Below are 57671 nucleotides of genomic sequence, written 5' to 3' on the forward strand. Positions count from 1 at the left end.
TTTTGATTTTCTATCCAAACTTTTGTTTTCATAAACGCTCTATTTCTTTTTTTTTCTTTGAATATACCTAATTCACAATAAATTACATCAAATCCATTATCTTTTATAGCACTTCTTACTTTTTTAAGATTATATTTTTCAGCCAGTTTTCTAGCATCTTTACAAAAAACTTTTTTATTATTATCTGCTATTTTATTAAGATCATTTACAATTTCTTCTTCATAAGAATCAGTAAAATCGATTTTACCAAATTGCCCAAGCCCACAATCAGTAATTCTAACACCCATTTCATCAGCCATTTTACCAATTATAGCAGTCTCTACTCCAGCTTTTTTTGCAACTACATAAGCTTTTGCACAAGTTAGCTTATTTTCATCATTTTTATATTTTTTTATCAATTCTTTTATCATTTTTTCCCTTTAAATAACAATTCTAAAATCATGAGTATATACATTCATTTTATCTCCTCTTGCAAAACCAACAAGAGTTAAATTAAATGTATCTGCAATTTTAAGTCCAAGACAAGTAGTAGCAGTTCTTGATATTAAAATTGGGATTTTATGCATTACAGCTTTTACAACCATTTCACTACTAAGCCTTCCACTTACCATTATTATCCCATTTTGTGGATCAAATCCATTCAAAAGAGCTTTTCCAACTGCTTTATCAATAGTAGAATGTTGAGCTATGTCTTCTGCATCAAAATAATTATTTTCATCAAAATATATTCTTGCAGTATGAACACATCCTGTTTTTTCATACAAAGGGCAAGATTTATAAAATTCATCCATTTGTTTTGAAATATCACTCGCTTTTATTTTTACATTAGATTCTATTTTTGTAGCGTCAATTTTTGTAGGGTCTATATCTATATTAGCACTAATGCTTTTTCCACATCCACTTACAATTATTCCTTCTTCATTTAATCGTTTAGCTTTTTCTTTGTTTATTTTAGCTTTAATATCAACGATTAATCCATTTTCTTTTAACTCGATATTTTCAATATCTATTATATTTTCAATTATACCCTCACTTATCAAATACCCAACAGCTAAAGCTTTTTGGTCTATTGGAGTAGCCATCATTGAAATTATTTTGTTATTATTAACATAAATATCTAAACGAATTTCTCTAATTAAAGTATCTTCATACCTAAATTTTTTATTACCTTTTATTTTTGTGATTTCAAAGTTATATATAGCATCCATATTCACTCCTTTAAGAGAATTATACACAAAAACAAATATTATACATAATTATAGATAAATAAAGTTAAATATGACCGGAAGGAGAAGTCTTTTTGCATGAATAAGAAAGATATATCCTCAGGAGTATTTTTAATTTCCGGTCATATTTAACTTTATATCTGCCAAAAGGCAGATAATATATCTAATTAATGACTATTATTACAATTCATTTTTTCTATATCAGGCTTATGAGCTAAAAGAGCTACAATTCCCACAAAAAGAACTCCACCTACAATATTTCCTAATGTTACAGGTAATTCATTATTTACTAAAAATGATTTTACATTTAAATGTTGTATTGCTTCAGCAGGAAGATGAAGAGCATTAGCAACTGCATGAATATCGCCACCAAATTGAGCCATATAATGTGCTTTTGCAATTAATCCTTCTGAAATAATAAACATATTAGCAACACAATGTTCATATCCACTAGCAACAAATGCCGCAATAACAAAGGCTATACCCCAAACTTTTCCTGCCCCATCTTTAGTAGCTACAGCAATCCAAACAGCCATACATACTAAAATATTACAAAAAATCCCTCTTATAAAAGCTTCTGTAAATGTTAATGATACTTTTGCTTCTCCTAAATGAACAAAATGTTTTAAAATTGCTTCATTATATTTCATTGGTAATCCTGATTTATAATAAAGCCAAGCAGTTCCAGCTGCACCAACAAAATTAAAAATCCAAACAATTGTCCAATAACTTACAACTCCTCCAAATATTCCAACTTTTTTTTCACAACAACTAACACCACTTAATACAGAACTTGTAAATAAATGACCTCCGTAAAACACAACTAACATCAATCCTGCGGAGAACGCAAAACCACCAATAATATTAGCAATACCTGGTGCTACTTTTGCAGCAACCCCTACTGTTGAATGTGCCCAAAAAATATCCCCTATTGCAATAGAACTTCCTGCCATAATTGCAAGAAGAATAACGCTTAAAATAGGTAATTCTGCTTTATGCTTTGACATATTAGACAAAGCAATAATTGTTTCTTCAGGTGCTTTAACCATCTTTACTCCTTCTTTCTTTTTATTTCAAAGTAATTTTATATGAAAATAAAAAAAATAAATGTCTTATAAAAGACATTTGATAAATTTTTAACTAATTAAATAGATTATTTAGATTTTTAATTTGCAAAAAAGCATGTTTTGCATTTTCTTTTGCTGTATTAGATATTTCAAGATTAATTCCAGTCAAATTTTCTTTTTTTACATTTATTCCCATAAAAAGAGTTTGTTTAGCAAAAGGTTTTAATAATTTTATAAGAATATGTGTAGGAATGTTGTGAGTAGTAAAAAGATAATCGGAGGATGGCTTAATTTCCAAAAATTCACTTTTAGAATCAAGCCCTATAACTGAATCAGCCATAACCAATAAATCTGGGGAAAAGTCTCTGATTTTATAAATTTCATCTTCGGGAGTATCATTGCCGAAAAAAACTTTCCATTTAGGCAAGTTTTTTTCAATCATCTTACCAAGATATAAAGCAATACCATCATCCCCTCTTAATTCATTACCTATAACTAAAATGGCTTTTTTCATTTTTTTTCTCTTAATACAAAATATCCCTCTTTTAAAGATAAAAAAAGATTTTTCAATTTACTTTCAGCCATAGTATCTTTTAATTTTTCTATGTGTTCTGGAAAAATTTCTATTTCACAACCGTCACAAGAACCACAGTCAATTCTAAATACATTAAAACTTCTTTTTATATTTTGTAAATGTTTTATTTTATCATCTAATTTGTTTGCTTCAAATATTTCATTTGGCAATATTACTGTAGGTTTTTTACTCATTTTTCACCTCAAATAGTAGAATAATATATTATTCTACTATTTGAGGTGAAAAAAGAAAAGACGAATAAAATTTAAAATTAATGAATAGTACCCATCATAACATGATAGCATACATAATAAGCGATAAGACAGTTTTCCAATGCAACTATTCCTGCTATTACTTTTCCAATTCCTTTTACATGAACGGGTATTAAGAATATATTTAAAACCGTAATACTCCATAATAAATAAGCAACTAAAGGTTCTCCTAATGCATAAGCCCAATATCCTGCGAATAATGTATATACTAAAATAGCTATGTCTAAATATACACAAGCTTTTGTATTAATATTGAAATATTCAATAAGCCATATTGCCCCCCATAACATACCAAAAATACAGTTGGTTGTAGCAATATCCATTATTATTGGGCTCCCAGAATGCCCTGCAAATAAAAATATTCCTGTTAAAAGCTGAGCAACTCCACCAAACATAAAGCCGATTGCTGCCATAGCTTTTTCAATACTTTTATTTTCTGCTTCATTTGTCCCACTAGGGAAACCAAAAGCCAAACGTGCACCGTAAGCAAGAGCAGCTGTTCCATATCCGAAAGCACCCAATATGCCTGGATTAGCTAAATTAATCATAACAATTTCCTTTCTTTTTATTTTAAATTAATTTTATATAAAAATAAAAAAAATAAATGTCTTATAAAAGACATTTGATAAATTTTTAACTAATTAAATAGATTATTTAGATTTTTAATTTGCAAAAAAGCATGTTTTGCATTTTCTTTTGCTGTATTAGATATTTCAAGATTAATTCCAGTCAAATTTTCTTTTTTTACATTTATTCCCATAAAAAGAGTTTGTTTAGCAAAAGGTTTTAATAATTTTATAAGAATATGTGTAGGAATGTTGTGAGTAGTAAAAAGATAATCGGAGGATGGCTTAATTTCCAAAAATTCACTTTTAGAATCAAGCCCTATAACTGAATCAGCCATAACCAATAAATCTGGGGAAAAGTCTCTGATTTTATAAATTTCATCTTCGGGAGTATCATTGCCGAAAAAAACTTTCCATTTAGGCAAGTTTTTTTCAATCATCTTACCAAGATATAAAGCAATACCATCATCCCCTCTTAATTCATTACCTATAACTAAAATGGCTTTTTTCATTTTTTTTCTCTTAATACAAAATATCCCTCTTTTAAAGATAAAAAAAGATTTTTCAATTTACTTTCAGCCATAGTATCTTTTAATTTTTCTATGTGTTCTGGAAAAATTTCTATTTCTTTGTATTTCAAAAGATTTCCAAGTTTAAATTTGGCATAATCATCCGAATTATCTAAAATTTTTTGAAATTCTTCATTACTTATTTTTAAAACACATTCAACAAAATCGATTGTTCCAATTCCGTGACCTGTAAGAGTGGAAAATATTTTAATCTGTTCCAATTCTCTTGGTAAATCTTTGGGTTTATCGACATGCCTTTGGGTTAATCTATTTACCTCTATCATTTGATTTCTTTCAAAGAAATTTTAAATTTATCAGTATCTAAATAAAAATGTTTTTTTAAAAAAGGAAGATAACTTTCGTTAAATAAAGTAACCATACATTCTCTATATCTTGAATCTTCTTCATTTTTTATGTTTTTTATAAAAGTATTTTGTGTCATTTCTGGATTTTTAGGATTTTTTGATTTTTTCATAATATCAAGAAATTTATTATAAAGTTTTTTACCATACAAATATCCCATAAGTCTTTTAGAATCCATAAAAACATCACGTTCAAAAAGAATATTATCCAAAAGAGATTTTTCAACTTCAGGCGCTTCTCCTGTATCATCAGTATGTTTTTTATATTGTAAATGTTGTTGCAATATATCAACTCCAACTGCCAATCCATAAATAATACTTGCAGGATGAGGAGGGCAACCCGGCACAAATACATCAACAGGTATCGTACTTGGAATACCTCCCCACACAGCATAAGAATCATGGAAAATACCTCCACTACATCCACATGCTCCTATAGCAACTACAACTTTGGGATCAGGAGTAGCTTCGTAAGCCCTTAAAAGTGGATAATATGTCTGTCTTGTAAGAGGGCCTGTACAAAGCAATATATCTGCATGTCTTGGACTTGCCACCAAATTAAATCCAAACCTTTCAGGATCCCACATAGGTGTAATAGCTGCAAAAATTTCTATTTCACAACCGTTACAAGAACCACAGTCAATTCTAAATACATTAAAACTTCTTTTTATATTTTGTAAATGTTTTATTTTATCATCTAATTTGTTTGCTTCAAATATTTCATTTGGCAATATTACTGTAGGTTTTTTACTCATTTTTCACCTCCAAAGTGAGATTGTGTCGCAAACTTTTCAACGGCATTTGTTTTTTTGCATTCAGGACAGGTGTATAAATAATTTAATTTTTCTTCGTTAATTACAGCTCCCGTAGCTTCTAATCTTTCTATGGCATAATTGATAAGTCTTTTTGTTGTAAAAGGTTTGCCACAAATTTTACATTTTACAACTTCTAGTTCACTTTCTTCTTTTAGATTTTTATAATCAAATCTTACTGCCATTTCATATAAAGGTGAAAGAGGTATTGCTCCAGTAGGACACACTTCTTCACATCTTCCACAAAAAATACATCTTCCACAGTCAAAAGACCAAATTAATTTATCGTTTTCTTTGTCATATTTTACATTTAAAGCATTAGGAGGGCATGCTATTGCACAAGCTGCACAACCTATACATTTTTCATAATCATATTCAGGTTTTCCACGAAAACCTTCAGGAACTTCATATGGTTTAAACGGATAATCATATGTTATTATTCCAATTTCTTTTGATATGTCTAAAAGTTTCATTTTGGACTCCTATTTTTTTAATGGAGAATTATTAAGAGTTTGAGCATATTTTTTTAACTCTTTTTGAGTTAATATTTTTGCTTTTTTAGTTTTTACATCAATGATTGTAACTCTTTCAGTACACGAATAACATGGGTCTAATGATGTAACGATTAAAGCTGCATCAGAAATATCATTTCCTTGAAATTGGTATCTGAGTGAAGGCCAATTACTATATGTAGCTGCTCTACATCTCCATCTAAATACTTTTTGAGCATTTCCATGCATTATCCAGTGAATATTTTCTCCTCTTGGCGCTTCATCATTTCCTAATGCAAAAGCACCTGGTTTAATAATATCATCCTGTGGTTTGATAAATATAGAAGTGTTCGGCATAAATTCAATACACTGTCTTATAATTTTAAGTGATTCTAATACTTCTCTATATCTTACGGTTTCTCTTGCAAGAACATCGCATCCATTTTCTACCGCCACATCAAATTCCAATTTGTCAAATATATCATATGGATGATCGTATCTAGTGTCTCTTTTAAATCCACTTCCTCTCATATTCGGTCCTACAGGTGAAAAATCCCTTGCTATTTTTCTATCCAAAATCCCGACACCTTTCCATCTTGCAATCTGAGCATCATCTTCAATAATTGCATCCCAAACTTCTTTTGTAAAATGTTCAATTTTTTCTACAAGTTCAAGTGCCTTTTTACTTTCTTTTGCTGTCATATCCCGTCTTACACCACCAACCATTACATTTCCGTAAGTTTTTCTACCACCTGTAACAAGTTCTGCAAGTTGCATTGTATATTCACGAACACTAAATACATGCATAAAAGCTGTTACATTACCAGTAACTTCACATGCAAGACCAATATTTAATAAATCTGAATGCAATCTTTCAATTTCTAAGCTCATAACTCTTAATGCTTGCGCTCTAAGGGGTACTTGAAGATTTACAGCTCTTTCGGACGCTTCAATACAGGCAATTGAATGGGCATATCCACAAATACCACAAACTCTTTCGGCCAAAAATCCCATTTGATCATAACTCATTCTGTTTTCGGCAAGTTTTTCCATACCTCTGTGTTGATAAAACAATCTATAATCTGCATCTATAATTGTTTCACCATCACAAAAAAGTCTAAAATGACCTGGTTCATCACTTGTAATATGTAAAGGCCCCATAGGAACATCAACAACACCTTCACCTTCTGGCATTAGAAATTCATAATCAGGCTCATCTTCAGGAGACATGGCATCAGGTCTATATCTGTAATCCATGGCATCTTTTCTAAGAGGATGTATTCCCTCAGGCCAATCATCAGGTAATACAAGTCTTCTAGGATCCGGTAAACCTTCTGCCACAATTCCAAACATATCATAGGCCTCTCTTTCATACCATACAGCTGCTGGAACTTTTTTTGTAACTGAAGGATAAACAGGATTAGTAGAAGGAAGATATGATCTTACAGTAATCCAACATTTATCTTTTTGTTCTAATTCATCCTCAGGAGTTATTTTACTTCCTTCCATTGATAAAATAAAATAAACTCCATAACATCCGTTTATTTCCCTTTCATCGGTTGGAACCATACTTGAAAGCCATCCACCCATATCATAATAAAGCATTCTCACGGCTTCTGGTAAATCATTCCTGTCAATTGTAACTACAATTTGATCTTCAGGGTTTCTCATAATATCTTTAATTTTTATTTTTTGTTTTAATCTGTTTATAAATTTATCTCCGACCATAACTTCTCCTTAAATATGTAAAATAATTTTTACTGCATTATCAAGCAATAAATACCAGTCTTTAATATAGAAAACTCCAAAAGCAATTATTAATGCCCCTAAAATAATCAAAGGCAAATGTGCGCTTAATCCAAGCGTTTGTGTTTCGACTTCTCCTCTTGGTTTCCCAAATACAACATGATTAAAATGGGCTAAAACTCCGATAACAATAATTCCAAGTCCAACGATAAATAAAAATAACGGTAAATATTGAGAAGAGAAAATACTTGCTTTAATCATTAAGAATTCACTTACATAAATTGCCAGCAAAGGTGCTCCTATTAATGAAAATATAGCAATTGCAAAAAGTACTGCAGTTAAAGGATTTATTTTTATAAGTCCACCCATTTTATCCATATCTCTTGTTCCATAAATTTTCATAATATTTCCACTTACACAAAAGGCCAATGCTTTTGAAAGAGAATGGGCCATTGCATGAAATAATCCTGCAAAAACACCTAGAGGTCCACCGATTCCAAATCCAAAAGCAATTATACCTATATGCTCTACTGAGTGATAGGCAAACATTCTTTTTATATCTTTTTGACGTATAATAAACATCGCCGAAACAAATATTGTAAACAATGAAACAACAAGTACAAGTGTTTGAACATATGTAAAACCTACATTATCACCTACAACAGAATAATATCTGATAATAGCCAATATTGCACATTTTAATAAAACTGCACTTAGAATAGCTGAAGTAGGAGATGGCCCTTCTGAGTGAACATCAGGAAGCCATGTATGCATTGGTGCAAGACCAGCTTTTGTTCCAAATCCTATTAAAGCAAAAACAAAAATTATTTTTAATGCATTTGGGTCTAAAAGTGTTGCATTTGCATATAAAGATGTCCAAAGCATTGCACTATCACCATCTTTTAATACATGATATCCTACACCATACATTAAAACAGTTCCATAAAGTGCAAAAGCCAAACCAACACTACAAATAATTATATATTTCCATCCGCTTTCAGTAGCTCTTTTGTTTTTGTAAAGTGCTACCATAAATACAGATGAAAGAGTGGTTGCTTCAATAGCAGCCCACATTACTACAATATTGTTTGAAACAACTGATGTAATCATTGTAAATATAAATAAATTCATTAAAGAATAATATAATTTAACGTCTTTTATCTTTATTTTCCCTTCTTCCAAATCCCATTGCATATACTTTACGGCATAAAGATTAATCAAAAGTCCTGTCAGAGCAATAAGTGTCAAAAATACTCCTCCTACAGAATCTAAGAAAAAAAGTTTGTCCCAAAGAAAATATATATTTCCATGAATAACATTTGAAATAGCATAAAAAGCTATTATTGATGTGGCACATGAACCTATTACATGAAAAATCGAAAGTGTGGAAAAGTTGTTTGGTAAAAAATATATAATAATAGCCGTTGCTAGCGGAACTATCATTACAAGAGCCAATAATAAATGCATACTCATAACTTATCCTTTTAAAGTATTTGCTTTAGAAATATCTAAAGAACCAAAAAATTTATAAAATCTTGTTGCTAAAATTGACATGATAATTACTGCAAAAATAGAATCCGTTAAAATTCCTATATCAACAATTTCAGGAGAATTATAAGCAACAATTGCAAGCGTTAAATGTGTCCCATTTTCAAAAAGACATAGTGATAAAATTTGTTTAATCGCATTTTTTCTTAAAATAAGTCCAAATATTCCTAACGAATAAATAGTTAAAGATGCAATTAAAGGTATATCTTCTTTAAGTAAAGCAAAACTTTTTAAAACAGGAAAAAGTATCATTGCAATAGCCAAAGAAAAACCAAGGGCAATAACAGGACTTACAAAAAATCCTTCTACAGGAGTTTCCTCATATTTGACACCAAGTTTATTAATAAGCCTTAAAATTATGTAAGGAACAATTAAAACTTTTGTGAAAAAAGCAATAACAGCCCATCCGTAAAGGGAATTTACATGATATTTTTCTGCTAATGTAAAGAAAATAGTTACTAAAAGCAAAGTTTCTATTATATATGCATATGTGGCAAATTTAAGATTTCTAAGGGAAAACACTGAAAATGAAGCAATTATCATTAAAATTGCTAAAATATTTATAATATTCATTTTAAACTCCTACTACATAAAATATTAATGCGACAAAGGCAACTACAAAGGCAAAAGAGGCATTTTTTTTGAAACCTTTTAATAATTTGTAACGAGGTCCTAAATTATCTATAAATGTTGCACCCACATAAAAGATTCCAGTTTCAGCAATAAAAACACATAAAGCTAAAATAGGATTTGAAAAATTCCAAGGTTCAAATATAGATAAAAACAATCCAATCATTGCAATTTGTTTTGTCATTAAAGATAAATCAAGTATTGCTAAATCGCTTCCTGAATATTCAGATCCAACTCCTTCAATAACCTCTTGTTCTGCTTCGGCCAAATCATAAGGATTTCTTCCTGTTTCAACATAACTTGCCCAAAGAAATGCTATTGATGCAACAGCAAACGCTGGGATTTGATATCCTATTGACCCTTCTCTTACAAGATGTTCAATAACAACCAAATTTGATGTTTTAGCAAGTAGCATTACAACAATTAAGCATATAATTGCTACTGGTTCTACAAAAACAGCCAACATTTGTTCTCTACTACCACCAACTGCAGCGAATGGGCTACCACTATCCATAGAAGCAACACCAAAAATAAATCTTGCAAGAGCACCTAAATAAATGATTACAAATATATCTGAATATGCTCCTGCATATATATTATTGCTATAAACAATCGGAAGTGCTGCTAAAATTGCCGCATTTATTGCAAAAAGCATAAAAGGTGCATATCTAAAAATCCAATGAGAACATTTAGGAACAGTTTTTCCTCCTCTTTTAAATAATTTTAAAATATCTCTATATGTTTGAAAAACATTAGGACCTCTTCTTGATTGCATTCTTGCCCTAGCAATTCTTGCAATTCCATCAAAAAAAGGCGTAACTGCTATTATTGCGATAACTTGAATTATCATCCAAAATATACTACTCATATTTCTCTCCTTTTATAGCAGATATGCTATACCGACGAAAATAAATAACGCCAATAAAATATATAAAATATAAATATTTGTATTTCCATTTTGCAAATATTTTATTTTTTCTGATGTATAGGTTGTAATTTTGATAAATGGCGTATAAAATAAATCCCACCATATATCTCTAGCATGATAAGAAAATTTTACAGGTTTAAAATATCCTTGATCTTCAACTTTTGTATTTGATTTATATAACCAATCTGTTAATCTTCTTAAACTTCCAGTAAACGGTGCCGCTGTCATTTGCATTCTTGGAGAATATTTGAATCCACAAGCCCAAGGTTCAGTCTCTCTAAGATTTGTTTTTGTTTTTGAATTATTAATATATATAACTACAAAAATAAATGGTAGTGCCAAGAAAGATATTAACATAATGGCTATAAATGGTGTTGAAACCATTGAACCAAAAGGTGAGATTAAATCTCCGTGTGCTGTTGCTTGATAACTTCCTGCAAATGAAGAAACAATATTCATCAAATAACCGACTACCTTTGTTGCTCCAAGACCAAAAGCAAAACATGCTATAACCAATAAATACATACCAGTAAGCATTGAAAGAGGAACTTCTTTTGCTTTTTCATAAATTTGTTTGTTTCTAGGTACTCCACCGAAAATAACACTATATACTTTTACAAAACAAAAAACTGCAAGTGCACCTGTGAGTGCCAAAGCAACGATTGATAAAGTAAAAGCAAATCTATATAAAATTCCTTCACCAAGCGCAGCTTGAAGCATAGCTTGATAAGTTAACCATTCACTAACAAATCCATTTAGAGGAGGAAGTGCTGATATTGCCATAGAACCTATTAAAAATGCAAAAGCTGTTAGAGGCATTTTTTTCGCAAGTCCTCCTAAAACTTCCATATTCTTAGTATGTGTAGTATATAATACACTTCCAGCACCTAAGAAAAGTAATCCTTTAAATGTTGCATGATTTAGTACATGATATAAACATGCTAAGAATCCAATTGCCCCAAGAGTAGGAGAATGTATAGCTATACCGTAAACACCTGTTCCTAAACCTAAAAGAATAATTCCAATATTTTCAACTGAATGATAAGCTAATAGTGCTTTATAATCATGTTGCATTAAGGCATACAATACACCAAGTAGTGCTGAAAGTGCACCTATAATTAATATTGTAATTCCCATCCATGATGTTAAAGGCAACCATAAACAAGTTTGAATCATTCCAAAAATTGCTACTTTAATCATAACACCACTCATAAGAGCAGATACATTAGATGGCGCCGCTGGGTGAGCCAAAGGCAACCATACATGAAGTGGAAACATACCTGCTTTTGACCCAAAACCAAAAAAAGCAAATAAAAATATAATAGCCGACATTGTAGGTGAAAGAGATAAATCATGAAAATGACTAAATTCTAAAGAACCTGCTTGATAAGATAATAGCAATAAAGATATTAATATCATTATACCACCAAAATGGGCGATTCCCATATAAGTAATGGTAGCTTTTAGAGATTCTTTGGAATCATTAAAACATATCAAAAAGTATGAAATCCATGTCATTAACTCCCAAAAAATCATAAACCAAAAGACATTTGCTGCAGAAATAACTAAAAGCATTGCGAGGATAAATGAACTGAAAAAAAATGCCATTACTCCAAGACTACCTGCTTTTGAATATTCTTCAGCATAATCCATTGAATAAATTGAAGCTGCTAATCCTACAAAAGAAATTACTAATGAGAAAAAATTTCTTAATGGATCTAACACAAAATGGGGATTAAAAATAAAGTAATTCCCAAGAGACAAAGATTGTGTTGATGTTAGATGAATTAAAAAATAAAAAACAGCATAAGCCGAAGCCAAAGCTGTTAGACCAAAGCCTATTTTTACTGCTATTTTATTTTCTTTATATAAAAATAAAGAAGTAACAGCAGCTATTATATAAAGTGAATATACCACTCCCATTTTTTATCCTTTATTTTGTTGTAATATTTCAACAAACTTATTTGCAGATTTTTCTGCTTTGTTTAATACCATTTGTTCTTGTGTATTTGGTTCAAAAAATATTAATGCGCCAGTAGGACATACTTCAACACAAGCAGGTCCTCCTTCTCTTCCTTTACACAAATCACATTTAACGGCAATTGTTTTTAGTCCTATAACAGATTCCAATGTAAGCATTGCTTCTGGTTCCACAGAATAATCAACCGAAGGCATTGTTTCCGCTGATGCTCTAATTGCCCCAAAAGGACAAGCGATAGTACATAATTTACAACCAATACAAATTTCTTCATGTAATTCTATACTATCATCACCAAATGTTAATGCTCCCACAGGACAAACTTTTGCACATGGTGCATCATCACACTGTCTGCATTGGTTTGGCATTACACCATTTGTTGTTCTTGTAACTATAAGTCTAGGGGTAGCAAGTTTTCCCCTTTCATATGCTGATTGATAACAAGCTGACATACAAGTAGCACATCCTATACATACTTTAGGATTGCATATTACAAATTTATTTTTTTTTGTTGATTGCATTTTAACCCCTTCTTTCAATAATTTCAGGTTCTATTTCGCTAAGTGTTTCTTTTCTTATTTCTAAATATTCCTCTTCAGAAATTTTTTTAATATTTGCTATTGACATTTTAAGTGGAGGCATACCTGATAGTGGATCTGGATCTTCAGGATTAGTAAGTTCATTTCCGTCAGCTTCCGCATAATGAAATGTTGTAAATATAGTTCCATGTCTCAAATCTTTGTTTATCATTAATTTTGCAGCAATTTTTCCTCTTTTATTCCAAAGCACAGCATAGCATCCATCTTCCAAATCTCTTTCTCTTGCTATATCTTCGCTAACTTCAATAACAGGACCCATAATATCTGCTCCCATTTCAAGAGATTTACATTTTCTTGTCATTGTTCCTGTATGATAATGATAAACTTTTCTACCTGTTGTAAACATACAAGGATATTCTTCAGTAGGCTCTTCACTCATACACCCTACTCCCATAGGATAATCTTCAGGAATATTTAGTTCTTTTCTTATTTTATTTTCCAGTATAAAGCGTTCGTTTTTATCAAGTGTGTAACCAATAGGAGCTAATCTGAATTTTCCATTAGGTAAGAAAGATTTGTTATCTTCATATAAACAAGGTGTTCCCGGATGATTTTCATCAGGACAAGGCCAACTTATTCCATTTAATTTAGCCACTCTTTCATAATTAATTCCTTTAAATTTGAAAGGATTTAATTTTCTAACTTCATTCCAAATTTCTTCAGCCGTATTGAAATTAAATCCTTTTAGCCCTATTTTATTAGCTACATTACAGAGTACTTTCCAATCAGGTTTTAAATCAGCAGGTGGATTGACTGCTTTTCTTACTAATTGAACTCTTCTTGATGTATTAAGAAATGTTCCATCTTTTTCACCCCAACATGCACTAGGCAATACAACATCTGCTCTTTGGGCTGTTTCTGTAAGGAATATATCTTGAACAACTATAAAATCTGTTTTTTTCATAGCATGAACAAAGTGTTCTGTCCATGGGTCGCTCATTACAGGATTTTCTCCAAAAATATATAAAAATTTTACTTTTCCCTCATCAATTGCATGAGGTACTTTAGAAAGAAGTAGTCCAGGATTAGGATTTACTTTAAAGTCCCAAATTTCTTCTGCTTTTTTACGAGCTTCAGGATCAACAACTTTTCCACTTGGCAAACCCATTGGAGTAGCACCCATATCTCCTGCACCTTGAACATTGTTTTGACCTCTTAGAGGGTTAACACCTCCACCTTTTTTACCTAAATTTCCTGTTAGAATAGCTAAATTTGATGTACTCATTACATTACATGTTCCATCTGTAAACTGAGTAATCCCCATTGTATAAAGAAGTGAAGAAGGGTTACCTTTTGCATACATTTCAGTAGCTTTAATCAAAAGCTCTTTTGAAATACCTGTATCTTTTTCTACTTTATCAAATGTAAAATCTTTAACTGTTTCTTTTAACCATTCAAATCCTTCCGCATAATTTTCTACGAAATCTTTATCGTATAAATCGTTTTGGATAATATAATTAAGCATTGCATTAATTAATCTAATATTATATCCAATAGGTATTTGAAGAAAAATATCTGCTTTTTTTGCCATATCCGTTTTTTTAATATCTATTACAATAAGTTTTGCTCCTCTTTCAAGTCCTCTAACAATTTGCATAGCTATTATAGGATGACATTCACTAGTATTTGTTCCTATCAATAAAAACACATCTGTATCTGTTGCAGATTCTGCTAAATCGTTTGTTGTAGTTCCACTCCCAAGTGTTTTAGCCAGACCGGCTACTGTAGGACCATGTCAAAAACGTGCGCAGTGATCTACATTATTTGTACCCAACGCTCTTATAAATTTTTGAAAAACATAGTTTTCCTCGTTTGTACATCTAGCAGATGAAAAACCAACAATGCTTTCACTTGAATATTCTTCAACTGTTTTTTTTAATTTTGAAGCAACAAGAGCGTATGCTTCTTCCCATGTAGATTCTTCCAAACGCCCTTCTCTTGAATATTTACCTTCTTTTTTTCTAATAAGAGGTTTTGTCAGTCTTTTTGGAGAATGTATATATTCCCATCCAAACATACCTTTTAAGCATAATTCACCGTCATTAACATGATGATTTTTTGTACCTTCTGCTTTAACGACTTTTCCATTATCGACAAGCAAATCTATACTACAACCAGTTCCACAATAAGGACATGTGGTTTGTACTTTTGTCATTGTATCTCCTTTTTGAAATTTATTTACTTCAAATGATATACCTTTTTAATTAATAATTATGTCATATATAAGACATTAAAATATATAATTAAAAGTAAAATACATTTCTCATATTATGTATTATATATATAATATTAATATTTTGTTATAATTATACATAAAAAATAAGGAAATAAATGAAATCTTGCAGAATTAAAATTGATAGTTTTAATATCAAAAAAATTATTAAAGAAGAAGATTTAGAAAAATTTACACCTATGCAGTTTAAAAAAGGTGAAATATTTTATGCAGATGATGCAACAAAACTTCTTATTTTTAAATCAGGTGAAGCTAAGGTCTCTTTTTTATACGAAGGTAGAGAATTTATATTGTATTATTTAACTAAAAATAATATATATATAATGCATCCTGATTCAATAATAGAATTTTTGACTGATACTACTGTATTATCACTTGATTCTAAAAAATATCCAACTGTTTTTAACAACCCTTTTTTTTGCAATGCAGTTCTTAATTCTTTTAGAAATATTATGATGATAGAAAAAGATATTATAAGAGGTCTTGTGTTTGAAGATTGTAAAAAAAGAATGGTTTCATTTCTTCTTAGAGTTGCAAAAACAGATGGTAAAGAACATAAAGAAGGTATTGAAATAAATATATCTGGAAATATAAAAAATTTAGCAACTTTTATAGGTTCACAAAGACAAACTACTTCAAAATTTTTAAATCAATTAATTAAAGAAAAAATTTTAAAAAAAAGTGATAAATGTAAATATATTATACTTGACATTAAAAAACTTGAAGATTATTTAAACTAATATTCATATAAAAAATATTATTCTTTAAGCTCACTTTAAGGAAAATAGAAATATAATTACTTCAGCTGTTATTTCCTAGGCTAGGAAAACACATGATATAGCTTCTACTAAAGCTCCATGATGTATTTAGCAAACCCAAATATTATTATATAAAGGATAAGGCTTATCCTAAAATTAAATCAAAATCAAAAGGATAAGTATGTCAAAAGATTACACTCAAATGTATAAAAGTCTAGATATGGATATAGAAAAACACAATGAACTCTTAGCTATACTGGGCGAAATATACCCAGAATTTTACTTAAAACAAGAAAATAGACCCAAAGCAATGGAATATTTTGATTATGTTATAAGTGAAGTTCATGGGAAAAGAATAGAAGAAATTCTAGAAAAGAAAAAAGAAGGAAAACCGTTAGTTGGAACTTTTTGTATCTTTATTCCAGAAGAAATAGTAATAGGTGCCAAAGGTGTATGTTATGGACTTTGTGGAGGCGCTGAGTTTTCAATTCCTGATGCTGAAAGGGATTTACCAAGGAATATTTGTCCTTTGATTAAATCCGGATATGGATTTAAAGTTCAAAGAACATGCCCTTACACACAAGCATCAGATTTTATTTATGGAGAAACAAGTTGTGAAGCAAAGAAAAAAACATGGGAGATTTTAGATGACCTGCATCCCACTCATGTAATGCACATTCCTCAAATGAAAAGAACAAAAGAAAAAGTTCTTTGGAAAAGCGAAATGTATGATTTTAAAAAACATATTGAATCTGTAACAGGAAAAGAACTAACTTTTGAAGAATTAAAAATAGGAATTGAAATTGTAAATAACAAAAGAAAAGCTATGCTAAGGCTTGATGAACTAAGAGGAATGTATCCTGATATTGTTCCAATCAGCGGAAAAGACGGATTATTAGTCAATCAAATTTCTTTTTATGATGATCCTGAGAGATTTACACAAAAAGTAAATGAATTATGTGACGAACTTGAAGAAAGAATTAAAAATAATATTTCAGTCATTTCAAAAGATACACCAAGAATTATGGTACTAGGAACTCCTATGGCACTTCCAAACTGGAAACTTCATCATATAGTAGAAACTACAGGAGGAGCTATTATTAATGAAGAAGCATGTATTGGAAACAGATATTATAAAGACAATATTGAAACCAAAGGTGCAGAAAATATTGATGATTTAATGGAAAATATGCTTGAAAGATATATGAAAATAGACTGTGCTTGTTTTACACCTAATGAAGGAAGAATAGACAAAATTATAAAAATGTATAAAGATAGAAAAGCTGATGGAATAATATATTATTCACTTTCATTTTGTCATACTTATAATGTAGAATCAAAAAAAGTAATAGATAGACTTCAAGCCCAAAATATTCCAGTGCTTAAAATAGAATCTGATTATTCTATGGAAGATATGGGACAAATCAAAACAAGAGTTGAAGCATTTATAGAAAGTATGTCTTTCAAAAATAATGTAAAATTTAAAGGTTTTTAATGTATTATGGTGTTGATATAGGTTCAACCTATACAAAAATTGTTGGCCTAGACGAAAATAAAAATATCATTGATATAAAAGTATTGGATACTGTTATAAATCCAGACGAACAAGTAAAAAAATATTTAAAAGATAAACCTATCGAAACATTAATTGCCACAGGTTATGGTAGATATATGGTTCAAGAAATATTTGATGTACCAGTAATTAGTGAAATAAAAGCTCATGCAAAAGGAGCTTATTATTTTTTTAATGATGTTAAAACAGTTTTAGATTTGGGCGGACAAGACAGTAAAGTAATAAAAATAACCGAAGGCGGAAATTTTAATAATTTCAAAATGAATGATAAATGTGCAGCTGGAACGGGTAAATTTATTGAAATAGCTGCATCAAAATTACAAGTACCTATAGAAAAATTTGGAGATTTTTGTAAAAAAGCTGATAAAAAGATTCAAATTTCCTCTATGTGTGCTGTTTTTGCCGAATCAGAAGTTATTTCACTTATAGCAAAAAAAGAAAAACCCGAAAATATCGGCTACGGAATCATAGATTCAATAGCCTCCAGACTTGTAGGAATGGCAAAAAGTATAAAACCTGAAGATAAAATTGTCTTTACGGGTGGTGGTGCATTAAATACATTATTAAAAGATTTAATATCCCAAAAATTAGGAAAAGAAGTATTTGTTCCCGAGTATCCACAAATGATGGGAGCCTTTGGAGCTGCTTTGACTGGACTAGAAATTACAAAAGGAGAAGTAAATGAATAAAAAAATAGATTGTAGAAATTCGGCATGTCCAAAACCAGTACTTGATACAAAAAAAGCATTGGAAGAAATGGATGAAGGAATTTTGGAAGTTTTGGTGAATGGAATTGCATCCGTTCAAAATGTTAAAAGATTTGCTGAAAATCAAGGACTCGTAGCAGAAGAAGAAAAACTGGACAATGGAGAAACAATAATTAGAATAGTAAAAGGTTACGAATGCTCAATTGCTCCAAAAAAAGATGATGATGATAAATTTTTGGACAAAGTATTATTTATCAAAGATAATAAAGTTGGTGAAGGTGAGCTTGGGCATATTTTAATGGAAGGTTTTTTGAAAACTACTTTAGAATTTAAAAAACTGCCTGAAATTATAGTTTGTGTAAATAAAGCTGTATTTTTAACAACAGAAAATGAAAAAATGATAGAAATTTTGAAAGAATTTGAAAAAAGAGGCGTTAAAATTTATTCATGCGGTGTTTGTATGAATTTTTACAAAATTCCACCTGAAGAGCTTAAAGTCGGAGAAATAGGAAATGCATACGATACAATGGACTTTTTATTACATAAAACAACTATAAGTTTATAAGGAGAGAAAATGAAAATTTTATTTATTTTTAATCACGAACCATATGATGGAAGTGATGTAGCTTGGAATGGACTTAGACTTGCAAAAGTTTTATTTGAAAAAGGAAACGATGTTAGAATATTCTTAATGAATGATTCTGTAGATATGGCAAGAGATTGCAATAAAAAACCAGAAAATTATGATAACGATTTAGTTACAATGATTAAAGAAATGTACAAAAACGGTATTAAACTTAAAGTTTGTGGAACTTGCCAAGCAAGATGTGGAATATTCAAAAATGAGCCATATTTTGCACCTGAAATTAAATCAACAATGAAAGATTTGGCAACTTGGGTAGAAGAAACGGATAAAGTAATAACTTTTTAATCAAAAATAAAAACAAAGGAAATGAAATGAAAAAACTAATATTTTTATGTTTAAGCATAATGTGTTTATTTGCACAATCTAATCTAGATAACTTCAAAAACTATAATGGAACATTAAGAATTGCAGGAGGAACTGCACATATTCCTATTATGAAAGCGGTAGCAAAAGAGATAACAACAATAAACCCTAACATTAAAATAGCAATAGCTGGTGGTGGTAGTGGAGTTGGTATCAAAAAAATAGGAGAAGGATTAGTTGACATCGGAAATGCAGGAAGAAAAGCAAGTGAAAAAGAGATAAACAAATATAATCTTGTTCTTTACAAATGGGCTACTGATGGAATTGCTGTTGTTGTGAACAACAATAACCCTATTAAAAATTTAACAAAAGAAAAAGTTCAAGCAATATTTGCAGGTAAAATAACTAATTGGAAAAAAGTCGGAGGAAAGGATGCAAAAATAGATGTTTATACTAGAGATAAAGCTAGTGGAACAAGAAAAGTATTTTGGAAAAAGATTTTAAATAAAGGAGATATTACAAAAAAAGCGCTTTTTGTTAGATCAAATGGGGCAATGAAAAGAGCAGTTCAAAATGACCCTAATGCTATAGGTTTTATGTCAGCAGGTTTCATAGATAAAAACATAAAAGGTGTTGCAATAAATAATATTGCACCTACTAGAAAAAATATAAAAAGTGGGAAATATACATTTGTAAGAGGTCTTTATTCTATAACAAAAGGAAAAGCCAAAGGTCTTGCTAAAGCTTTTATTGATTATTTATACACAAGCCATGTACAAAATGATATAGTAGCGAAAAAAGGATTTATTCCAGTAAAATGAAAAAAACATTATTTATATTAACAATTATTAGTAGTTTAATAGTTGTTTTTATATTTCTATTTTTAGGTTATTTTTCATTACCATTATTAAAAACTGGAGGTTTATTTCATATAATAACCTCCAACTGGAATCCAGATATTTCTTATGGATTAGCTCCTATGATTATAGGAAGTTTATCTATTGCAGTACCAGCTGCTATTTTGGCTTTTTTCTACTCTATTAGCATCGCTTTAAATATAGAATCTTTGAAAAATACAAAAATACAAAATATACTCGCTCGTTTTTTTAATCTTCTTTCGTCAATTCCTACTGTAGTTTATGGATTTTTGGGATTGATATTTTTTGTGCCATTTATAAGAAATTTTTCAGGTGGTAGTGGAATGAATATATTAAGTGCTTCATTGGTTCTTTCTTTGGTAATTACTCCTACTATGGTTTTATTTTTTATTGATACATTTAAAAATGTACCAAAAAGTTATAAAACAATTGTAAATTCTTTGGGTGGCGACACAATAGATTATCAAATGAAAATTTTATTACCTTATACTTTTAAAAGTTTAAGCATAGGTTTTATTATGGGTTTTTCAAGGGCTATAGGTGATACAATGATTGCATTGATGATTTCTGGAAATAGTATAATGATTCCTCATTCACTTAATGATAGTGCTAGAACATTAACATCTCATATTGCATTACTTTTTGGAGGAGATTTTGAATCTATGGAGTTTAAATCTATTTTTGCAAGCGGATTAATCCTATTTTCAATATCTATTTGTATATTGTTTTTAATTCATTTTTTAAGGAATTCTTATGCTAAATAAAAAATTATTTTTTATCTTTACAAGAGGAATTTTTTTAATTATAACAACACTGTTTTCTACAATTTTTATATATCTAATATACAAAGGATTGAAAAATTTCAATTTTAATTTGGTTTCAAACGAATTATGGGCACCAATTCAAGGAACAATTTTACTTATATTATTATCAGTAACATTTGCCACACCTCTTGGTATTGCAACAGGCATCTACATAAACTCATATGCAAAAGGTAAATTTAAAAAAATTCTTGATATTTCATTTGAAATTTTGGCTTCAACTCCATCTATAATTATTGGACTTTTTGGTTTTACTATTTTGCTAATATTACATAATTTTTTTGAAAATTTCAGAGCTTCATTGTTTTTAGCATCTTTGTCTTTGGCATTTTTGATACTTCCATATATCGTAAAAGCAACACAATTAGGTATGGCAGAAGTGCCAAAAGAATATATAAATATAGCTTATTCATTAGGCGCGACTAAGGAAAAAGTCATCCTAAAAATTCTACTACCTTTTGCTAAAAATCATATAATCAAAGGTATCTTTTTAGCAATTACAAGATCTGCAGAAGATACTGCTGTTATTATGCTGACTGGTGTTGTCGCAAGTTATGGAAATGTAGATAGTATATTTTCACCATTTGAAGCGCTTCCTTTTTATATATACTACACATCTGCTAATTATTCAGATAATAGTCAATTAAATACAATATTTGTAGCTATACTATTTTTAATGGCGATTTCAACAATCTTTATGTTTTTGATAGGAAAAAGTGACAAAATAATTTCAAAAGGAAAATTGTGGTTAAGATAGAAAATTTTAGTTGTGGATATAATAAAAAAATAATTGTTAAAAATTTTAATGGAATTTTCAAAAAGAATGAAATAACCGCTATTTCAGGAGAATCAGGAAAAGGAAAATCTACTATACTAAAAGCTATCAATAGACTTCATGAAGTAGAAGATAATGGATTTTTTAAAAATGGTACTATTAAAGCAGTTCTAGGTAATCAAGAATTAAATATATACGATTTAAATCCTGTTTATTTAAGAAAAAAAATAGGATATATTTTTCAATCTCCAACTCCACTTCCAATGAGCATAGAAAAAAATGTAGAATTTGGATTAAAGTTATTTGGCATAAAAGATAAACAAATAGCAATAGATGCATTAAAAAGTGTATATTTGTGGGATGAAGTAAAAGATAGATTAAATGAAAATGCTAAATATCTCTCTTTAGGACAGAAACAAAGACTCGCTATTGCGAGAGTTTTAGTACTAAAACCTGATATAATACTGTTTGATGAACCAACATCTTCTTTGGATGAAAAAGCAACTTTCAAAATAGAAGAAATGATGAAAGAATTAAAAAAAAATAAAACAATAATTTTAGTTACACACGATAATTCACAAATTAAAAGAGTTTGTGATAATGAAATAAGGATATAAAATGAAATATATAAATAAAAAATTAACAAAATTTGTAAAAGCGGCTGGTTGAGCAGGTAAATTGGCTCCGGGAGAGCTTACAAAAACTACTTGTGGATTAGAAGGAAAACATAAGAATTTAATTGTTGGATTTGAAGGTAATGAAGATGCTTCTATTTATCGATTAAATGATGATTTAGCTTTAGTTCAAACTATTGATTTTATTACTCCTGTTGTTGATGACCCTTTTCTTTATGGACAAATTGCTGCAGCTAATTCTTTGAGCGATGTGTTTGCTATGGGTGGAGATGTTAAAACTGCTCTAAATTTAGTAGGATTTGACAACTGTCATCATGACAGTGAAACTTTAAATGAAATTTTAAAAGGTGGGGAAACTAAAATCAAAGAATGTGGAGGTGTTTTAGCAGGAGGACATACAATTGAAACGCCTGAAATGTTGTATGGATTAAGTGTTACGGGAATTATGAATTCAAAAGATATTATTAGAAATAATACAATTAAAAAAGATGATGTTATAATCCTCACAAAGCCTCTTGGTATGGGTATCTTAACTACAGCTATTAAAGCAGATTTGATTCCTTTGGAACTTACTCTTGAGATTGCAAAAATTTTAAGTACACTTAATTATGAATCAAGCTTAATCGCAAGAGAAATTGGTGTAAATGCAATGACTGATGTTACAGGTTTCGGACTTTTAGGACATTTATATGAAATGAGTGCAAATAAATTTAGTATAGAGATTGAATTTGAAAAAGTACCTTTTCTAAAAGAAGCGATTAATCAAGCAGCAATGGGAATTATTCCTGCTGGAAGTTACAATAATCAACTGTTTTTAGAAAACAAGGTTAAATTTGAAAAAAAATTAAATCTTGATGAACAAATGATTCTTTTTGATGCTCAAACAAGCGGTGGATTATTAATTAGTGTTTCTAACGAAAAAGCACAAAATTTATTAAATAAAATGCATGACAAAGGAATAAATGCGAAAGTTATTGCTACAGTCAAAGAATTTAAAGAATTCCCTCTAATTGTAAAATAAGAGGGTTATTTTTTAAAACATCTTTTGTTGTCAATTTTAACAATATCTTTCATATTGTCTAAATAATCAAGAAAAGCTACAATATACTTTCTACTCATTGGTATTTCTTCTTTAAATGTTTTAATATCTATAAATCCATTTTTTTCTATTATTTCTTTCATTTGTTTAATTGCATAATTTATATTTTTATCTGTTACAAAAAGATTGTGAGCAAGTCTAATTATTTTTTTTGAACTTGTAAGACTTTTCATAACATTATCTCCCACTTTTCTATCAATATTTAATTTTTCATAAATATTATAAGGAGCATCTGGTGTTAAACCTGAATTATCTAAAAGAGAATAAAGTCTATTTTCAACTGATTTTTCAATATTAACTTCACCTAAATCTTTTCTTTTATATATATTTTCTTCTTTTACCAAAAATCCATTTTCAACAAATTCATTTAGCACCGTTTCTATAAGTTTTTCACTAGCCCATTTTAATCTAAGTTTAAGTGAAGCAGGTGAAAGAAAAGCAAATCTATTTTTTTCATATGTTTCTTTTGTAACATTTTCAATCTCTTTTTTGACATCCAAAGAAAAAACATTATAATTCTCTTCATCAATAAATACATTTTTTAATATTTTAGCTATTCCAAGTGCTTCATCAGGAGAAATATTGAATCTTTGATAACTTTGAAGTAAACCAAATCCTTTTTTATGATTTTCTACTAAAATAGAAAATGCTTTTTGAAAATCTCTCTCTTTTAATGCTTTTAATAATTGAAATTTTTTATTTTTTTTAATAGGATCACTTATTGGATTTAAAATTTCACCTCCTCCAACAACTCTTCCATTATGCAACACAATAAAAGGATCTTCATAAACAAAAAACCCTTTTTCTTGAAGTTTTATTGTTGCAAAACCATCTTTTACATTTTGGTCAAACATTAAAATTTTTGCAGGAATTCTTTTTGCTCCACTAATAAATAAAACTTCCATATTATGTTTTATTTCTTTACCTTCAACTGGTGAAATATATACATCAATTAATTTGAATCCTCTTAAATAACCTTTTGTACTAAGAAGATATCCTTTTTGCAATTCTTTATGAGAAATATTTAAATTTATTGCCAATCTTTGATGTGTATGAGCTTCTGTAACATTTTTTTCATGAACCTGTAAATTTTTAACAGTAGTAATAGTTGCTGTTTCATTAATATATAATTTATCTTTTAATTTAATTTTTCCGCTTAAAACTGTTCCTGTTACTACAGTTCCTATTCCTTTTAATGAAAACACTCTATCAATATAATATCTAAAAAATTTAGAATGGGTTATATTTCTTGGAGGTAAATTAAATAGATAATCTTTTAAATTTTCAATAGTCTGAGGCATTTTGATAGAAGTCGAAATAATATCAAGTAATTTTAAATTTTTATATTTTGCTATCAAATTCTTAAGTTCTTTTTTTCTTTTTTCAATAATTTCTTCATCTGCTAAATCTATTTTTGTCAAAGCTATAATTATATTCTTTACTTTCAAAATATTAAGAACTTCTAAATGTTCTATTGTTTGCGGCATACAACCTTCATTTACATCAATAGCAAAAAGAGTAGCATCAAATCCAAAAGCACCACTAATCATATTTTTTACTAACTTTTCATGACCTGGTACATCAATAAAGGCTACATTAATATCATCTTTTTTCATATTTGTGAAGCTAAGATCTATTGTGATTCCTCTTTCTCTTTCTTCTTTTAAATTATCCCCATTATAGCCAGTCATTGCTTCTATCAATGATGTTTTTCCATGATCTACATGTCCAGCAGTTCCTATAATAATATTTCTCATTTTTTTCATTATTGCACCTTACAACTAATTAATTCATTAATTATATTTACAAGTTTTTCTATTTCATCATCTTGAATTGTTCTCATATCTAAAATAAATTTATTATTTTCTATTCTTCCAATTACTAATTTTTCTCTAAATTTTCTTTCCCAACTTGTTACATTTCCTTCTATTTCTATAACTATTGTAGGAATAGTTTTATTTGGCATCGTTCCACCACCTACATATGTTTTAGATTCTCTTATTGTAGCTTTCAAAGATGGTGTTAAATCTAAAAGTTTTTGAGCTTTATCTTTTAATTCATCTAAAGAAGTAAATATACTTTTGAGAGTTACTATTTTATTGTACTCTTTTTTAATATAAGCAAGTGCTGAAGCTTGAATGATAGAAAGAGTTATTTTATCCACCCTAAACATTCTTAATATTTGATTTTTTTTGAGCTTATTAATTAAGTCTTTTTTACCTAAAATTATTCCAGCTTGAACTCCACCAAAGAGTTTATCTCCACTAAAACTTACAAGAGAAGGAGATAATTTCATAATTTCTTTTATAGGAGGTTCGCTATTGCTCAATCCATAAGGGAGCTTCGGTTCATAAGCACTTCCTAAATCATAATAATCCAATAATTTTTTTTCATGTGAAAGTTTTATAATATCATCTATACCAACTTCTTCACTAAAACCTTCAATTGTATAGTTCGATTTATGAACTTTCATAAGCATTGTAGTATTATCACTGATAGCTTCACTATAATCTTTTAATTTTGTTTTATTTGTAGCTCCAACTTCTATTAATTTTGCACCACTTGCTTTCATAACTTCTGGAACTCTAAAACTTCCACCTATCTCAACTAATTCACCTCTTGATACAATTACTTCTTTATCTTTTGCAAATGTATTTAAGATTAAAAATACTGCAGCTGCATTATTATTTACAATCAAAGCATCTTCACAATTAAATAAAAAGCTTAAATGTTTTGCACTATGATGATATCTATCACCTCTTTTACCTTTCTCTAAATTATATTCTAAATTACAATAATGTGTACTTACCTTTTTCGCTTCATCAAAAATTTCTTCATTAATTAGACTTCTTCCTAAATTTGTATGAATAGTAACACCTGTTGCATTTATTACATTAACAATAGAAGGTGAAAGCATTTCATTTGCTTTTTTTTCTATTTCTTCTACTATTTTAGTTTCATCAATTTTTTTTATTTGATTTGATTTGATTTTTTCTCTTAAACTTTGGAGAACTGTTTGAATACTATATACTAAAACATCTTGTGGAAAATTTTTTAAATTAGAATACTCCATTAATTTATCAACTTTGGGAATTTCTCTAAACAAATTCATCTTTTTCCTTTGTAAAATACCTCCGGTATTTTTTTTCTTATTTTATCAAAAAAAACGATTATTATGAAATAATTTATAACAAAAGATGAATAATAAATATTGGAAATTTTATGGTAAAAAGAAGTGATTAAAAAATGTGAGGCTTCACCGAAGCCCTATCAAGCGTTATCAACCAGATGGAATTCTACCATTAGCCATTCCTAACATAAAATCTTCCAAGTCATTCAATTTATTCTTTTTAACTATTTTTTCAATAGCTCCAGCAGCTTTTGCTTGACCTTTTGCTTTTAATGCAGCAATTAAACCTTTTGCATTATCTTTAAATAATGCTTTTACATCTTGAGGTGTTTTAATACCAGCAATTTTAAGGAATTTTGTTCCTTTAACATGTGAAGCTCTTTTCACATATTTTTTATAGTATGTAAACCCTTTGTTGTAACTGGCAAATGCCATTGTTGCTGTAACACTTGCAAGTAGCACTACAGCTACCAACATTTTTGCTAAATGTTTCATATTGTTCTCCTCAAGTTTATTTATATATTCATTAAACCTAATGAATATACATTGAAAACTATTATACAACTTAAAAACTTAAAAAGAACTTAAGAAATTTAGGCACTACAATCTATAAACTATTGTTTTTAAAGGGACTTCTATTAGTTTATATATTTTTTTAGCATCTTCTGATATTTTTGAAGGTATTGCATATGTTTGTATTGAAGTTAATATTTTTCTTATTTTTTCGGGAGAAAGTTTTTTATATTGATTTTGATAATCTTTTATTGATAAATTATCATCAATTTTATTTTTCCATTTATACCTTTTATATTTATAACAAAATATGAATAATAAATATTTGGAATTTTATGATAAAAAGAAGTAATTAAAAATTTATAATTAAAAATGTGAGGCTTCACCGAAGCCCTATTAAGCGTTATCAACCAGCTGGAATTCTACCGTTAGCCATTCCTAACATAAAATCTTCCAAGTCATTCAATTTATGCTTTTTAACTATTTTTTCAATAGCTCCAGCAGCTTTTGTTTGACCTTTTGCTTTTAATGTAGCAATTAAAGCTTTTGCATTATCTTTAAATAATGCTTTTACATCTTGAGGTGTTTTTATACCAGCAATTTTAAGAAATGCTGTTCCTTTAACATGTGAAGCTCTTTTCACATATTTTGAATAGTATTTAAACCCTTTGTTGTAATCGGCAAATGCCATTGTTGCTGTAACACTTGCAAGTAGCACTCCAGCTACCAACATTTTTGCTAAGCGTTTCATGTTGTTCTCCTTAAGTTTATTTGTACATTCATTAAACCTAGTGAATATACATTGAATGTTATTATACAACTTAAAAGCTTAAAAAAAACTTAAAAATTTTTTGCCTATTATATACAATGAATAAATATAAATTTGTTGATTTTTTATATAAGGAAGAAGAGGTTGAACAACCTCTTAAAAGAAATAATTAGAATTGATCTAAAATAATAGGTTCTTTAGGTTTCTTAACTGTTTTTAATCCTTTATCAAATCCACCAAAATTTGTAACTTTATTAACAACAGAATAGCCAGAATTTAACCATCCATTAACTCCACCTCTTAAAACATAAATATTTTTTTTAGGAAAATGGAACCATTTAACAAGTTCTCCCCCTGCTAAAACAGCTCTATGCCCTGTTGCACATAAAAAAACATATACATTTTTTTTCTTTAAAGCACCCATTGCAGTATATATAGCAACATCCCCTCTTGGGTATTCATCATAATCAGGCCAATCTATTTCTCCACCTTTCATTTCATCAACACTTCTAACATCAACAATTGTAAAATCTTTATCTGCATCTATCCATTTTTTAAGTTCATCTGGAGTAATGTAATTTACAAATTGTTCATAATAATGACACTCTGCATTAAATTCTTTAACCATAGGACCAGCACCCTTTATTGTATTTGCTAATTTAAATGTATGAGCAAATATAAAAGAAGTAGCAATTAATGATATTCCTAAAATTTTACCAAATTTCATCTTTTCCCCTTAAGTTTATTTATATATTCATTAAACCTAATGAATATATACTAAGTATCATTATACAACTTAAAATCTTAAAAAAAACTTAAAAGGTTAAAAATTTGTTCCAACTACATGGTGGTCAAGCCCTATTTCTTTAGCAGAATAACCAAATGCTAAAGCAAGCATCTCTGGTAAATGAAGAACTGGAATATTAAATTCTTTATTTTCTTTTTTTGCTATTTCTCTTTGTTTTACATCAAGATTTAAATGACATAATGGACAAGGAGTTACAATCGCTTCTGCCCCTGCATTCGTAGCATCTTCCAAAATATTAGAAGTAAGTTTTTCACTAACAGGTGTGTTTTGTAAATCAACATGAAAACCACAACATTTAAGTTTTGTATTATAGTCTATACTTTCACCCATCAATACTTTTATAAGATTTTCTAATGCATTTGGTTTGAAAGGATTTTCATTTAAATTACTTCCATCATGTGTTTTTGAAGGTCTTATTATATGACACCCATAAAATGGTGCTATTTTTAAATTTAAAGGCTTTTTCATATGTTTTGCAATCTCTTCAAATCCAACATCCTCTAAAATTGCATATAAAAAGTGTTGTACTTGTGTATTTCCAATATATTCATACCCAACTTCCTTCAATTTTTCATTTACTTTTTCTTTTACTTTTTCATCACTATCTAATTTTCTTTTTGTATTTTCAAGCATTAATTGACAAGTATTACAAAGAGTTACAAGTTTTAGTCCTCTTTTTTCAGCTAAACAAATATTTCTTGCATTAAGAACTAATGATAAAAATTCGTCAAAATCTTGTAGATGACTTGCCCCACAACAACTAGCTTCATTTAAAATTTCAATATCAATTCCAAGAGTTCTAGCAACCAAAAGAGTTGATGTTAGAAGCTCTGGTGTTGATTCTTTTGCTGTACATCCTGTATAAAGTGCATATTTCATATTAACCCTTTAAGTCATTTGTTTGTGATATTTCAATCAATTTTTTGATTTCTTCAATTCCCTCAGATTTTGGCATATTCCATGGGAATGTTATTTTTCCTTTTTTCATCATCGCTATAGCTTCCGGTAAATGTCTTACAACATTCACACCTTCAGAATATAAAACAAGCATACCTTCATCTAAAATTCCATGTTTTTTGATAGAATGTACAAAACCTTCTGAATGTTTTGTAGCTACATTCTTTTTAGCAATATTTTCTTCAAATATTTGATTATGAAGATGTGTTATTTTTGTAAACGGATCAACTCCTTTTGGACAAACTTCAATACATGCCTGACATTTTATACAATCCCAAACACCAATACCAAGTTTATTTACAAAGTCTAATCTTTCTTCTTTAGCATTATCTCTACTATCAGCTGTAAATCTATATGTTTTAGCAAGCGCTTGAGGCCCTAAAAAATCATTGTTTGCACTAACACTTCCACAAGCATCATAACAACATCCACAAGATATACAATAATCAGCTTCTTCTAATTCTTCAACTTGCTCTGGTTTTATTAAATTTTCTTTCTCAGGATGTTCATCAATATTTGCTATAAGAAATGGTTTTACTTTTTTGTTTTTATCCCAAAAATCTTTCTTATCAGTCACTAAATCTTTGATTACTTTTTCTTTTTTCGTATTTAATGGTTCAATTGTTAAAACATCTCCAAAACTCTCAATTGCTTCTTTTAAAGGAGTTTTACATGCCAAAACATTTTTACCATTCATTTTAACAGCACAACTTCCACAAATCCCGTGCCTACAGCTTCTTCTATAACTAAGACTACCATCAAAGCTCCATTTTATTTCATTTAGAGCATCAAGTACTACTGCATCATCCCTTAATTCTAACTCATATTTTTCATAATGAGGTTTATCATCTTTTTCAGGATTATATCTATAAACTTTTAGAGCAACTTTCATTACTTATCCTTATTAATATTTTCTTTCTTGAGGTTCAAATTTTGTTATTTTTACAGATGCATATTCAATTTTGATATCATCATTTTCCAAATAACTAAATGTATGTTGTAAATAATTTTTATCATCTCTCGAAGGATAATCTTCTCTGAAATGAGCTCCTCTTGATTCTTTTCTTTCAGCCGCACCAGAAGCTATAAATAGCGCATAATCAAGCATATGCCCAAGTTCTATTGCTTCTTGTAAATCTGTATTATAAACTTTAGATTTATCATCAAGTTTAATATTTTTATATCTTTTTCTTAATTCTTTAATTTGTTCTTTTGCTTCAAGTAGATTTTTTTCATCTCTAAATACCCCTACTTTTGTACTCATCAATTCTTGCAATTCATCTCTTATTTTGGAAGTTTTTTCTTCTCCGTTATTATTTAAAAGAAAATCAACTTCAGCTATTGCAATATCAGCATCAGATATTTTAGCATCTTTAATTTTTATATCTTTTAAATCCTCCGAAATTTTATTTCCTACCCATCTTCCAAAAAATAGTGCTTCAAGTAAAGAATTTGCTCCTAATCTATTAGCTCCATGCACACTTACACAAGAACATTCTCCTGCTGCATATAAACCTTCAGCTAATTCATTAGTTGATTTTTTAACATGTCCATTTATATCAACTGGAATTCCACCCATTGAATAATGAGCTGTTGCAGAAATTAAAATAGGTTCTTTTACCATATCTCTTCCTAAAAATGTTTTAGCAAGATCTCTAAGTTCTGGTAATCTTTCATTTATTTTCTTTTCTCCTAAGTGTGTCAAATCAAGATAAACTGCAAATGAATCTTCTTTTGCACCTCTACCTTCAATTATCTCTTTCATAATTGATCTACTTACTACATCTCTTGGAGCTAATTCCATTTTTTCAGGTGCATATTTTTCCATAAATCTTTCACCTAAACCATTAATAAGTTTTCCACCTTCACCACGCGCTGCTTCACTCATTAAAATACCACTTCCGGCAAGTCCAGTCGGATGGAATTGAACAAATTCCATATCTTCTAACGGTAAACCTTTTCTAGCAAAAACAGAAAGTCCATCTCCTGTATTTGCATGTGCATTAGAATTAACTTTAAAAGCTCTTGCATATCCACCTGTCGCAAACATAACGGCTTTTGCATTAAAAATAGCAAAACTTAAATCTTTAATATTAAATGCTACAACCCCATAAGCTTTGCCATCTTTATATAAAATATCGCTAACATACCATTCATCAAGCATTAAAACATCTTCTCTTACACATTGTTCATATATTGTTTGGAGAAGTGTAAGACCAGTTCTGTCTTTTGCAAAACAAGTTCTTGGTTTACTTTGTCCTCCAAATGGTCTTTGTGCCATAGTACCATTTTCTTTTCTACTAAATACTGCACCCATTCTTTCAATCCATCTGATTGTTTCAGGCGCCTTTGAACACATAAGCTCAACTGCATCTTGATCAGATAAATAATCACTACCTTTAATAGTATCAAACATATGAGATTCAACATCATCGTCATCTGATAATGCAGCATTTATTCCACCTTGTGCTGCGCCTGAATGAGAACGAAGAGGATGAAGCTTAGTAAGTACTGTAACTTTTTCCCCATTTTTAACCAATTCTCTAGCTGCTGCAAGTCCAGCAAGCCCTGCCCCAACTATTACTACATCACTTGTATAAATTGGAATCATTTTAATCCTTTAATCATAAATATTTAAGTATTGCAGATGCTGCTTCTCTACCATCTCTTGCTGCAGTTACAACCAAATCGGCTCCTCTAACTGCATCACCACCTGCAAAAATTTTCTCATTTGTTGTTTGATATCCTTCATTTACAATAGGACATCCCCATTTATCAGATTCAATACCTGTGTGCTCATACCAAGGATATTTAACAGTATCAAATCCAAGTGCCAAAATAATTATATCACAATCTATTTCAGAATCACTGTTTTCAACTACTTGAACTCTTCTTCTTCCACTACTATCAGGTTCACCTAATTCTGTTTTTTGACAAACAATTCCCACAACATTATTATTATCATCTACTTTTACTTCTTTTGGAGCACTATAGAACATAAAATTAACACCTTCTTCTCTTGCATTAACTACTTCTTTTTTACTTCCAGGCATATTAGATTCATCTCTTCTATATACACAATAAACTTCTTTTGCATCACTTCTAACACTAGTTCTAACAGCATCCATAGCACTGTCTCCACCACCAATAACTACTATTTTTTTATCTTTAAGTATATTGTCATCAAAATCTTTAAATACTCTTTTTTGAGCTTGAGTTAAAATATCCATTACATGATAAACACCATTAGCATCTTCATTTTTCATTCTAGCACCCCTACCACTAGGAGCACCTACACCAATAAAAACTGCATCAAATTCATTAACTATTTTTTCAAAATCTTGTTCATTCAAAATAGGAGTATTTAAATGTAATTTAAGCCCATTATCTTCCATCCATTTAAATCTTCTAAGAACTACATCTTTATGTAATTTAAAACTAGGAATACCATATGTTAAAAGCCCACCTGGTCTATCTAATTTTTCAAATATTTCTACATTAGCACCACCTCTTAAAAGAAATGTAGCACAACTCATACCAGCAGGACCGCTTCCTATAACAGCAACTCTTTTTTTTCTTTTTTTATCTTCACCATAATATGGTTTATATCCCTTTTTAAATCCTTCTTCACTTATAAATACTTCAATTGCACCAATAGCAACACTTCCATGTTCAGTTTTAGCAATAGTACAACTTCCTTGACACAAATTATCTTGAGGGCAAACTCTTCCCATAATTTCTGGAAAAGGAGACAATTCATTACTAAGCTCAAATGCCTTTTTAAAATCACCTTTTCTAACTTCTCTAATCCATTGTGGAATATAATTTCCAAGAGGACAACCAGTTCTACAAAATTGAAACTCACTATCTAATCCTCTTAAAATATCCACAGGACAAGTAATACATCTTTTTGCTTGTTCAATCGCTTGTTCTTCATCAAATTCAATATAAATAGGGTCAAACTCTTTTATTCTTTCCTTAGCATCTCTTTTTTTTTGGGTTTGTTTAGGAACTCTTGTAAAATGTTTTTTCATTATCTACTCCTTTAATTCTATATATTCTATATACATTTCTTCACCATTTATAATTAAAGTATGGTTCAATTCCACTCATTTTTACTATTTTCAATACAATTTTTTCAACTTCTTTATCTTTCGTATGTTTTTATACTAATTTTATCATAAACTGAAATATAGAAAGTTTATGCATCTTGATTTAATCTTTCAAATACATTTTTTTGTTTTCTTTTTTTATATTCATCATTATCTATAAGATCAATTGCATCTGTAGGACAAATATTTACACAAGCTTGTTTTCCTTCTTCACCACCGCACAAATCACATTTTATTGCAGCAAAGCCGCTAATATTTGTAGAATTGCTTTTTGCTATACTAATAGCACCAAAAGGACATACCATCATACAACTTTTACAAACAATACAGTCTTCTTCATAAATTTTTACATAATTATTTTCATACTTTATGATATTAATAGGACATATATTAACACAAGGTGCATTCTCACACTGCATACACTGCATCGGAGCAGATATTCCGTTTATTTTAATAACAGTGTTTCTATGAATTAATTCAACTTCACCATTTAACGCCAAATCATAAGCTTCTTCAAAATTTATTTCCATATGTTTTGCCGCACAAGCAAGCTCGCAATTCAAACACCCTATACATTTTTTAGGATCAGCAAAAATAAATTTATTAGCCATTAATTCTCCTTTTACTATTTTTTAAAAAAATAATTATTCAAATTTTATACATATTTTAACAAAAAAATATTAAAAAGAAAAAAAATATAGATTTTAAAATATTAAAAAGAGAAAAGAGAAAAAAAGTTACAAAAAATTAAAATTAAGTTTTAATTCCCATTAAAGTATCAAGCATAGTAGAAATAGTAGTAATCACTTTTGCACTAGCTTGATATCCACTTTGAAATTTCATAAGATTTGTCATTTCTTCATCCATATTTACTCCACTTTCACTTTGATACTCTTTTTCGACTGAATTAAATATAGCTGTATGATTATCCACACTTGTATTAATTCTCTCTGAATCATTTGCTATATTACTTGTCATATAACTATAATATCCAGCTACAGTAGTTTTTACACTATCTCCATTTTTAGAATTGAATCCTACATCATCATATTGAAATTGCACCATATCATTTGCCACATTATTATTCCCACTACTTGGCGCTTTATAAGCATTAATAAGTGAAGCATCTTTTACAAACTTATCATCAAGTGCAATTGTTTTACTATCATTTCCACTAAAAAATTTATTAATTCCCACTGCACCACCAAAACCTGAAGTGTCATTATCAAGCCCTACAAAAACAGTATCATCAGTTTTTTTATTGAAAACTACTTTACCATTTGATATATCTGCTTTATATAAATCATCTATATCATTACTTGAATCATTATCCTTATTATCATCAATATTTGGCATATTAATTTGAGACATAATTCCTTCTAATGTAGAGTACATAGGATCTTTACTCTTGGAATTTACAGTAATTGTTCTTCTTGCTAACTCATCTCCATTCTCATTATAAGCTACAACATCAAAACTTCCATCTTTGATTGGAAAAGGGAAATTTGCATTATTTGCTTTATCTATAGATTTAAACTGCACATCATTTAAAGCTGAAAAAAGTAAACTTCCATCATCTTTTACCAAAAGTGCCCCATTATCTAAACTTCCATTACCATCATTATCTTTTTTTTGAAAAACAACATTTCCATTTTGAATTACAGCTTCATAATCAACACCCTCAGTAGAAAGTTTACTGTTTATATCATCTAAATTATCTTGTAATGTTTTAGTAGGGTCAATTGAAACTTTTACATCTTTTTGGAACTGCCCATTATTATCATAAGCAATTAATCTTAGATCTCCCTTTCTTACTGGATTATGCAAACTATCCTCTACCATTTTTGAATTTAAAGGATAACTATTTATTTGATCATTTGTTAAAGATATAGGCTTAAACAACTCATCTGAGCTTGATTTTTCTTTAGCTGAATATGAGTAAATAGAATTTGTTCGTTGAATCAAAGTTGATGAAAAAGCATCTAATTCATTAATATATTTTCCACTTATACCATCAGTAAGTTTTCCTTTTTCATCATAACTAGTCCCTCTAAATTCCAAAAGTCCACCTATAATTGATTGATTTGGAATATTTTTTGTAATATTAACTTCGCTATAATCTTGTTTTTGGAAATAAATAGAATACATATTTTCATTACTTTTAGGATTTTCTTTTACTTCAATTGGGTGATAAGTAGAATTATCTACTATCGGATACCCTCCTAAACTTATTGTATAATCTTTTTCATAATCAATACTTGTATTTTGCCCTACATTTGAGCTAGTTAGTCCACCTTTTTGAACTCTTGCGCCAGTTAATTCTACTAATCTTTTTTCTGCTTTATCCCTTTTATCTCTCAAAGTATTTGCATGATTTATATCATTTGCTTCCACTCTTTTGATCTCTTTTGTAAATCCTGCGATATCTTTAATTAATCCATTTACCTCATTTGAAAAAGATTTTACTTTTTTATTTACAGACACTTTTAACTTATCTATTTTCCCCCTAGTTTCTTTAATTGTATTTGCAAGAGTTTGGGTTTTACTTGCCAAATCAACTTTTGCACTATCATCATTTGGATTATTTGCAAAATGATTCCAAGAATCAAAATAATTTTGTATATCTTTATTAAGTCCTACATCTTTTACATCAGGGAAATAACTAACTATTTCATTCATATTTTGTTGTAATGTTTTGAAATAACTTAAATCTTTATTTGAAGATTCATATCTATTAAATAAAAAATCATTTTTTATTCTAACAACTGTTTGAATTTTTGCCCCCATTCCTATATCACCAGAAGATGTATGAATTGAAGGTAATGATACTATTTGAGCTCTTTGTCTAGTATAATCAAGATTTGAAGCATTTGCCACATTATTACTTGTTACAGCTAAAGCCCCTTGATTTACATTAAGACCACTATATCCTGTATTTAAAGATGAAAAAAGTCCCATATTAAGCCTTTAAAGATAAATTTGAAGAATATCTTTGTTTCATTTTATATCCAATATCAACTTCTGTTTGATTTACTTTATTTGCTAAATTATTATAAAAATTAGTAACTAAAAGTGCCATTTTTGAAAATTTTTTATGAACTTCATAAAATTCTTGTAGTTTAGTTTTAAATTCATCAAAAAGATTACCTTCTTCCAAACTTAACATATTTTCTAAAGTTAAACCACTTTCACTTCTTTTAAGTAAAATAGTATCTATTTGATTTTTTTGTGCAATAAATTCTTGAACTATTTTTTCTTTACTTTGATTTCTTTCAAACAAAGCTTCGTGATTAGCCTCTTTAATATCTTCAATATCTTGTCTTGTGGTATCAATTAATTTAGATAAATTATTATTAGTAGAAATAAGAATTTGTTTAAGCATAGATTCTCCTTTATTTTAGAAAAAGGAGAGAAAAGGAGTTTATAGAAGACTTTTAGCCATACCTTGTGCTGTTTTGTCTATATCTATTTTATAAGTTCCATTTTTTATAGACTCTTTTATAGTATCTATTTTACTTTTCTCTACTTTTTCACTTTGTATATTTTCTTTTTTGTTTTTTGATATAGAAGTAAATAAAGTAGAATTATTTGATGAAATTCCTTTTATCATAAAAAATCCTTTTATATTATCTTACTAACTATATCGACTAAAAAATTATTTTTTTAATAGAATTAACTATTTATTTGTTGTTTTTCTTTTAAATAATTAAATAACAATTTACTATATCCAAAATCTCCAGAAAGTGATTTTGCATATTGCTCAGTTTCCATTGATTTATAAATATCTTCTCCTGCACTTTTTGGATATAAAGAATTATCTTCTTTTAGAGCATCTTTTAAGAAATGTTTTAAAAGTTCACTTTCAAAATTATCACAATCTGTTTTTAATTTTTTTAGATTTGCTTGATTTATATCTATTTTATTATATCTTCCAATTGTAATTACGCTGTTATCTATACTCATATTAACTCCTTGTAAGTAATCAATTGATTTTTAAATCAGCTTTCAAAGCACCGCTGCTTTTAAGCGTTTCAAGAATTGCTATTACATCTTTTGGTTTAGCATGATATTTTTGAAAAATTCCAGCTAAATCATTCATAGTACTTCTTTTTGTAATCTTAATTATCATATCACCTTGTGTGATTACGATAGGGTCAATTGCTATATCACTTCCAGCAACAATCGTTCCAGTTCTTTCATCAACAACTACAATATCTCTTTGTTTTGTGTAATAATCAATATCTTGAACTTTTGCTAAAAATTCTGGCATACTCATATTTTTAGGTTTAGTAAGTTGCACACTTCTTGGATCAAGGGCAATTGCTAATTTAGCTTTAAAAGTTGTATTGATTAAATTTTGAATATTAACAGCTTCATTAAAATCACTATGTTTAAGACTTAAAACAGCCTTTTGTTTATTATAAATATCATAAACAACTTCTCTTTCCACAATAGCTCCGCTATATAACTTACCAGCTGTGGTAAAATGCGTTTGAATTCCTCTATTTTGCCCTACATTAAATCCACCTATTGTTAAATGCCCTTGTGCCAAAGCATATATTTGACCATTTACTGCTTTTAATGGTGTCAAAAGTAAAGTACCACCTTCCAAGCTTTTAGCATCACCAATTGATGAAACTGTGATATCTATTTTATCCCCTTGTCTTGCAAAAGGAGGTAGTGTAGCAGTTACTACAACAGCTGCAACATTTTTACTTTTGATATCTTTTGGATTAAGTTTAACATTTACATTTTTAAGAAGATTTGATAAAGTTTGATTGGTAAAAGCAGCACTACTATCACCCGTACCTTTTAGACCAACTACTAGACCATATCCCATAAGTTGGTTATCTCTAACTCCTATAATAGACGAAATATCCCCTATTTTTTGAGCAAATAGATTAACACTTGCTACAAAATAAAATATAAATAAAAAAATTACAACCATTCTTTTCTCAAATCCATCTAATTTTAGAGGTTCATCCATAAATTTAATCCTTTTTTTGTTAAAATACAGCAAAACTTATTCCAAAAAGGAGAAAATTTGATTTTTGCTGTAATAATAGGAACTGAAATTTTAAATGCTAGAAGAGAAGATTCTCATTTTAAATTTTTAAGAGATAAATTAATTGAGAGAGGTTATGAATTAAATGGAAGTTTTATAATAAAAGATGACACAGAGCTTATGCAAAAAACTTTTAATATGATAAAAGAAATTCCAGACAGTAAAATGTTTTGTTTTGGTGGAATTGGTGCTACTCCTGATGATTATACAAGAGATATAAGTGCAAAAGTATTTACAAAAAATAAAATGAAATTTGATAAAGAATTTAAAAAGTTAATTGATAATAAATTTCCAAATGAAGATAATACAAAAAAATATAATTTAGCTTATTGGCCTGTTAATTCAAATCCTATAAGAAATAATCCAATTAATGGATTTTTTGGTTTTGAGATTGAACAAAGATTCTTCTTTATGCCTGGATTTCCTCAAATGGCTCATCCAATGGTAGAAGAAATTTTGGATAAATATTTTCCACCTATTGCAAAAAAAGAGAGATATTCACTGCTAGCTTATGCCAAAGAAAGCGAAATGCTTGATATTATGAATGCCTTGCCAAAAGATGTAGAATTTTCAACACTTCCTAAACTTGATTATACATCTGAAATATCAATAGCAGGAGAAAATGCAAAAAAATGGATTGAATTTTTTGAAAAAGAGTTAGAAAGAAAAGGAATAAATTATAAAATTATTGATAAATAGTAAATTCAATAAAAATTTTATTTTTTCTATTTTTAATCCTTTTTGATATAATTACATTTCATCTCCCGGTAGCTCAGCAGGATAGAGCATCGGATTCCTAATCCGAAGGTCATGGGTTCGAATCCCGTTCGGGAGACCATTTTTAATTTTTAACTTTTTTCATCATTATTTTTTAAATAAAGAAAGAAAAAAGAAAACAGTTGCTACTAAAATAATTGTAGCAGTTGCTGAAATATCAAAATAAAAACTAATAAATATTCCACTTATCATAAAAATAGCAGATAAAATTCCTGAAAGAAACATCATTCCTTTTAAAGTTTTAGTAAATTTTTCAGCAATAAATGGAGGCATTGTAAACATTGCTATAATAAGAATAAGTCCAATAGCTCTAACACTCATAACTACTGTTAAGGAAATCAAAACTAAAAACAGAGTATATAAGAATCCTACGCTTAGGCCTCGAACTTTTGCAAACTCTTTATCATAACTAACAAGTAAAATTTGATTATATAAAATAGAAATAAAAATAATTAAAAAAGTGTCAACTCCTATCATCATATAAACATCTTCATTTGAAACAGTTAAGATTGAACCAAAAAGATAACTAATAAGTCCCGCATTATATCCAGGAGTTAACTCACTAAATAAAATACCAATACTCATACCAACAGCCCACACTGCCCCGATTATAGCATCACTTCTATGGGGAATTTTCAAACTAATATATGATAAAATAAGAGCTAAAAATACCGCAAATATTGAAGTCATTAGTAAAATTGGTAAAGCAAAATAAATAGCAAGTCCAATTCCTCCAAAACTTCCATGAGCTATACTTCCAGCTATAAAGCTTGATTTATTTATTACAATTAAACTACCAATAATAGCAACTGCAATAGATATTAAAAAACTTGAATAAAAAGAATTTGGAATTAGTGTTATTATATCAATCATTATCTGCCTTACATTTATGAACAGCATTTATGAAATCAATTTCACAAAAATGTCCATCTTTTCTATGTAAATGTAAATCAGGTGCATCATGTAAAACTAATGTTTTACTTACCCAAGCAACTTTATTTACACCTTCAAGTAAAAAGTTTAAATCGTGTGAAATCATTATTTTTGTAATATTTAGGGATTTTAAAATATCATAAATTTCTCTTTGACCTTGTACATCAATAGCACTTGTAGGCTCATCCAAAATCAAAACTTCTGGATTACTCACCATTGCACGAGCAATTAAAACTCTTTGTCTCTGACCTCCACTTAAAGCAGAAATTTTTTTATCTTTATACTCATACATTTTTACCATTTTCAACTTTTCATAAGCCTCTTTTTTATCTTCTTCATTATAAAAAAATTTATATTTTTTAATTCTTCCTTGAAGCACAACATCTAAAACAGTTATAGGAATATCGAGTGAAAAATTTGTATATTGAGGAACATACCCAAGTTTTTGAGTATGAAGTTTAATCTTTCCTTTTGTAGGTTTTATAAATCCAAGAATCAATTTAACAAGTGTACTTTTACCACCACCATTTGGACCAATTACGGCCAAATAATCATTTTTTTTAATGTTTAAATTAATATTTTTTAAAACTGCTTCATCATTATAAGCAAAACTAAGATTTTTAATTTCTACTATATTCATTTAAAGTTTTGCTTACTTCTAATAAATTTTCAAATATATTATATTTTAATGGTGAAAAACTTACTACTTTTCCTCCAATTTTACCTGCTATAAATTTAGCTGATTTTTGACTAAACTCTGGAGAAGTTAAAATAATTTTAATATTTTTCTCTTTTGCTGTTTTTATAAGTCTCATCTCATATTTTAAACCAGGTTCTTTCCCCTCTTTTTCAAGAGCTATCTCTTTTAGATTATATTCTTTTGCAAAATAATATAAACTTGGGTGAAAAATTATAAAAGTTCTTTGTTTAAGTGGTTTAAGCAATTTTGTTATTTTTTTATCAGTTTCATTTGTCTCTTTTATGAATTTTTTATAATTATTTTCATAAAATTCTTTGTTTTTAACATCATAATTAATTAGTGCATTTTTTACGTTTAAAGCTTGTTGTTTTAGAAATTTTGGAGCTAACCAAACATGTGGATTCTTATCTTTTTTCATACCTTTTGTTGCATCAACTATTTTAATTTTAGGATTAATTGCAATAAATTTATTTATCCATGCTTTTTCAAATGGTACATTAATTTTGAAATAAATAACTGAATTTTTTAAGCTTAAAAGTTGTTGTGGTTTTGGTGAATATGATTCAGGTTCATTTCCCGGTAAAACCATTACATTTACGCGTGCTTTATCTCCAGCAATTTTATTAACTACAAATTTTTGTGGAATAATTGAAACTGTTACATTATAAGCGAATAAATTTATTGTAAATAATAAAAATAGAATTTTTTTCATTGGAAGTCCTTTGCGATGTTTTCCCAAAAAGGGAAGAAAATTATAACTTAGATTCGTATCTTCTAAGCATCCATAATTTTCTAAGAAGTTTTTTTCTTGTAGCGATTTTTTCTTTTTTTCTGATTTCAGATTTTGGTTCAAAAAATCTTCTTTTTCTGATTTCAACTACAACTAAGTTTCTATCAACTTGTCTTTTGAATTTTCTGTATGCAGATTCGAAATCTTCACCATCTCTTACGATTAATCCAGGCAAATTACTCACCACCTTTCTTGTTTAGTTTTTTGTTTTAAATAATTTGAAATGCAATTATATCAAAATTTTTCTTAATTTTTGCTATTTCCAATAAATTTACTCTCCTGCAAAAGGAATTAAAGCACTTCCCCAAGTAAATCCACCACCAAAAGCATCAAGTAAAGCAATATCACCTTTTTTAAGTTTTCCTTCTTCATACATATCATTGAGCGCCATAGGAATAGAAGCAGATGAAGTATTTCCATATTTATCTACAGTTAACACTGATTTTTCAGCCGGCATTTTAATAGCTCTTGCAACGGCATCAATAATTCTATAATTTGCTTGATGAGGAACAAACCAAGTCAAATCATCACTTGTCATATTATTTCTTTTTAAAATATCTCTAACAGATTTAGAAAGTGTTTTAACAGCCACTTTAAAAGTTTCATTTCCTTTCATTTTGATATAAATTTCATCTGTATCGCATCCATATTTAACACCTCTTCCAGGTGTAATTAAGTAATCTTGATATTTACCATCTGCATTTATATCGATATCAATAATAGCTTCACTTTTATCTTCTGTAGCACTTATAACAGCAGCTCCTGCACCATCTCCAAAAATAACACAAGTACTTCTATCTTTGAAATCAACTATTTTACTTAAAGTTTCAGCACCCATAATTAATACATTTTTATTCGCACCACTCTCAATAAAAGCTTTTGCCTGAGCAAGTGCATAAATAAATCCAGTGCAAGCTGCTGTAATATCAAAAGCAGGAGCTATAATTCCAAGTTTATCAGCAACTATACAAGCAGTTGAAGGCATACCAAAATAATCTGGAGAAATTGTAGCTAAAATAACCATATCAATATCTTTTGATTCTAATCCAGCTCTTTTGATTGCTATTTTAGCAGCTTCATAAGCTAAATCAGATGTTACTTCATCCTCTACAAAATGTCTAGTTTTAATACCTGTTCTTTGAGTTATCCATTCATCACTTGTATCTACAATTTTTTCTAAATCTTTATTTGTTACTACTTTTTTAGGAACATAAGCTCCAACTGAAGAAAATTTAGCATACATTATTCACCTTTAATTTTTGATTCTATCTTTGATGTAATATCCGCCTCTGTATAATTAATTGCTTGAAAAATTGCATTTTTAATAGCTTTTGGATTACTTTTTCCATGGCTGACAATTACACATCCATTTACACCCAAAAGTGGAGCTCCACCATATTCTGCATAATCTATTGATTTTTTAAGAATTTTAAAAACTCTTCTCATAAGAATTGCCCCAACTTTACTCATAAGTCCAGATTTTCTAACTTCTTCTTTTATTAAAGTTACTATAGTATCAGCAACACCTTCACTCGTTTTAAGTAAAATATTACCTACAAATCCATCACAAACTATTACATCTACATTTCCCTTAAAAATATCATTACCTTCTACATTTCCAATAAACGAAGATTGAGCTTTAAGCTTTGTAAATGCTTCTTTTGTAACGACATTTCCTTTTACATCTTCTTCACCATTGCTTAAAAGCCCTATTTTAGGCTCAGAATGATGTAAAACTTCTCTTGAATAAATCTCACCCATGAGTCCAAATTGATATAAATTATCACTGTCACTATCTACATTTGCACCAACATCTAAAACTAGTGTATGAGTTTTTTTGATTGTAGGCATAAAAGTGGCAATTGCAGGTCTTTTTATACCTTTAATTCTACCAATTTTTATAGTTGCCAAACTCATAGTAGCCCCACTGTGTCCAGCACTTACTACTGCATCAGCTTCTTTTTCTTTCACTAAATTTATAGCTTTATAAATAGATGATTCTTTTCTTCTTAGTGCATCTGTTGCATGTTCATGCATTTTGATATAATCAGTACTATTTATAAAACTAACTTTATTATAATATTTTTGTGGAAGATATTTTTTTATTTCATTTTCATCACCTACAAGTATAGGCTCAAATTTTTTCTTTTTAAGTGCTTCTACTACCCCTTCTACTATAGGTTTAGGACCGAAGTCCCCACCCATTGCATCAATAGCAACTTTAACCATTAATACTCACCGCAACTTGGGCAAATTGTATGAGGTTGTTTGAAAGCACCACAGCTAGAACATTTAACAACTGTTGCTACATTTTTTAATTTGTAGTGTGTTCTTCTTTTTGCTGCTCTTGTTTTCGTTACTCTTCTCTTAGGAACTGCCATATTATTCTCCTTAATTAAATTTCTATATTTACATTAGATTCTTTGCATTTTTCACAGATATTATCATACTCTAATTTTGCTGATTCAATTTCAGATGCAATTATATCATCAAAATCAATAATATTAGAATTAATTTCAATAACATCATATTCGTTATCAAAACCATTATAAACTCTATCTGTAATAATAAGCTTTAACTTTTCTTCTATTTTTTTTGTAAAAGGCTTTAAACATTTTACACATTTTACTTCAACTTCACCATTTAAAATAGCATCAATTTTAGCTATGTTAGGAGTTTCTTTATAAAAACTTCCTTTCATAACTATATTATTCAAACTTGTTTCAAAATCACTTTTATTAAAAGGGACTTTTCTAAGTTCGATTTTCAATTAAACAATCTCTCTTTCAGCGAAAAAGAAACCGATTTCAATTTTAGCATTTTCAAGAGAATCACTTCCGTGAACTGCATTTGCATCAATACTATCAGCAAAATCTTTTCTGATTGTTCCAACTTCTGCTTCTTTTGGATTAGTTGCACCCATAAGTTCTCTATTTTTAGCTACTGCATTTTCACCTTCAAGAACCATAGCTACTACTGGCCCACTAACCATAAATTCTACTAAATCTTTGAAAAAAGGTCTTTCAGAATGAACTTCATAGAATTTTTCAGCATCAATATGATTTAATTGTAATTTTTTCATAGCTGCAATTCTTAGTCCATTTGATTCAAATCTATCAATGATTTTTCCAATCACATTTTTTTTAACTGCATCAGGTTTTATTATAGAAAGAGTTTGTTGCATAATTGCTCCTTAGATTTTTGCGCATATTATAGGCATTTTAAATTGAGAGATAATTATACCAAAAAAAGTAGAAAAAAAGAAGTAAAAATAATAAGCCTCGAAAATAACGAGACTTAAAAATTATTCAATTACAGGTTCACCTACTTCACCTCTGTTTTCATTGCAAGATGCACCATCTTCACAATCGCTCCATACAATACATCCTTCAGTTGGACATGCTTCTGCACATGCAGGTTCATCATAATATCCTACACATTCAACACATTTATCTTTTTGAACGAAATAAATTTCTTCACCAGTTGGATTTTCACTATCATCTAAAATAGCTTCTACTGGACATTCATCAATACATGCTCCACAATTAATACAAATATCTGTAATTTTAACAGCCATATTATCTCCTTAAATTTATTTTTATTTGTGATAATAATATTATCCAAAACAATCTTAAAAAAAACTTAAATACCTAAAAAGTTCTTAATTTCTTCCACTTTGTTACATTTTTCCCAACTAAACTCATTTCTTCCAAAATGTCCATAAGTTGCTGTTTTTCTATAAATAGGTTTTAAAAGATCCAAAGTTTCAATAATTCCTTTTGGTGTAAGATTAAAAATTTCCGCAACAGCTTTTTCAATTTTTTCTTCATCTACTTTGTTAGTTCCATGAGTATCTACCATAATTGAAACTGGTTCAACCACTCCAATAGCATAGGCTATCTGTACAGTTACCTTGTCAGCCACTCCAGCTGCTACTAAATTTTTAGCTACATATCTTGCCGCGTAAGCTCCACTTCTATCTACTTTACTTGGGTCTTTCCCACTAAATGCACCACCACCATGAGGAGCACTTCCACCATAAGTATCAACTATAATTTTTCTTCCAGTAAGCCCTGCATCACCTTGTGGACCACCAATTACAAATTTTCCTGTTGGATTGATAAAATATTCAATATTATCACTTATTAAATTTTCTGGAATCACTTTTTTAATAACTTCTTCAATAATAGTTTCTCTTATAACCTCTTGAGTTACATCATCATGATGTTGAGTAGAAACTACCACTTTTTCTACACTTACTGGTTTACCATCTACATATTTTACACTTACTTGTGCTTTTCCATCAGGTCTAAGCCACGGAATAATTGCTTCTTTTCTACATTCAGCAAGTCTCATTGTTAATTTATGAGCAAGCATAATTGGAAGAGGCATAAGTTCTGGAGTTTCATTGCAAGCATAACCAAACATCATACCTTGATCTCCTGCTCCAATTTCACCATCTTCTTGAACTACTCCTTGGCGAATATCAGGAGATTGTTCTCCAATTCCATTCAAAACGCCAGCAGTTCTATAATCAAATCCATATTCACTATTTGTGTAACCAATTTCTCTAACTACTTCTCTAGCAATATCTTGCATAGGCGCATAAGCAGTAGTCTTAAGCTCTCCTGCAATTATACAAAAACCATTACTTAATAAAGTCTCACAAGCAACTTTTGCATGTGGGTCTTTTGCTATAATATAATCTAAAATAGCATCACTAATTTGGTCAGCCATTTTATCAGGATGACCTTCTGTAACACTTTCACTTGAAAAAAGATATTCTCTTGCCATTTTGGCTCCTTAAATAAATTTCTCCAATACTACTATTTTGAAAACCTTTTGTCAAAAATTTTCAAAAAAAGATGAAACTTTCATCAGTAATATATAGAGATAATTCTCCTTTTTATTAAAAAGAGGATTATCTCTCCCCAAAGGGAAAGAAGATTATTTATTTAATTTAGCTCTAACTATTTTAGTAGCTTCTACCATATTTTTCAAACTTGGAGTAGTTTCTGGCCATTTTCTTGTTTTAAGACCACAGTCAGGATTGATCCATAGTTTTTCAGCAGGTAAAACTTCCATAAGTTTTTCAATTTCTTCTACAAGTTCTTCTGTTGAAGGAATTCTTGGAGAGTGAATATCATAAACTCCTGGTCCAATTTCACCTTTGTATCCTCTTTCTTTAAATACATTTAATAAAGAGTTATCACTTCTTGCATTTTCGATTGAGATTACATCAGCATCCATTGCTTCAATAGCATCCATAATATCACTAAATTCAGAATAACACATATGAGTATGAATTTGAGTTTCAGGTTTTACACCACTTGTTGTGATTTTAAATCCTTCAATTGCCCATTTTTCATATTCAGCTTTTTTACTATTTCTTAAAGGATAACCTTCTCTAAGTGCAGCTTCATCAACTTGAATCACTTTAATTCCAGCAGCTTCAAGGTCATTTACTTCATCTCTAATAGCTAATGACATTTGATATCCAGTTACACTTCTTGGTTGATCATCTCTTACAAATGACCAGTTAAGCATAGTTGCTGGACCTGTAAGCATACCTTTCATCGGTCTATTAGTTTTACTTTGAGCATAAGTTATCCATTTAACTGTCATATCTTTTGGTCTAGAAACATCTCCAAAAATTAATGGTGGTTTAACACATCTACTTCCATAACTTTGAACCCATCCATTTTGGCTAAATGCAACACCATTTAGTTGCTCACCAAAATATTCAACCATATCATTTCTTTCATATTCACCATGAACTAACACATCTAAATCTAAATCTTCTTGAAGTTTGATAAGTTCATCAGTCATTTTTTTGATTTGAGTTTCATAAGCTTCTTCTGAAATTACACCATTTTTATAATCTCTTCTTAATTTTCTAAGTTCTGGAGTTTGTGGGAAACTTCCAATAGTTGTAGTTGGTAAGATTGGATATTTTAAATTTTTTCTTTGAAGTTTAATTCTTTCTTCAAAAGGCATACCTCTATCAGAATCTTTTGCAGTTAAATTACTAACTCTGTCTTTTACAATTGTATCGTGAATCTTTTCACTTGTTTTTCTTATTGCAACTGCTTCTTCATTTGCAACTAAATCAGCTTTTTCTTCTGCATTAAGTTCTTCACCTCTAAATAATTTATTAATAATGTTAACTTCATTTAGTTTTTCAACTGCGTAACTTAGCCAAGATTTGATATCTTCATCCAATTTTTCTTCATATTTTAGAGTAAATGGAACATGTAAAAGTGAACAACTTGTTCCTACTAAAAGTTGATCTTTATTAGCTGATTCTGATATACCTTCAAGGAATTTAACACTCTCAGCAATATCATTAATCCATACATTTCTACCATTAACAATACCAATTCCTACTTTTTTACCAGCGTCAATTAGAGTTTTGACTCTATTTTCACTTCCAGCTACGAAATCTAAAAACATACCTTCGATATTAGTTTTTGCCAAAACTGCGTTCGCTTCATTTGAATGTTCAAAATAAGTCGCTACAAAAATTTTAACATTATCAGCTACTGCTGTTAATTTATCATAAACTTTTCCAAGTTTTTCTAAATCTTCTTTAGTTGGGTTTGTTACAAAATAACTATCATCAAATTGAATTGTAACTTCATCATCTAATGTAGATAATTGTTTTACTAACTCAATATAAGCTGGCATTAAATTTTTACAAACTTCATTTTCATCATCAGTTTTTGATAATTTTAAGAAAGTAAGCATACCAATAAAATTGATTTTTGGAGTAATTCCAAGTTCTTTTGCTTCTACATATTCAGCTTTAATTTTATCAATATTTATAGAAAATTCCATATCTTTTGATAATTCTGGAACGATATAGTGATAATTTGTATTAAACCATTTTGTCATTTCCATAGCTTTATGATTTTCATCACCTCTTGCCATAACAAAATATTTATCCATACATTCTAAATCACTAAATCTTTTAGGAGTTGCACCCAACATAACCATTGCATCAATCATGTTGTCATAAAATGAAAAATCATTTACACTAATCATATTAATTCCAGCATTTTTTTGATAAATTAAGTGTCTTTTTCTTAAATCACTTGCTACTGATTTTAATTCTTTTTTTGAGCTTTTTCCAGCCCAATAAACTTCAAGAGCTCTTTTTAGTTCTCTTTGTTCTCCAATTCTTGGAAATCCAACTACATAAGTATTAGCCATTTTTATCCTTTTATAAAAGTTTTTTGAAAATATATCAAATTTTATCTTTTTTTACAAATTTATTACTTTAACTAACATTGACCTAATAAAAGAATTTACCATTTAAATTTAAGTTAACAAAAAACATAGCTGATCTATAATCTAACCATTCAAAAGATTATGAGATTAAATTAAATATTTTTATTTAATTTAAGGATTCTTTAAGGAATATTTTGTAATAATTTTTAAAAGAAAAAATTTTTCCTTTAGAAATAATTTTTTCTTACTAAAAAAGGAGAGTCATGAGAGAGAATGAAACTTACAAATGTAATATATGTGGGAATGAGGTAGAAGTATCAAATGTAGGTGGTGGAACACTTGTGTGTTGTGGGCAAGAAATGGAGTGTATTACTAAAAATCTAACGGCTATAAATTTAATGAAGGCATTTGCCGGAGAATCACAGGCTAGAAATAAGTATGAGTTTTTTGCAGATGTAGCAAGAGAAGAAGGATTACATAGAATTGCAAGATTTTTTCAAGAAGCAGCAAATAATGAGAAATATCATGCAATGGCAGAGTTTAAGGCATATAATAAATTGGTAAACAATATAGAACTTGATTCTACACAAAAAAATTTACAATATGCAGCTGATGGTGAACGCTATGAGCATGAAGAAATGTATCCAAACTTTGCTGACATTGCAAAACAAGAGGAATTAAATAATATAGCAAGACTTTTTAGAGCTATAGGAAAAGTAGAAGTAGAGCATGAAAAAGAGTATTTAGAATTAAAAGCTGCATTTGAAAAAGAAGGCTTTTTTAATAGTGAAGGTAAAGAAGAGTATATTTGCGAAATATGTGGACATGTACATAGAGGTAAAAAACCACCAAAAGAGTGTCCATTTTATAAAGCAGGGCAAGAATACTTTAAAAAACGCTGCAGCGATGTAACTGCTGGTTAATAAAAAAAGGAAATAAAAATGGAAAAAAGTAAATGTAAAGTATCAAAAGAAGATTTCTCACAAACTCTTTTAGGAAATAGTCAAATGGAGAAGTGGTGGCCTAATCAACTTAATTTAAAGTTATTACAACAAAATAATGAAAGACTCGTTCCAACTGAGAAAAATTTTTCTTACAAAGAAGCATTTTCATCTCTTGATTTAAAGACTCTTAAAAAAGATTTAGAAGTTCTAATGAAAACTTCTCAAGAATGGTGGCCAGCTGATTGGGGACACTATGGACCATTGTTTATAAGAATGGCATGGCACAGTGCAGGAACATATAGAAGTATTGATGGTAGAGGTGGTGCAAGTAGTGGTGAACAAAGATTTGCACCACTTAATAGTTGGCCTGATAATGTAAATCTTGATAGAGCAAGAAGACTTTTATGGCCTATTAAAAAGAAATATGGAAATAAAATTTCATGGGCAGATTTAATGATTTTAGCTGGTAATGTTGCACTAGAATCTATGGGATTTAAAACATATGGTTTTGCAGGTGGAAGATTAGATACCTTTGAGCCATTAGAAGACACTAACTGGGGTCCTGAAGGTGAATGGTTATCTGATGATAGAAGAGATAAAAATAGAGAACTTAAAAATCCTCTTGCTGCAGTTCAAATGGGACTTATCTATGTAAATCCAGAAGGTCCTGATGGTATTCCAGATGCTCTTGAAGCAGCTAAAGATATTAGAATGAGTTTTGAAAGAATGGGAATGAATGATGAAGAAACAGTTGCGCTAATAGCTGGCGGTCATAGTTTTGGTAAATGTCATGGGGCAGCTAATCCTGCTAAGTATGTAGGACCTGAACCAGAAGCTGCACCAATTGAAGAACAAGGACTTGGATGGAAAAACAATTATAAAAGTGGAAAAGGTACTGATACAATTTCTAGTGGATTAGAAGGTGCATGGACTCCAACTCCTACTAAATGGGATAACAGCTTTTTTAAAATGTTATTTGAGTATGATTGGAATTTAGAAAAAAGTCCAGCAGGAGCATATCAGTGGGTACCAACAGATCCTGAAACAGAGAATTTAGTTCCCGATGCACACATAAAAAATAAAAAAAATAAGCCAATAATGCTTACAACAGATTTAGCTCTTAGAATGGATCCTGAATATAAAAAAATCTCAAAAAAGTTTTATGAAAATCCAAAAGAACTTGCTTTAGCTTTTTCAAAAGCTTGGTTTAAATTGATACACAGAGATATGGGTCCAAAATCTCGTTATCTAGGAGAAGAAGTACCAGATGAAGATTTTATTTGGCAAGATCCAATTCCAAAAATAGATTATGAATTAGTAAATAATGATGATATTGTATCTTTAAAAGAAACTATTTTAGCTTCAGATTTACAAATTAATGAATTGGTATATACTGCTTGGAGAACAGCTGCTACTTATCGTGATTCTGATAAAAGAGGTGGTGCAAATGGAGCAAGGATAAGATTGCTTCCTCAAAGAGAATGGAAAGTAAATAAACCACAACAACTAGAGAGAGTTTTAAATACACTTGAAAAGATTAGAAAAGAGTTTAATCAAAAAGAAATTAGACAAATATCACTTGCAGATATGATTGTTTTAGCAGGTTCTACTGCAATAGAAAGTGCAGCTAAAAAAGCAGGGTTTGATATAAATGTACCATTTGTACCTGGAAGAGCAGATGCAAAAGAAGAAGATACAGATATAAAATCTTTTGAGTATCTAAAACCAGTTGCAGATGCATTTGTTAACTATATGGAAGAGGAATGTGATATTCCAGCATCTATGTTAATGATAGATAAGGCAGTACAACTTAAGTTAACAGTACCTCAAATGACAGTACTTATTGGTGGATTACGATCTTTAGGTGCAACATTTGAACCAAATGTTGGAAACTTAAGTAATACTGTGGAAATATTAGATAACAAATTTTTTGTTAATTTACTTGATATGTCAGTAGCTTGGGAAAAAAATAATGAAAAAGAACAATATTTTTATGGAAAAGAGAAAAAAAATGGTGATATAAAATATCATGCAACAAGTGTAGATTTAATATTTGGTTCAAATTCTCAGCTAAGAGCTCAAGCAGAGTTTTATGCACAAGATGATAACCGAGAAAAATTTGTAAATGATTTTGTAAAAGCATGGCAAAAAATAATGGAATTAGATCGATTTGATTTATTTACATGATTAAATAAAATACAAAAACTAGTAAAAATTTCGTGTCAGTCAAAAAATAATAAAAAAAACTGACACGGAATTTAATTTGAATAAAATATTAAAAGAGATATTAGAGAAGGCAATGAAATAGATGATAAAGATGAAGTAATCCGTTTTTTACTTTCTTATTTTAAAACATCAAAGTAACACTTTGATGACAAAATTTTTATAAAGAAAGTTTTTATTTTTTAAAATTTATATGTGATATTTCTTGAAAAAGTAGTTTCATCAACATCTCCTGTTTCAAAAGTCATTGAAGCTTTAGAATACTCAAAATCTAAGCCAAAATGATTATATCTAAATTACATTCCACCAAAAATAGGAAATCCTGCCGAATCATCATTATCTATAAAAGTTTCTTTCGCTTGAATACCTACATAAATACTATAACTAAAATTATTATTTATATAATAAGTAAAAGCAGGTGCTAAATAAGCCCCACTTTAACAGTTTTATCACCAATATTTCCATTATCTATAAGAAATCCAAGTTTTAATCCAAAATATTGTGTAAAAACAGGTTTGAAACCAAATCTTACACCATAGATTATTCAACTTAAATTCAATTTATCAAAATCAACATATTTTGCTTCAAAACTTAATCTTGTACCTGAACCACTTCTAAAAGCAGTTGCACTTGGAGTAAAAACAACAAATGCTGATGCTGAGCTTACAAATAATATTGTTAAAACTAAAAATATTTTTTTCATTATATTCTCCTTTTTATTTCACAATTGCTTTATCAAACAAAACTTTTGCACAACCCTCGCCTTGCAAATAAACTCCAGCTTTAAAATAGTTATAATATTTATTCCAATAACTTACATCAAAATTATCTATTTTCTTTTCATCATCAATAAAAACAGAAAGTTGAGAATCTTTTACTTTAATAGTTACATCAAAAAATTGTTTTACTCTTTTACCCAAATTTATTTTAGTATATTTTCCATTTCCAAGTCTAATTATTGCCCATAAATGGTCATAAATATTATGATATTTCTTCCTCCAAGTAATTCTCAAAAGAGGTTTATTTATTATGGGTGTGTCTTTTAAAGTATCATCAGTATGAATTTGTAAAAAAGTAAACTCTTTTTTCTGGTCTAAAGGGAAAATTTTTACTTTAACTTTAAGAATATGTATTTTTTTTGAAGAGACTTTAAAATCATTTTTAAATCTAATTTCACTTCTTTTATGTTCATTTTTCTCTTGACACATAAAAAAAGTCATATATTTATTATCTTGTAAATAAAAAAATCTATTACAAGCATCTTGAAATTTTCCATATTTTATAGAAAATAATGGATTATATTTACTATATGGGGCTTGTAATTTTGATATTTCTAAAATCGATTTAAATTTATTCAAAGAATATGGAGTATTACATGCAAATAAAAAAACTGATAAAAACAGTATTAATTTTTTCATTATTTTCTCCCATAATTATAGATTTTATTATATCACTTTATTTTAAATTAAGAAAAAATTATAAATTTTAACTAAATATACTTGACAATACTACACTCAATTTGATATAATCATTTCAAATAAAGGGTACAACCTAAAAAGAGGAGGAAAATCATGAAAAAAGTTTTCGAAAAATTAACAAATCAAATGACAGAATCAATCGAAAGTGGTATTAGCTTAGCACTTCATACACAAAATCCAGAAGTGGACAATATTCATATTTTATGGGGGCTTGTAACAAATACAAATTCTATTTTTAATCAAGCACTTAACAAAATGAATGTTGATAAAGTTGCTATTGAGCTTGAATTAAAAAGTGCAGCAAACAATCTACCAAAAAGTAGTGGAATTACAAAAGAAACTATCAAAATAGGAAGAAGTGTAGCTGATAGTTTGCAAAAAGCTGAAGCGTATGCAACAAGTTTGGGTGATCAATATATTGCGGTTGATACTTGGTTACTAGCAAACCTAGATACATTTAAACAATATATTGGAAAATATTTAGATGTTACTGAACTTAAAAAAACATTAGAATCAATAAGAGGTGGAAAACAAATCACAGATAAAAGTGGTGATGAAAATCTCGAAGCACTGGCAAAATATGGAGTTGATTTAACTAGAAAAGCATTAGATGGAGAACTTGATCCAGTTATTGGAAGAGATGAAGAAATCCAAAGAATGATGCAAATTTTGATTAGAAAAACAAAAAATAATCCTATTTTATTAGGTGAACCAGGAGTTGGTAAAACAGCACTTGTAGAAGGATTGGCACAAAGAATTGCAAACAAAGAAGTTCCTACGAGTTTACAACATAAAAGAGTTGTAGCTCTTGATATGACTGCTTTAATTGCAGGTGCTAAATATAGAGGGGAATTTGAAGATAGATTAAAAGCAGTAGTTGATGAAGTTAAAAAAGACGGAAATATTATTCTATTTATCGATGAAATTCACACTATTGTAGGAGCTGGGGCAAGTGAAGGAAGTATGGACGCGGCAAACATCCTAAAACCAGCGCTTGCAAGAGGTGAGCTTCATACAATTGGTGCAACAACTCTAAAAGAATATAGAAAATATTTCGAAAAAGATGCAGCACTTCAAAGAAGATTCCAACCAGTAAAAGTTGATGAGCCAAATTCAAATGAAGCTCTAAGAATTATGAGAGGAATCAAAGAAAAACTTGAAGCCTACCATAATGTAACGATTTATGATAGTGCTTTAATAGCAGCGGTAAAACTATCAAGCAGATATATTACTGATAGATTTTTACCAGATAAAGCTATTGATTTGATTGATGAAGCATCCGCTGAGCTTAAAATGCAAATAGAAAGTGAACCAAAAGAACTTTCTAAAATCAAAAGAGATATTTCTAACTTACAAGTGGAAAAAGAAGCACTTGCAATGGAAGAAACTGACAAAAACAAAGAAAGAATTGGTGAAATCGAAAAAGAATTAGCTGATTTGGAAGAGAAAAAAAGAGGCTTAGAACATAGATTTAATACAGAAAAAGAAGTGTTCAATAAAATAGCAGGAGTAAAATCTGAAATTGAATCTCTAAAGAATGAAGCTGAGAGAGCAAAAAGAAACGGTGAATTTCAAAAAGCAGCTGAAATTGAATATGGAAAAGTTGTTGAAAAACAAAATGAATTGAAATCATTAGAAGAACAATGGGAAAAAATGCAAAAAGAAGGAACTCTTCTTAAAAATGCTGTTGATGAAGAGATGATAGCATCAATTATTAGCAGATGGACAGGAATCCCTGTAAATAAAATGCTTCAAAGTGAAAAAGATAAAATTTTACATGTTGATGATGAACTTAAAAAATCAGTTGTAGGTCAAGATAAAGCAATTGCAGCTGTAGCAAGAGCAATTAAAAGAAATAAAGCAGGACTTTCTGATCCAAAAAGACCAATTGGTAGCTTTATGTTCTTAGGACCAACAGGAGTTGGAAAAACAGAAACAGCAAAAGCGTTAGCTAAATTTTTATTTGATGATGAAAAAAATCTTATAAGAATTGATATGAGTGAATATATGGAAAAAACTTCTGTTTCAAGACTAGTTGGAGCGGCTCCTGGATATGTAGGATATGAAGAAGGTGGACAACTAACTGAGGCAGTTAGAAGAAAACCTTATAGTGTAATTTTGTTTGATGAGATTGAAAAAGCACATCCAGATGTATTTAATATTTTACTTCAAGTTTTAGATGATGGAAGATTAACCGATAATAAAGGTGTAACAGTTGACTTTAAAAATACAATTATTATCTTAACATCAAACCTTGGAAGTCAAGAAATTATGGATTTAAAAGATGACAAAGATAGAGAAGAAGCAGTTTGGAAAGTTTTGAAACAACATTTAAAACCAGAATTTTTAAATAGACTTGATGATATTGTAATCTTTAATCCATTAGGAAAAGAACAAATTAGAAAAATTATAGATATTTTACTAAAAGGACTTCAAAATAGATTGCAAGAAAGAAATATTACAATTAGCTTAACTGAGAGAGCAAAAGATTATACAGCTGATGCAGGATTTGATCCAGTATTTGGGGCAAGACCACTAAAAAGAGCATTATATTCTATCGTAGAAGATACTTTAGCTGAATTAATCCTTGAAGATAAAGTAGAAGAAGGTGATAATGTAATATTCGATGTAGAAAATGGAGAAGTTATAACTAAAATAAACGCCTAAGGAATTTTCCTTAGGAATATCTATTCAAGACTATCCCAAAGATTATATAAAACCATTAGAATAATTTCAAATAGAGATTAAATTTCTTTTATTTAATATTTTCCTACAAATTTTTTATGCACAAAAGGAGATGTCATTGCAGTAAGTAATGCAGAATAGTTTGGAAAGAAAGATATTTTATCTCCCACTTTTAGTCCACTCTGTTTAGCATCAAGAATCATATGATCACTACTTCCTCCTAAAATATCTACATCAATAGTAGGCTCAAGTCCCTCTAAATCTACATCTTCACGACCCATACCGATGATAGCTCTAGGTACTACTCCTCTATCTTCAAAATGTACCATTTCTCCAAAAGCATTTAGTGCCATTTCTCCGTTGGGTAGTGATGGTTTGTGTTGAAGTTCAATCACTTCACCTACGATTTTACAAGCATCTTGATGCAGTCCCTTAATAGGCTCTCTGTAAAGAGTTTCACGCCCTAAAAAGATTGATTCTCCTAGTCTAACATTATTTATTCTTCCGATTCTTCCTCCTCGTTCAAGCCATTTAAAATTAGCTGAATTACCTCCACTAATAATAGGAAGTTTAATTCCAAAATCCCGTTCTATTGTATCTGTTAAAAGTGAGAGATGATTCATTTTTTCTTGAGTTGGTTTTATCCCTCCAAAACAAGCAAAATTAGCCCCAAGCCCAACAAGCTCAATAGATGTAAAGTTTAGAATCTTTTCTACTGTTTTATGGATATGTTCTGGAAGAATACCTTCTCTTCTATCTCC

Annotated in this window: 60 protein-coding genes, 1 tRNA gene and 1 pseudogene (2 of these 62 running past the window's edge); 15 read left to right on the forward strand and 47 right to left on the reverse strand. The window is 29.1% G+C overall.

The genetic code is table 11. The features are described 5' to 3' along the window. The 17 genes and pseudogenes from ACZ5OA_RS07380 to fdhF all read right to left on the reverse strand — a co-directional run. Nucleotides 1-410, reverse strand: partial view of a winged helix-turn-helix domain-containing protein gene (locus ACZ5OA_RS07380; protein WP_464907225.1) — the 5' portion only. Its footprint begins 331 nt before the window's first position; 410 of the gene's 741 nt are visible here — the first part of the coding sequence; it begins with the start codon at nt 408-410; its stop codon lies off the left edge, out of view. 9 nt (nt 411-419) lie between these two features. Beyond that, on the reverse strand, nt 420-1208 hold the full coding sequence (gene fdhD / locus ACZ5OA_RS07385) for a formate dehydrogenase accessory sulfurtransferase FdhD (protein ID WP_464907226.1): 789 nt from the start codon (nt 1206-1208) through the stop codon (nt 420-422). A gap of 185 nt (nt 1209-1393) precedes the next feature. Next, a complete protein-coding gene (locus ACZ5OA_RS07390) occupies nt 1394-2275 on the reverse strand; it encodes a formate/nitrite transporter family protein (RefSeq protein WP_464907227.1) in 882 nt (293 codons plus the stop codon). A gap of 91 nt (nt 2276-2366) precedes the next feature. Then, the gene (locus tag ACZ5OA_RS07395) at nt 2367-2807 is read right to left on the reverse strand and encodes a hydrogenase maturation protease (RefSeq protein WP_464907228.1); all 441 of its coding nucleotides are present in this window, start codon (nt 2805-2807) and stop codon (nt 2367-2369) included. Nucleotides 2808-2908: 101 nt separating this feature from the next. Further along, nucleotides 2909-3061 (reverse strand): annotated as a pseudogene (locus ACZ5OA_RS07400) (NADH-quinone oxidoreductase subunit B family protein); the annotation flags it as partial. A gap of 77 nt (nt 3062-3138) precedes the next feature. Next, complete coding sequence (locus ACZ5OA_RS07405) at nt 3139-3687, reverse strand: hypothetical protein (protein ID WP_464907229.1); 549 nt, start codon at nt 3685-3687, stop codon at nt 3139-3141. An 89-nt stretch (nt 3688-3776) separates the two neighbouring features. Continuing rightward, nucleotides 3777-4217: a hydrogenase maturation protease gene (locus tag ACZ5OA_RS07410; protein WP_464907228.1), complete on the reverse strand. Its 441-nt coding sequence runs from the start codon at nt 4215-4217 to the stop codon at nt 3777-3779. Further along, on the reverse strand, nt 4214-4558 hold the full coding sequence (locus ACZ5OA_RS07415) for a formate hydrogenlyase maturation HycH family protein (RefSeq protein ID WP_464907230.1): 345 nt from the start codon (nt 4556-4558) through the stop codon (nt 4214-4216). Before ACZ5OA_RS07415 ends, ACZ5OA_RS07410 begins: the two co-directional genes overlap by 4 nt. Continuing rightward, entirely contained in the window at nt 4555-5391 is an 837-nt protein-coding gene (gene nuoB, locus ACZ5OA_RS07420; protein ID WP_464907231.1) for an NADH-quinone oxidoreductase subunit NuoB, read from the reverse strand. The genes ACZ5OA_RS07415 and nuoB overlap by 4 nt, the downstream gene beginning before the upstream one ends. Further along, nucleotides 5388-5921, reverse strand: a complete 534-nt coding sequence (locus ACZ5OA_RS07425; RefSeq protein WP_464907232.1) for a formate hydrogenlyase complex iron-sulfur subunit — start codon at nt 5919-5921, stop codon at nt 5388-5390. The genes nuoB and ACZ5OA_RS07425 overlap by 4 nt, the downstream gene beginning before the upstream one ends. A 9-nt stretch (nt 5922-5930) precedes the next feature. After that, nucleotides 5931-7667 carry an NADH-quinone oxidoreductase subunit D-related protein gene (locus tag ACZ5OA_RS07430; RefSeq protein WP_464907233.1) on the reverse strand — a complete coding sequence of 579 codons (1737 nt, stop codon included), beginning with the start codon at nt 7665-7667 and terminating at the stop codon, nt 5931-5933. Between the two features lie 9 nt (nt 7668-7676). Beyond that, complete coding sequence (locus ACZ5OA_RS07435; protein WP_464907234.1) at nt 7677-9158, reverse strand: hydrogenase 4 subunit F; 1482 nt, start codon at nt 9156-9158, stop codon at nt 7677-7679. A gap of 3 nt (nt 9159-9161) precedes the next feature. Continuing rightward, on the reverse strand, nt 9162-9806 hold the full coding sequence (gene hyfE / locus ACZ5OA_RS07440) for a hydrogenase 4 membrane subunit (protein WP_464907235.1): 645 nt from the start codon (nt 9804-9806) through the stop codon (nt 9162-9164). A 1-nt stretch (nt 9807) separates the two neighbouring features. Continuing rightward, nucleotides 9808-10731 carry a respiratory chain complex I subunit 1 family protein gene (locus tag ACZ5OA_RS07445; RefSeq protein ID WP_464907236.1) on the reverse strand — a complete coding sequence of 308 codons (924 nt, stop codon included), beginning with the start codon at nt 10729-10731 and terminating at the stop codon, nt 9808-9810. Between the two features lie 12 nt (nt 10732-10743). Beyond that, nucleotides 10744-12714: a proton-conducting transporter transmembrane domain-containing protein gene (locus ACZ5OA_RS07450; protein WP_464907237.1), complete on the reverse strand. Its 1971-nt coding sequence runs from the start codon at nt 12712-12714 to the stop codon at nt 10744-10746. Between the two features lie 3 nt (nt 12715-12717). After that, the gene (locus ACZ5OA_RS07455; protein WP_464907238.1) at nt 12718-13290 is read right to left on the reverse strand and encodes a 4Fe-4S dicluster domain-containing protein; all 573 of its coding nucleotides are present in this window, start codon (nt 13288-13290) and stop codon (nt 12718-12720) included. 1 nt (nt 13291) lies between these two features. Further along, nucleotides 13292-15523, reverse strand: coding sequence for a formate dehydrogenase subunit alpha (gene fdhF / locus ACZ5OA_RS07460; protein ID WP_464907239.1), 2232 nt, complete (start codon nt 15521-15523; stop codon nt 13292-13294). Between the two features lie 176 nt (nt 15524-15699). On the opposite strand from fdhF, the gene ACZ5OA_RS07465 reads away from it, so the two are divergent. From ACZ5OA_RS07465 to selD, 10 genes are all read left to right on the forward strand, one after another. After that, nucleotides 15700-16341, forward strand: a complete 642-nt coding sequence (locus ACZ5OA_RS07465) for a Crp/Fnr family transcriptional regulator (protein ID WP_464907240.1) — start codon at nt 15700-15702, stop codon at nt 16339-16341. A 199-nt stretch (nt 16342-16540) separates the two neighbouring features. Continuing rightward, the gene (locus ACZ5OA_RS07470) at nt 16541-17854 is read left to right on the forward strand and encodes a double-cubane-cluster-containing anaerobic reductase (RefSeq protein ID WP_464907241.1); all 1314 of its coding nucleotides are present in this window, start codon (nt 16541-16543) and stop codon (nt 17852-17854) included. Beyond that, a complete protein-coding gene (locus tag ACZ5OA_RS07475) occupies nt 17854-18621 on the forward strand; it encodes an acyl-CoA dehydratase activase (protein ID WP_464907242.1) in 768 nt (255 codons plus the stop codon). Before ACZ5OA_RS07470 ends, ACZ5OA_RS07475 begins: the two co-directional genes overlap by 1 nt. Next, entirely contained in the window at nt 18614-19204 is a 591-nt protein-coding gene (yedF, locus tag ACZ5OA_RS07480; RefSeq protein ID WP_464907243.1) for a sulfurtransferase-like selenium metabolism protein YedF, read from the forward strand. Before ACZ5OA_RS07475 ends, yedF begins: the two co-directional genes overlap by 8 nt. 9 nt (nt 19205-19213) lie before the next feature. After that, on the forward strand, nt 19214-19570 hold the full coding sequence (locus ACZ5OA_RS07485) for a DsrE/DsrF/TusD sulfur relay family protein (protein WP_464907244.1): 357 nt from the start codon (nt 19214-19216) through the stop codon (nt 19568-19570). A 26-nt stretch (nt 19571-19596) separates the two neighbouring features. Further along, nucleotides 19597-20409 carry a phosphate ABC transporter substrate-binding protein gene (locus ACZ5OA_RS07490; RefSeq protein ID WP_464907245.1) on the forward strand — a complete coding sequence of 271 codons (813 nt, stop codon included), beginning with the start codon at nt 19597-19599 and terminating at the stop codon, nt 20407-20409. Next, entirely contained in the window at nt 20406-21230 is an 825-nt protein-coding gene (locus tag ACZ5OA_RS07495) for a PstC family ABC transporter permease (RefSeq protein ID WP_464907246.1), read from the forward strand. Before ACZ5OA_RS07490 ends, ACZ5OA_RS07495 begins: the two co-directional genes overlap by 4 nt. Beyond that, nucleotides 21220-22044, forward strand: a complete 825-nt coding sequence (locus tag ACZ5OA_RS07500; RefSeq protein WP_464907247.1) for a PstA family ABC transporter permease — start codon at nt 21220-21222, stop codon at nt 22042-22044. The genes ACZ5OA_RS07495 and ACZ5OA_RS07500 overlap by 11 nt, the downstream gene beginning before the upstream one ends. Further along, nucleotides 22032-22679 (forward strand): phosphate ABC transporter ATP-binding protein, encoded by a 648-nt coding sequence (locus tag ACZ5OA_RS07505; RefSeq protein WP_464907248.1) that lies wholly within the window; start codon nt 22032-22034, stop codon nt 22677-22679. Before ACZ5OA_RS07500 ends, ACZ5OA_RS07505 begins: the two co-directional genes overlap by 13 nt. Before the next feature lies 1 nt (nt 22680). Then, nucleotides 22681-23718, forward strand: a complete 1038-nt coding sequence (gene selD, locus ACZ5OA_RS07510) for a selenide, water dikinase SelD (RefSeq protein ID WP_464907249.1) — start codon at nt 22681-22683, stop codon at nt 23716-23718. Nucleotides 23719-23723: 5 nt separating this feature from the next. Here the strand turns inward: selD and selB are convergent, their stop codons facing one another. The 15 genes from selB to ACZ5OA_RS07585 form a co-directional block, all read right to left on the reverse strand. Continuing rightward, nucleotides 23724-25562, reverse strand: a complete 1839-nt coding sequence (gene selB / locus ACZ5OA_RS07515; protein ID WP_464907250.1) for a selenocysteine-specific translation elongation factor — start codon at nt 25560-25562, stop codon at nt 23724-23726. Continuing rightward, the gene (gene selA, locus ACZ5OA_RS07520; RefSeq protein WP_464907251.1) at nt 25562-26908 is read right to left on the reverse strand and encodes an L-seryl-tRNA(Sec) selenium transferase; all 1347 of its coding nucleotides are present in this window, start codon (nt 26906-26908) and stop codon (nt 25562-25564) included. The genes selB and selA overlap by 1 nt, the downstream gene beginning before the upstream one ends. Before the next feature lie 168 nt (nt 26909-27076). Then, nucleotides 27077-27421 (reverse strand): hypothetical protein, encoded by a 345-nt coding sequence (locus ACZ5OA_RS07525; RefSeq protein WP_464907252.1) that lies wholly within the window; start codon nt 27419-27421, stop codon nt 27077-27079. A gap of 424 nt (nt 27422-27845) precedes the next feature. After that, nucleotides 27846-28190 carry a hypothetical protein gene (locus ACZ5OA_RS07530; RefSeq protein WP_464907253.1) on the reverse strand — a complete coding sequence of 115 codons (345 nt, stop codon included), beginning with the start codon at nt 28188-28190 and terminating at the stop codon, nt 27846-27848. A 187-nt stretch (nt 28191-28377) separates the two neighbouring features. Continuing rightward, nucleotides 28378-28935 (reverse strand): rhodanese-like domain-containing protein, encoded by a 558-nt coding sequence (locus tag ACZ5OA_RS07535; protein WP_464907254.1) that lies wholly within the window; start codon nt 28933-28935, stop codon nt 28378-28380. Nucleotides 28936-29031: 96 nt separating this feature from the next. Continuing rightward, on the reverse strand, nt 29032-29895 hold the full coding sequence (locus tag ACZ5OA_RS07540) for a CoB--CoM heterodisulfide reductase iron-sulfur subunit B family protein (protein ID WP_464907255.1): 864 nt from the start codon (nt 29893-29895) through the stop codon (nt 29032-29034). Between the two features lies 1 nt (nt 29896). Beyond that, entirely contained in the window at nt 29897-30865 is a 969-nt protein-coding gene (locus tag ACZ5OA_RS07545; protein WP_464907256.1) for a succinate dehydrogenase/fumarate reductase iron-sulfur subunit, read from the reverse strand. 12 nt (nt 30866-30877) lie between these two features. After that, a complete protein-coding gene (locus ACZ5OA_RS07550) occupies nt 30878-32584 on the reverse strand; it encodes an FAD-dependent oxidoreductase (protein ID WP_464907257.1) in 1707 nt (568 codons plus the stop codon). Between the two features lie 13 nt (nt 32585-32597). Further along, a complete protein-coding gene (locus tag ACZ5OA_RS07555) occupies nt 32598-34007 on the reverse strand; it encodes an FAD-dependent oxidoreductase (protein WP_464907258.1) in 1410 nt (469 codons plus the stop codon). A 167-nt stretch (nt 34008-34174) separates the two neighbouring features. Continuing rightward, nucleotides 34175-34696, reverse strand: a complete 522-nt coding sequence (locus ACZ5OA_RS07560; protein ID WP_464907259.1) for a 4Fe-4S dicluster domain-containing protein — start codon at nt 34694-34696, stop codon at nt 34175-34177. Between the two features lie 142 nt (nt 34697-34838). Further along, nucleotides 34839-37043 carry a flagellar hook-associated protein FlgK gene (flgK, locus tag ACZ5OA_RS07565; RefSeq protein WP_464907260.1) on the reverse strand — a complete coding sequence of 735 codons (2205 nt, stop codon included), beginning with the start codon at nt 37041-37043 and terminating at the stop codon, nt 34839-34841. A 1-nt stretch (nt 37044) separates the two neighbouring features. Next, nucleotides 37045-37467 carry a hypothetical protein gene (locus tag ACZ5OA_RS07570; RefSeq protein WP_464907261.1) on the reverse strand — a complete coding sequence of 141 codons (423 nt, stop codon included), beginning with the start codon at nt 37465-37467 and terminating at the stop codon, nt 37045-37047. Between the two features lie 39 nt (nt 37468-37506). After that, the gene (locus ACZ5OA_RS07575) at nt 37507-37695 is read right to left on the reverse strand and encodes a flagellar biosynthesis anti-sigma factor FlgM (protein WP_464907262.1); all 189 of its coding nucleotides are present in this window, start codon (nt 37693-37695) and stop codon (nt 37507-37509) included. A gap of 62 nt (nt 37696-37757) precedes the next feature. Beyond that, the gene (locus tag ACZ5OA_RS07580) at nt 37758-38048 is read right to left on the reverse strand and encodes a rod-binding protein (protein WP_464907263.1); all 291 of its coding nucleotides are present in this window, start codon (nt 38046-38048) and stop codon (nt 37758-37760) included. Between the two features lie 19 nt (nt 38049-38067). After that, nucleotides 38068-39072, reverse strand: coding sequence for a flagellar basal body P-ring protein FlgI (locus tag ACZ5OA_RS07585; protein WP_464907264.1), 1005 nt, complete (start codon nt 39070-39072; stop codon nt 38068-38070). A 57-nt stretch (nt 39073-39129) separates the two neighbouring features. Here ACZ5OA_RS07585 and ACZ5OA_RS07590 point away from each other — a divergent pair, with 57 nt between their 5' ends. Both ACZ5OA_RS07590 and ACZ5OA_RS07595 read left to right on the forward strand, forming a co-directional pair. Further along, entirely contained in the window at nt 39130-39849 is a 720-nt protein-coding gene (locus ACZ5OA_RS07590) for a molybdopterin-binding protein (protein WP_464907265.1), read from the forward strand. Between the two features lie 62 nt (nt 39850-39911). Continuing rightward, nucleotides 39912-39988 (forward strand) — tRNA-Arg (locus ACZ5OA_RS07595). A 26-nt stretch (nt 39989-40014) separates the two neighbouring features. Here the strand turns inward: ACZ5OA_RS07595 and ACZ5OA_RS07600 are convergent. The 12 genes from ACZ5OA_RS07600 to metE all read right to left on the reverse strand — a co-directional run bounded on the left by ACZ5OA_RS07600 (nt 40015) and on the right by metE (nt 49562). Further along, nucleotides 40015-40800, reverse strand: a complete 786-nt coding sequence (locus ACZ5OA_RS07600) for a metal ABC transporter permease (RefSeq protein ID WP_464907266.1) — start codon at nt 40798-40800, stop codon at nt 40015-40017. Continuing rightward, nucleotides 40793-41500: a metal ABC transporter ATP-binding protein gene (locus ACZ5OA_RS07605; protein ID WP_464907267.1), complete on the reverse strand. Its 708-nt coding sequence runs from the start codon at nt 41498-41500 to the stop codon at nt 40793-40795. Before ACZ5OA_RS07605 ends, ACZ5OA_RS07600 begins: the two co-directional genes overlap by 8 nt. After that, complete coding sequence (locus ACZ5OA_RS07610; RefSeq protein WP_464907268.1) at nt 41481-42272, reverse strand: metal ABC transporter solute-binding protein, Zn/Mn family; 792 nt, start codon at nt 42270-42272, stop codon at nt 41481-41483. The genes ACZ5OA_RS07605 and ACZ5OA_RS07610 overlap by 20 nt, the downstream gene beginning before the upstream one ends. Before the next feature lie 40 nt (nt 42273-42312). Beyond that, the gene (gene rpsU / locus ACZ5OA_RS07615) at nt 42313-42525 is read right to left on the reverse strand and encodes a 30S ribosomal protein S21 (protein WP_464908336.1); all 213 of its coding nucleotides are present in this window, start codon (nt 42523-42525) and stop codon (nt 42313-42315) included. Nucleotides 42526-42621: 96 nt separating this feature from the next. Beyond that, complete coding sequence (locus ACZ5OA_RS07620; protein ID WP_464907269.1) at nt 42622-43593, reverse strand: beta-ketoacyl-ACP synthase III; 972 nt, start codon at nt 43591-43593, stop codon at nt 42622-42624. After that, nucleotides 43593-44579 carry a phosphate acyltransferase PlsX gene (gene plsX, locus ACZ5OA_RS07625; protein ID WP_464907270.1) on the reverse strand — a complete coding sequence of 329 codons (987 nt, stop codon included), beginning with the start codon at nt 44577-44579 and terminating at the stop codon, nt 43593-43595. Before plsX ends, ACZ5OA_RS07620 begins: the two co-directional genes overlap by 1 nt. Next, a complete protein-coding gene (gene rpmF, locus ACZ5OA_RS07630) occupies nt 44579-44731 on the reverse strand; it encodes a 50S ribosomal protein L32 (RefSeq protein ID WP_464907271.1) in 153 nt (50 codons plus the stop codon). Before rpmF ends, plsX begins: the two co-directional genes overlap by 1 nt. A gap of 14 nt (nt 44732-44745) precedes the next feature. Continuing rightward, complete coding sequence (locus tag ACZ5OA_RS07635) at nt 44746-45120, reverse strand: DUF177 domain-containing protein (protein ID WP_464907272.1); 375 nt, start codon at nt 45118-45120, stop codon at nt 44746-44748. Continuing rightward, complete coding sequence (gene ndk, locus ACZ5OA_RS07640) at nt 45121-45534, reverse strand: nucleoside-diphosphate kinase (RefSeq protein ID WP_464907273.1); 414 nt, start codon at nt 45532-45534, stop codon at nt 45121-45123. 120 nt (nt 45535-45654) lie between these two features. After that, complete coding sequence (locus ACZ5OA_RS07645) at nt 45655-45927, reverse strand: 4Fe-4S dicluster domain-containing protein (RefSeq protein ID WP_464907274.1); 273 nt, start codon at nt 45925-45927, stop codon at nt 45655-45657. A gap of 65 nt (nt 45928-45992) precedes the next feature. Beyond that, a complete protein-coding gene (metK, locus tag ACZ5OA_RS07650; RefSeq protein ID WP_464907275.1) occupies nt 45993-47144 on the reverse strand; it encodes a methionine adenosyltransferase in 1152 nt (383 codons plus the stop codon). Nucleotides 47145-47297: 153 nt separating this feature from the next. Then, on the reverse strand, nt 47298-49562 hold the full coding sequence (gene metE / locus ACZ5OA_RS07655) for a 5-methyltetrahydropteroyltriglutamate--homocysteine S-methyltransferase (protein WP_464907276.1): 2265 nt from the start codon (nt 49560-49562) through the stop codon (nt 47298-47300). A 281-nt stretch (nt 49563-49843) separates the two neighbouring features. Here metE and ACZ5OA_RS07660 point away from each other — a divergent pair, with 281 nt between their 5' ends. After that, nucleotides 49844-50503 (forward strand): ferritin family protein, encoded by a 660-nt coding sequence (locus tag ACZ5OA_RS07660; RefSeq protein ID WP_464907277.1) that lies wholly within the window; start codon nt 49844-49846, stop codon nt 50501-50503. Nucleotides 50504-50521: 18 nt separating this feature from the next. Further along, entirely contained in the window at nt 50522-52711 is a 2190-nt protein-coding gene (katG, locus tag ACZ5OA_RS07665) for a catalase/peroxidase HPI (RefSeq protein ID WP_464907278.1), read from the forward strand. Between the two features lie 580 nt (nt 52712-53291). Here the strand turns inward: katG and ACZ5OA_RS07670 are convergent. Continuing rightward, nucleotides 53292-53450 carry a hypothetical protein gene (locus tag ACZ5OA_RS07670; protein ID WP_464907279.1) on the reverse strand — a complete coding sequence of 53 codons (159 nt, stop codon included), beginning with the start codon at nt 53448-53450 and terminating at the stop codon, nt 53292-53294. Between the two features lie 13 nt (nt 53451-53463). Then, nucleotides 53464-54165 carry a polysaccharide lyase family 7 protein gene (locus tag ACZ5OA_RS07675; protein ID WP_464907280.1) on the reverse strand — a complete coding sequence of 234 codons (702 nt, stop codon included), beginning with the start codon at nt 54163-54165 and terminating at the stop codon, nt 53464-53466. Between the two features lie 153 nt (nt 54166-54318). On the opposite strand from ACZ5OA_RS07675, the gene ACZ5OA_RS07680 reads away from it, so the two are divergent. Next, complete coding sequence (locus ACZ5OA_RS07680; RefSeq protein ID WP_464907281.1) at nt 54319-56892, forward strand: ATP-dependent Clp protease ATP-binding subunit; 2574 nt, start codon at nt 54319-54321, stop codon at nt 56890-56892. Nucleotides 56893-56984: 92 nt separating this feature from the next. On the opposite strand, the gene ACZ5OA_RS07685 is transcribed toward ACZ5OA_RS07680, so the two are convergent. Continuing rightward, nucleotides 56985-57671, reverse strand: the 3' portion of a protein-coding gene (locus tag ACZ5OA_RS07685) for an alanine/ornithine racemase family PLP-dependent enzyme (protein ID WP_464907282.1). The gene runs 381 nt beyond the window's last position; the window shows 687 of its 1068 coding nt (coding positions 382-1068); the start codon falls outside the window, past its right edge; it ends in the stop codon at nt 56985-56987.

This window comes from Thioreductor micantisoli, from assembly GCF_055392745.1.

Bases quoted from the DNA above. Each gene is read 5' to 3' on its own strand.
- fdhD (WP_464907226.1), bottom strand. From the start codon at position 1,208: ATGGATGCTATATATAACTTTGAAATCACAAAAATAAAAGGTAATAAA.
- ACZ5OA_RS07390 (WP_464907227.1), bottom strand. From the start codon at position 2,275: ATGGTTAAAGCACCTGAAGAAACAATTATTGCTTTGTCTAATATGTCA.
- ACZ5OA_RS07395 (WP_464907228.1), bottom strand. From the start codon at position 2,807: ATGAAAAAAGCCATTTTAGTTATAGGTAATGAATTAAGAGGGGATGAT.
- ACZ5OA_RS07405 (WP_464907229.1), bottom strand. From the start codon at position 3,687: ATGATTAATTTAGCTAATCCAGGCATATTGGGTGCTTTCGGATATGGA.
- ACZ5OA_RS07410 (WP_464907228.1), bottom strand. From the start codon at position 4,217: ATGAAAAAAGCCATTTTAGTTATAGGTAATGAATTAAGAGGGGATGAT.
- ACZ5OA_RS07415 (WP_464907230.1), bottom strand. From the start codon at position 4,558: ATGATAGAGGTAAATAGATTAACCCAAAGGCATGTCGATAAACCCAAA.
- nuoB (WP_464907231.1), bottom strand. From the start codon at position 5,391: ATGAGTAAAAAACCTACAGTAATATTGCCAAATGAAATATTTGAAGCA.
- ACZ5OA_RS07425 (WP_464907232.1), bottom strand. From the start codon at position 5,921: ATGAAACTTTTAGACATATCAAAAGAAATTGGAATAATAACATATGAT.
- ACZ5OA_RS07430 (WP_464907233.1), bottom strand. From the start codon at position 7,667: ATGGTCGGAGATAAATTTATAAACAGATTAAAACAAAAAATAAAAATT.
- ACZ5OA_RS07435 (WP_464907234.1), bottom strand. From the start codon at position 9,158: ATGAGTATGCATTTATTATTGGCTCTTGTAATGATAGTTCCGCTAGCA.
- hyfE (WP_464907235.1), bottom strand. From the start codon at position 9,806: ATGAATATTATAAATATTTTAGCAATTTTAATGATAATTGCTTCATTT.
- ACZ5OA_RS07445 (WP_464907236.1), bottom strand. From the start codon at position 10,731: ATGAGTAGTATATTTTGGATGATAATTCAAGTTATCGCAATAATAGCA.
- ACZ5OA_RS07450 (WP_464907237.1), bottom strand. From the start codon at position 12,714: ATGGGAGTGGTATATTCACTTTATATAATAGCTGCTGTTACTTCTTTA.
- ACZ5OA_RS07455 (WP_464907238.1), bottom strand. From the start codon at position 13,290: ATGCAATCAACAAAAAAAAATAAATTTGTAATATGCAATCCTAAAGTA.
- ACZ5OA_RS07465 (WP_464907240.1), top strand. From the start codon at position 15,700: ATGAAATCTTGCAGAATTAAAATTGATAGTTTTAATATCAAAAAAATT.
- ACZ5OA_RS07470 (WP_464907241.1), top strand. From the start codon at position 16,541: ATGTCAAAAGATTACACTCAAATGTATAAAAGTCTAGATATGGATATA.
- ACZ5OA_RS07475 (WP_464907242.1), top strand. From the start codon at position 17,854: ATGTATTATGGTGTTGATATAGGTTCAACCTATACAAAAATTGTTGGC.
- yedF (WP_464907243.1), top strand. From the start codon at position 18,614: ATGAATAAAAAAATAGATTGTAGAAATTCGGCATGTCCAAAACCAGTA.
- ACZ5OA_RS07485 (WP_464907244.1), top strand. From the start codon at position 19,214: ATGAAAATTTTATTTATTTTTAATCACGAACCATATGATGGAAGTGAT.
- ACZ5OA_RS07490 (WP_464907245.1), top strand. From the start codon at position 19,597: ATGAAAAAACTAATATTTTTATGTTTAAGCATAATGTGTTTATTTGCA.
- ACZ5OA_RS07495 (WP_464907246.1), top strand. From the start codon at position 20,406: ATGAAAAAAACATTATTTATATTAACAATTATTAGTAGTTTAATAGTT.
- ACZ5OA_RS07500 (WP_464907247.1), top strand. From the start codon at position 21,220: ATGCTAAATAAAAAATTATTTTTTATCTTTACAAGAGGAATTTTTTTA.
- selB (WP_464907250.1), bottom strand. From the start codon at position 25,562: ATGAAAAAAATGAGAAATATTATTATAGGAACTGCTGGACATGTAGAT.
- selA (WP_464907251.1), bottom strand. From the start codon at position 26,908: ATGAATTTGTTTAGAGAAATTCCCAAAGTTGATAAATTAATGGAGTAT.
- ACZ5OA_RS07525 (WP_464907252.1), bottom strand. From the start codon at position 27,421: ATGAAACATTTAGCAAAAATGTTGGTAGCTGTAGTGCTACTTGCAAGT.
- ACZ5OA_RS07530 (WP_464907253.1), bottom strand. From the start codon at position 28,190: ATGAAACGCTTAGCAAAAATGTTGGTAGCTGGAGTGCTACTTGCAAGT.
- ACZ5OA_RS07535 (WP_464907254.1), bottom strand. From the start codon at position 28,935: ATGAAATTTGGTAAAATTTTAGGAATATCATTAATTGCTACTTCTTTT.
- ACZ5OA_RS07540 (WP_464907255.1), bottom strand. From the start codon at position 29,895: ATGAAATATGCACTTTATACAGGATGTACAGCAAAAGAATCAACACCA.
- ACZ5OA_RS07545 (WP_464907256.1), bottom strand. From the start codon at position 30,865: ATGAAAGTTGCTCTAAAAGTTTATAGATATAATCCTGAAAAAGATGAT.
- ACZ5OA_RS07550 (WP_464907257.1), bottom strand. From the start codon at position 32,584: ATGATTCCAATTTATACAAGTGATGTAGTAATAGTTGGGGCAGGGCTT.
- ACZ5OA_RS07555 (WP_464907258.1), bottom strand. From the start codon at position 34,007: ATGAAAAAACATTTTACAAGAGTTCCTAAACAAACCCAAAAAAAAAGA.
- ACZ5OA_RS07560 (WP_464907259.1), bottom strand. From the start codon at position 34,696: ATGGCTAATAAATTTATTTTTGCTGATCCTAAAAAATGTATAGGGTGT.
- flgK (WP_464907260.1), bottom strand. From the start codon at position 37,043: ATGGGACTTTTTTCATCTTTAAATACAGGATATAGTGGTCTTAATGTA.
- ACZ5OA_RS07570 (WP_464907261.1), bottom strand. From the start codon at position 37,467: ATGCTTAAACAAATTCTTATTTCTACTAATAATAATTTATCTAAATTA.
- ACZ5OA_RS07575 (WP_464907262.1), bottom strand. From the start codon at position 37,695: ATGATAAAAGGAATTTCATCAAATAATTCTACTTTATTTACTTCTATA.
- ACZ5OA_RS07580 (WP_464907263.1), bottom strand. From the start codon at position 38,048: ATGAGTATAGATAACAGCGTAATTACAATTGGAAGATATAATAAAATA.
- ACZ5OA_RS07585 (WP_464907264.1), bottom strand. From the start codon at position 39,072: ATGGATGAACCTCTAAAATTAGATGGATTTGAGAAAAGAATGGTTGTA.
- ACZ5OA_RS07600 (WP_464907266.1), bottom strand. From the start codon at position 40,800: ATGATTGATATAATAACACTAATTCCAAATTCTTTTTATTCAAGTTTT.
- ACZ5OA_RS07605 (WP_464907267.1), bottom strand. From the start codon at position 41,500: ATGAATATAGTAGAAATTAAAAATCTTAGTTTTGCTTATAATGATGAA.
- ACZ5OA_RS07610 (WP_464907268.1), bottom strand. From the start codon at position 42,272: ATGAAAAAAATTCTATTTTTATTATTTACAATAAATTTATTCGCTTAT.
- ACZ5OA_RS07620 (WP_464907269.1), bottom strand. From the start codon at position 43,593: ATGTATGCTAAATTTTCTTCAGTTGGAGCTTATGTTCCTAAAAAAGTA.
- plsX (WP_464907270.1), bottom strand. From the start codon at position 44,579: ATGGTTAAAGTTGCTATTGATGCAATGGGTGGGGACTTCGGTCCTAAA.
- rpmF (WP_464907271.1), bottom strand. From the start codon at position 44,731: ATGGCAGTTCCTAAGAGAAGAGTAACGAAAACAAGAGCAGCAAAAAGA.
- ndk (WP_464907273.1), bottom strand. From the start codon at position 45,534: ATGCAACAAACTCTTTCTATAATAAAACCTGATGCAGTTAAAAAAAAT.
- ACZ5OA_RS07645 (WP_464907274.1), bottom strand. From the start codon at position 45,927: ATGGCTGTTAAAATTACAGATATTTGTATTAATTGTGGAGCATGTATT.
- metK (WP_464907275.1), bottom strand. From the start codon at position 47,144: ATGGCAAGAGAATATCTTTTTTCAAGTGAAAGTGTTACAGAAGGTCAT.
- metE (WP_464907276.1), bottom strand. From the start codon at position 49,562: ATGGCTAATACTTATGTAGTTGGATTTCCAAGAATTGGAGAACAAAGA.
- ACZ5OA_RS07660 (WP_464907277.1), top strand. From the start codon at position 49,844: ATGAGAGAGAATGAAACTTACAAATGTAATATATGTGGGAATGAGGTA.
- katG (WP_464907278.1), top strand. From the start codon at position 50,522: ATGGAAAAAAGTAAATGTAAAGTATCAAAAGAAGATTTCTCACAAACT.
- ACZ5OA_RS07670 (WP_464907279.1), bottom strand. From the start codon at position 53,450: ATGAAAAAAATATTTTTAGTTTTAACAATATTATTTGTAAGCTCAGCA.
- ACZ5OA_RS07675 (WP_464907280.1), bottom strand. From the start codon at position 54,165: ATGAAAAAATTAATACTGTTTTTATCAGTTTTTTTATTTGCATGTAAT.
- ACZ5OA_RS07680 (WP_464907281.1), top strand. From the start codon at position 54,319: ATGAAAAAAGTTTTCGAAAAATTAACAAATCAAATGACAGAATCAATC.